Genomic DNA, 57,170 nt, shown 5'->3' with positions numbered 1-57,170 from the left:
GCCAACGGATACGCACCCCCACCCGCGGAGATCTGCACGACCAGCAGGAGCACCCCTATTGCCTTACCCGCCTCGCCAAATGCAAGCACAAGCGTGTACGTGATGAGCGAGAAGACGAACGACATCACCCACCCGGCGAGGATCAACAGGAACGGGTGCGCCGGACGAACCCCGACGAAGCCGATAAGGCCCACGAAGAGGATCGTGCTCTGCAGAAGAGCCATCCCGCCGAAGATCGCGTAGTGGCCGAAATACTCCTGCCACGGCTTGAGCGGCTTATCGAGCGGTGGAAGCGACTCGCGCGAGACCTCGGTGCGGATGAGCACCGCGAGCAGCAGCGAACCCACCCAGAGCCCGAGGACCGTGTACAGCGGCGCCATCTGCGAACCGAAGTTGTCGACCTTGAACACCGGGATTTCCTTGAGGTTCACCGGAGAGGCGAGCTGGGAGGCGAACGTCGCCGGGTTCGAGCCGATGATCTCGGTCACCTTGCTGAGGTCACCGGTGTTCTCGGCACGCGCGAGGGCCGCCTCGAGATCGGCAAAGATATCCGAGGTCCCACGGAGATCGCTCGCGAGCAGCCGGACCGCGGTCTCCGCGTCGGAGAGGCCGGCACTCAGCGAACCCGCCCCGGAGGACAGCGACTGCTCCGCTGCTCGCAGATCCTGACCGATACCCGCGAAGTTCCCCTCCAATGTGGAGAGGTCGCCTGCGAGTCGGTCGAGCTTCGGCCGCAGGCTGTTGGTGTACTGGTCCCGCGCCCCGACGATCGCTGCCTGTACGGCATCCACGTCCCGCAGGATTGCGCTGCGCGCCGCGGCAACGTCACCCGTCGACTGGGGACCGGCCGCCGCCGCGTCGAGGCGCTGCTCGAGAGCCTCCTGACGGTCGACGATGCCAGCGACTCGATTGGCGAGAAGATTCACAGCGTCCCGGGTCACAGGGTCCAGACCTGCCGCCGATGCCTGGTCCCGCAACCGATCACGAAGCTGGGCGTACGACTCGGCCTGCTGCCCGACTATCCAGGAGGCCTGCGACAGCGTCGCCACGGACTGCGGCGACGGCGAGTTGCCCAAGATCCGGTCGACCTCGGCACGAAGAGCCTCGAAGCTTCCGGCGCTGGCGCTGAAGGCCTGCGAGAGTCGCTCGGACGTCGATGCGAGGACGTCCCGGGCGGAGGTGACGGCGCCGGCACCCTGTCCGATCGCTCCGGAGGTGTCCCGCACGGCATCGGACGATGCGGTGGCGAGCGAACCGGCGCTGGAGAGCAGACTGTCGGCAGACGAGAGCACCACTGCGAAGATGTCGGCAGTGCCGGCTGCCGAATTCAGCTGGGTGGAGATCCCGCCCACCGAAGCCTGCAGCCGGTCCAGAGTCTGCTGCGTCTCGGAGCCCTCGAGATAGGTGGCCAATGACGACACCAGCGCCAGGCCGACCTCGTTGAGGGTCTTGGTAAAGCTGGTGTTGATCTGCGTCGATACCTCCGTCGCGGCCTCGCCGGTGATCAGCGAGGAGAGTGCGTTCTTCTTCTCGTTGACGTAGAGGTCGATCTCCGCCGGCGAGGCGCCGGGGGCGATGAAGGTCAGCATCTTCTGGCTGAAGTCCTTCGGCAGCACGATCGCTGCGTAGTACTCCTCGGACTTGGTGCCCTCGATCGCTTCTTCCTCCGAGACGAACTGCCAGTCGATGTCGCTGTTGGCGCGCAGCTGCGAGACCACCTGGTCGCCCACGTTCACGCGCATCGGGAACAGGTCGCTCTCGAAACCCTCGTCGGCGCTGGCGACCGCAACCTTGAGGTTATTGACGTTGTCGAACGGGTCCCAGCTCGACAACACGTTGAACCACGCGAAGAAGGAGGGGATCAGTATGACGCCGACGAGCACCACCGCCGCGACCACGTTGCTGGTGGCCTGACGGAAGTCATGACGGATCAGGGTGATGATGTTGTTCACGCGTTCTGTCCCTGCTTCTCAAGCTGGTCGAGTCGGGCGTCCGACCTGATCGCGATATCTTCCTGTGCCAGAGCTCGCTTCAACGCATCGTCTGGAAGATCGCTGACCTCTGCGCCGTACAGGACGTTCTGGTTGATGTACTCGACCACCACGATCGAACCCATAACGAGAAGGCACAGGAGCCCCCACAGTCCGAGGACTGTGGCCTTCTCATCGGGGAAGACGGACCCGATCACGAAGAGAACCACGGCCCCGATCAGGCCGGCGAACAGTGCGGCGCGCTGCGCGGCCTTGTGGTTGGTGTCCAGCCAACGACGCTTGCGGGCGTTGTCCTCCCGGAACTTGTCCCGATCGGTCAGGGCCTGCACCAACTGGGTGAGCCTGTGACGGGAGCCGAGGATCTGCACGTCCTCGCTCAGGAACAGACCGGTATCGGCCAACTTGCTGTTGAACAATCGAGCGAAGTTGCCCAGCCGCTGGCGGAGGAACAGCCCGAGGATGAAGGCCAGCGCGGCCAAGAGTACGAGTACGGCCATGTACCGGAGGTAGTGCAAGCCGTAAAAGCCGCCGATGGTCTCGCGCAGCGCGTCGATCCCGTACGTGAACGGGAAGAACGGGAACAACGCCCGGAAGAAGTCCGGCATCATCTCGATCGGATAGATTCCCGAGGCGCCGGGAATCTGCATGATCACCAGCAACACGGCTATGCCCTTACCGATGTAGCCGAAGGACACCGAGAGCGCATAGATGATGGACATGTAGACGAGGCCGATGAACACCGCCGTGGCGACGAACACGACGGGGTTGACCGTCTGGACGCCGATCACCACATTGCCGATGCTCACCAGCAGCGCCTGGATGACGTTCATCACCGCGAACAGCAGCCAGCGCCCGAAGTACGCCTGCCGCACCGTCAGGCCCTCGACATCCTCGTCGTCGACCTCGAGCTTGAACAGCACCATCAACACGAACCCGGCGATCCACAGCGACAGGTTGGTGAACAGGGGCGCCATCGACGAGCCGTAGGCCGGCACCGGGAACAGGTCGTTCTCGTGGACCACCACGGGCCCCGCCATGAATTCGGCGATCGTGTCCGGGTCGAGCGAGGTCAGTGTGCTCACCTGGTTGATGAGGTCCGTGGCACTGATCGCACTGAGGTCGGTCTGCAGGGCGATGAGATCCGATTGCACGTCCGCGAGGTTCCCGTCCAGCGACGACACTGCGGTGCCGGTCTCATCCATGACCGATTCCAGTTCGGTGAGCATGCCAACGGCCTCGCCCACGAGCACACGCTGCGAATCGAGCGCCGAGGAGAACGCCCCGACGGTCGCGGACAGCGACGACATGGACTGGTTGAGCCCCGGGAAGGTCCCCGACAACACACTCTGCAGCGCGCCGGAGGAACGCTGGGCGGCGGCCATGGCCTCCGACGCGGCGGCCGTCTGATCGGCCACCGTGGACACACCAGCCTGCGCGGCCTCCAGGGTCGCCAGGAGCTCCTGATCGCGGACCGTCTGCGCTTCGAGCGCGCCGATCACCTGGTTCAGCTGGTTCTTGAGCGGCAGCCCGTCAGGGGTGGCGGCGACGAGAGGAAGCATGGTGGCGAGTAGCGCCTGATTTGCGGTGATCACCGCCTGCACATCACGCTGAGCTGTGCTGAGAGCCGACCGGGCCGCGTCGGCGCCGACCGCGACCTGCCCGACGCTCTCGTTGAGGCGGGTGGTGGCGCCCGTGAGGTTCGCCGTGCCGGAGACGTAGGCGCCGGTCAGGGTGTCGGAGAACTTGACCAGGTCGCCCTGGACCTCGTTGACGAGGCCCTGCGCGTCGGAGACCGCTGCGGTGACGTCCCCGATGGCCGCGTCCACCCGCTCCAGGGCTCGCCTGGCATCGGTGAGCGCCGCCGCCCCGGGCTCGAGCGTGCCGTTCAACTCGGTCAGGGTCGTGCGGGTGGCCTGGACCGTCGCGAGGGCCTGGTCCAACGCGGTCAGCGTCTGGCTGCGCGAATCGACCAGCCAGTCTCCCGCATCGACCCCGGCCTGCTCGGCTTCCTTAGCGATGGTCTGTGCGACGGTGGAGACGAAGTTCGAGTTGATCTGCGTGTCGAGCGTGGACGCACCGACCTCGGTGATCTTCGGGGCGATCGCGTTGGCCTTCTCGTTGGTGTAGTACTCGAGTTCCGGCCGGACGAAGTCGCCGGTGACGATGGTGAGGAGGTTCTTGCTGAAATCGGGGGGCATGACGATCGCGGCGTAGCTCTCGCCGGACCTGACCGATTCCATGGCCGCGTCCTCATCCATGAACTGCCAGCCGAGCTGGTCGTTCGACTTGAGCTGGGCCACCACCTGCTCGCCGACGTTCACTTCACCGGTCAGCTCGGTACTGGCTCCCTCGTCCTGGTTGACGACGGCGACCTTGATGTGGTCCGCGTTCCCATACGGATCCCAGAACGCGATGATGTTGACCCAGGCGTAGAGCGAGGGCAGCACCAGCAGTCCGATGATGATCGCCCACGACTTCGGAGCCCGACGGATACGCGTGAGGTCACGACGAAGCACCTTGTAGGCGTTGCGCATGCACTTTCCCCGCTTAGCTGTATGGGCATTCATGGATCGCACCGTGGATAAGGGACTTCCCCCACTTCAGTTGACTCGTGGGGTTGAGCGGTTCAGGCCGCGTGTGCGGCCTGATTGGTTGTCTCGAACGGGTACTTGCCGGGCACGTCTGCGGTCGCCTCGATGATCGCTCGGCGAACACTGTCGCGGCGGAAGCGGGATGGACACCGCGGAATCACGACACCGGGAGCGGCTCCGGCGCCGATTTCCTGCGACCGAGGAAGACTGCAGACGCCAGGAGGAAGCACACTGCGCCGACGAACGTGCCCACGTTGGCCAAGTTGGGGTCGAGCGAGGTCCCGTGGTGCAGGACGAATGCTCCGACTGCGGAGATGCCGAACGCGATCGAACCGAGGGTGTTGAGCCAGACGCTCTGCCAGTCCCTCGACTTCGGTGCCCAGTAGGTTCCGGCTCTGAACAGAATGAGTACGGCGAGGGCGCTTGAAACGAGGAAGGCGATGGAGCCTTCCGCGTTCGGATTCCAGACCAGGTGCATCTCCCCTTTCACGGTGTGGGCGTGGAGTGCGGAGCCGGTGCTGATGTTGAACAGGATCGTCCCGAGTAGCTGGACTGCGGCAGCCAGCCACAGCGCGCGGACCGCGGGACGGCCGGCGTCGACGACGGTGGCCGGTTGACTCAACGTTAGCTGTAGGAACGCGGCTGCGGTGAAGAACCAGGATCCCGCGAAGAAGAAGACGTTCGCGAGCATGACCCCCGAAGACAGCAGACAGATACGGCGCCGAACCGAGCGCGAAGAGGGCGGAGCCGATCACGAAGCCCCAGGACTGCATTCGCAGTGTCCGGTGAATCAACATGCGCCGCATGATAGTTAGAATCCCAGATACTTTCAGCACGACACTCGGTCCATTTGTCGACACGACAACCTCGTGTGATTCGACGAATCGCGCCCCTCGGGTCGACACGGAACGGGTTGCCCGCGCCGTGGCGAGCAGGACGGCTTCCTCGGTGTTACGGTCGGCCCATGCCACCCAAATCGGACGCTGGTACTCGTTTGCTGTTCCGTAACGTTCGTGTATACGACGGCGTGTCGCCGTCACTCGTCACCGGTGACGTCCTGATCGACGGGGCGACCATCGCGGGGGTGTCCAGCTCCCCTGTCGGCGAAGATCCGAGCCGGGAAACCATCGTCATCGACGGTGGAAATCGTGTCCTGATGCCGGGCATGAGTGACGCCCACGTGCATCTGGTCGGAAATGCCAACTCCTACGTCGACATGGTGGCGGGAACCGAATCCCACATCGCACTCAACGGTCTCGCCGAAGCCAAGAACATGCTGCACCGCGGATTCACCGCGGTGCGCGACATGGCCGGCGACACCGGGAGTATCAAGTCGGTGATCGACCGCGGACTCTTCGAGGGACCTCGCATCTATCCGTCGCAGGCCGCGATCTCCTAGACCGGCGGGCACGGCGACTTCGGATTCGTCTACGAGTGTCCGACAGCGCTCGGCGGAAATCAAAGTCGCGCAGAGGAAATCGGGTTCATGCGGGTGGCTGACGGGCCGGATCGCGTCCTCGCCGCCGTCCGTGAGCAGCTCAAGAAGGGCGCATCCCAGATCAAGGTGATGGTCGGCGGTGGTGCCGCGTCCATGTACGACCCGCTCTACACCGTCCAGTTCACCGATCCCGAACTTCGTGCGGCTGTGCACGCCGCCACCGACTACGGAACCTACGTCGCCACGCACGTCTACAACGTCACGGGCATCCGCCGGGCGGTCGCGGCAGGGGTGAAGTCGATCGAGCATGGCCACCTCGCCGACGAGGAGACCATCGCCCTGCTGGCGGAGAAGGATGTCTGGCTGTCGATGCAGCCGTTCGCGTTGGGAGATCACCACTACCCGGATCCGAACCGAGCCGACAAGGACAAGGAGATCTGCTCGGGAACGGACAACGTATACGAGTGGGCGCGCAAGCACGGCGTCAAGACCGCATGGGGCACTGATCTCCTGCTCGAACCTCAGCTTGCGCACCGGCAGAGTGAGATGGCAGCACGCCTCGGCGATCACTACAGCAACGCCGACGCCCTCCGGATGCTCACCTCGGGCAACGCCGAATTGTTCCGGCTCGCCGGCGAGCGAGATCCGTACCGGCAGGCCCCGTTCGGGGTGATCGCCGAGGGCGCGTGGGCGGACGTCCTGCTGGTCGACGGCAATCCACTCGAAGATCTCAGCTTGCTGGCCGACCCCGCGAAACACCTCTCCGTCATCGTCAAGAACGGCAACGTGGTCAAGAACCTTCTCCAGTAGCGCACGTTAACAGACATCCGATTCCGGGTGACGTGGCCGGAATCGGTCAGTGCGTTGTACCCGAATCCGGAGGTCGAGTTGGTCGACATGCAGTCCGAGAGTTGGCAGCCACCGCCGCCAATCGTCACGAACACCGCAGGAACCCTGGTATCAGCCCGCAGCATCGAACTGCACGGGCCGTGGGGGCACGTGTTCGGCCCACTCGACCTCGACATCGACCTCGGCGGGGTCAGCGTCATCGCCGCCCAGGCCGGTGCAGTCCGAACCGCACTGCTGATGGCACTGTGCGGCCGGATGCGACTCAATGCCGGTTCGTTGACCGTCCTCGGCAACGACAAGCAGACGACGGTGTTCGCGCAGTCGTCGATCGCGTGCGTGAACGAACTCGAAGAAGTACAGCCGTCCGTCACCGTCCGCTACCTGGTCACAGAACAGCTGCGCTGGGGATTCCCCGTGGTACCGGATGGTGCCCCGGGTGAAGGAATCCGGGCCGGCGGCATCTATCCGGTGCCGACCACCGCGAAACCATTCCAGTGCATCCACCCGTTCGACCCGATGACCTACACGGTGAACGGGCTCCGGCAGCCCACCGTCGCCGGTCACGTCGACTCCAGGCTGCGGATCGCGATCGCGGTACTCACCGGCATCCTCCTCGTCACGCTCACGGCCAGCGCCGTGTCCGTGCGACGCAACCGCCGCTACACGATGGAACGCCTCTACCCCCCGATCGAGGTCTGATCCACCCCGAACCGGCCACCCCCCGCTCGACCCGTACACGCCAAGGATCGTCCGTTCGACCCGGTGGAGGAACAGATGTCAGAACGCAACTCGGCCCCCGCGGAGACTCTCGCCCCGGCATACACCGGACGGCTCGGGACCGACCCGGTCCCCGCGCTCCGCCTTCCGAAGTCCGAAACCGACCCCGAGGCGGCCTACCGGTTCATTCACGACGAGCTGATGCTCGACGGCAGTTCACGGCTGAACCTGGCCACGTTCGTCACCACCTGGATGGACCCGCAGGCCGATCGTCTGATGGCCGAGACCTTCGACAAGAACATGATCGACAAGGACGAGTACCCGGCCACCGCGGAGATCGAGACCCGCTGCGTGAACATGGTGGCCGACCTGTTCCACGCGGAGAACCTCACCGCCGATCCCGCGTCGGCAACCGGTGTGTCGACCGTGGGATCGTCCGAGGCGGTGATGCTCGCAGGTCTGGCCCTGAAGTGGCAGTGGCGGCAGAAGCGTCAGGAGGCGGGAGAGGACGCCACCCGTCCGAACCTCATCCTCGGCAGCAACGTACAGGTCGTGTGGGAGAAGTTCTGCCGCTACTTCGACGTCGAACCGAAGTACCTGCCCATGGAGAAGGGGCGCTACGTCATCACCCCGGAACAGGTCCGGGATGCAGTCGACGAGAACACCATCGGTGTCGTCGCGATCCTCGGCACCACCTTCACCGGGGAGCTCGAACCCGTCGCCGAGATCGCCGAGGCGCTGGACGAGATCGCCGCCGCAGGCGGGCCCGACGTCCCGGTGCACGTGGACGCGGCGAGTGGTGGCTTCGTGGTTCCGTTCCTGCACCCGGAACTGCAGTGGGACTTCCGGATTCCCCGTGTGGTGTCGATCAACGTCAGCGGCCACAAGTACGGCATGACCTACCCGGGCATCGGATTCGTCGTCTGGCGCTCGAAGGAGCACCTGCCCGAGGACCTGGTGTTCCGGGTCAACTACCTCGGCGGAGACATGCCGACGTTCACCCTCAACTTCTCGCGCCCCGGAAACCAGGTCGTCGGCCAGTACTACAACTTCATCCGACTCGGTGTCGCCGGCTACACCGCGATCATGGAGTCCCTGCGCGACACCGCACTGATGCTCTCCGAACGGATCTCCAAGATCGACAACATGCATGTCATCACCGACGGCACCGCCATTCCCGTTCTGTCTTTCGAAATCGTCGACGACCCGGGATTCACCGTCTTCGACGTCTCACACGAACTGCGCGCCCGCGGATTCCAGGTCCCGGCCTACACGATGCCCGCGGATGCCGAGGACGTCGCGGTTCTGCGGATCGTGCTGCGCGAAGGCTTCAGTCGCGACCTGGCCGCCAAGCTGGCGGACGCCCTCGACAGCGTGACCGGGGAGCTGCGAGGCAAGAACACCGATCGACCGGCGAAGACGCACTTCGCCCACTGACCGTCGTGGGGGAAGCCGCGGTCCCGGCTTCCCCACGACCGATCCCGACAGATTGCGAGACGCAACGTGAAACGCGCCGCCGGCGAACTCATCGTGATAGACGGCCTGCCGAATCTCCGCGACATCGGTGGATGGCCGGTCTCCGACGGCAGCCACGTTCGTCGGGGTGCCCTGTACCGCTCGGTCGAACTCAACCGCCTCAGCGACGTCGGTGTCGCCGCGTCGCTGCGCTCGGCGTGCACACCGTGTTCGACCTGCGCACGGAGATGGAGCGGGCGGCGCAGCCGGACCGACTTCCCGAGGGCACCGCTCACGTGGTGGTCGACGTGCTCGCCGACGCCCCGACGGACGGGCGGAACAGCTACTCGCCGAAAGTTACCGCGACATAGTCGGATCCGACAGCGCACTGGCCGCATACCGGCATCTGTACACCGCGCTCGCCGACCCCGAGGTACGGCCGGCGCTCATCCACTGCACGACGGGCAAGGACCGGACCGGTTGGGCGGCAGCGGCCCGTCAAGGTCGCCCCACGCACGTACCGGAACTGGAAAACCGCTCCGCCGTCGGAACGGACCGTCGCCGACGCGCATGTCACGAATGCATTGCTCGGCACCGTCGGCGCCGCGGAGGGGCTGTACGGGCGCCGCAAGATGACCGTGCACCTGCGCAACCAGGGCCACGAGGTCGGCAAGCACACGGTGGATCGGTTGATGCGCGACGAGGGCCTGTCCGGTGTGACTCGTGGGCGCCGGGATCGGACTACGATCCCCGGCGGCCGGAAGGCAGATCGGGCGCCTGACCTGGTCGATCGTGACTTCACCGCCGAGGTGCCGAACCGGAAGTGGGTCACCGACTTCACCTAGTTTAATACTCTCGGGACGTTCCGCTGAATGAGAGAAATTGGTGAATGTGTTCCGTCTTGTGGAACTCGCGGTCGTGGGGTGAGCCACTCTCACGGCAGGCTCCTTCCACGGTGGAGCAGTGGCATCGCCGGCGTCGGCTACGGTGACCCGGTGCCTCTCGTGATCACCACCGTGAACGTCAACGGCGTGCGCGCAGCCGCAGCCAAGGGTCTCGTCGACTGGCTCGCCTCGTCGGCCGCCGACATCGTGTGCCTGCAGGAGGTGCGGGCCACCGAGAAGCAGTTCCACGCCGCGATCGCCCCGGCGCTGGAGGCCGGATGGCACTGTGTCGGCGCAGAGTCCTCGGCCAAGGGCCGCGCCGGGGTGGCGATCCTCTCGCGTGTCCCGGCGGACGCCGTCCGCGTCGGATTCGACGTCGACGAGTTCGCCTCGGCCGGCCGCTACATCGAGGCCGACTTCGGCGACGTCACGGTGGGAAGCCTCTACCTGCCGACCGGTGAAGCACAGACGCCGAAGCAGGACGAGAAGGAACACTTCATGAAGAGCTTCGCGACCTACCTCGCCGAACGGTACGCCGCGGTGACGGCCGCAGGTCGCGACATGGTGGTGTGCGGCGACTGGAACATCGCCCCTACCGAGCGAGACATCAAGAACTGGAAGGGCAACGTCAAGAAGTCCGGCTTCCTGCCCGAGGAGCGCGCGTGGGTCGGCGACCTCCTCGAGACCGGCTGGCGCGACGTGGTGCGCGACCTCCACGGCGACGTCGCGGGCCCCTATTCGTGGTGGTCGTACCGCGGCAAGGCATTCGACACCGACGCAGGCTGGCGCATCGACTACCACCTCGTGACCCCGGGCCTGGCGGCCCGCGCGAGCGAGGCCCGCGTCGAACGCGCAGCGAGCTACGACCAGCGCTGGTCCGACCATGCACCGGTGACCGTGACCTTCGATCGCTGACCGCTTCTGCGGATCGGCGCAGAAGTGCCCACCTCGGTCGCAGCGCGGCGTGGCCTGCGTGGAATCATCGACGGCATGTCGAGCACTGCAGAACAGAACGCCACGAAGCCGAAGGCCCGCCCCCGTGTGCTGTCCGGCATCCAGCCCACCTCGGATTCGTTCCACCTCGGGAACTTCCTCGGGGCACTGGCGCAGTGGGTTCCGGCGCAGGACGAGAACGACGCCTTCTACTTCATCCCCGATCTGCACGCGATCACCGTTCCGCACGAGCCGAAGCTGCTGCGCAAGCGAGTGCTCGTCTCCGTGGCGCAGTTGCTCGCGATCGGTATCGATCCGGAGAAGTCCGTGCTGTTCGTGCAGAGCCAGGTGCCCGAGCACGCCGAGCTCGCCTGGGTCCTGAGCTGCATCACCGGTTTCGGTGAGGCCAGCCGGATGACGCAGTTCAAGGACAAGTCGGCCAAGCAGGGCACCGAGCACGCCGGCGTCGGCCTGTTCACCTATCCGATCCTCATGGCCGCCGACATCCTGCTCTACCGCGCGAGCCACGTGCCGGTGGGGGAGGACCAGCGTCAGCACCTCGAACTCACGCGAGATCTCGCGCAGCGCTTCAACTCCCGCTTCGGCAAGACCTTCGTCGTCCCCGAGCCGACGATCGTGAAGGAGACCGCGAAGATCTACGACCTGCAGGATCCGACGTCGAAGATGAGCAAGTCCGCGGCGACCGACGCGGGCCTGATCAACCTGCTCGACGATCCGAAGGTCTCGGCGAAGAAGATCCGCTCCGCGGTGACCGACAACGAGCGTGAGATCCGTTTCGACCGCGAGAACAAGCCCGGAGTGTCGAACCTGCTCACCATCCAGTCGGCGCTGTCGGGTCGCAGCATCGACGAACTCGTCGCCGGCTACGAGGGCAAGGGTTACGGCGATCTGAAGGCCGACACCGCAGAGGTCCTCACCGAGTTCGTCACCCCGATCCGCACCAAGGTCGACGAGTACCTGGCCGACCCGGCCGAACTGAACCGCATTCTCGCGGGCGGCGCGGACCGCGCTCGCGAGGTCGCATCCCGCACCTTGGCGCAGGTCTATGACAAGGTGGGTTTCCTGCCGCGGACCTAGACGAAGGAGCACCCGGATGGCCGGCGAACCCGACGAGAAGCCGGGGTTTCTCGAACGTCAACGCGCGGCCCATCCGGTGCTCGACCGCGTCCTTCGGGCCGGGGTGCGGTACCAGGAGAACAAGGGCGACTACTACGCGGCCGGCCTGACCTACTTCACGGTGCTGGCGATCGTCCCGATCATCATGGTCGTGTTCTCTCTGGCCGGTTTCGTGCTCGCCGGGCGACCCGAACTGCTCGACCAGATCCGGCAGATCATCTCCGAGAACATTCCCGGTCAGCTCGGCGGCACCGTGCAGAGCCTGATCGACTCGGCGATCGAATCCCGCGGCGCGGTCGGCCTCATCGGCCTGCTCACCGCCTCGTATGCCGGTCTGGGCTGGATCACGAATCTTCGCGAAGCCCTCACCGCCATGTGGGAGCACCCGCGCGACAAGGGCAACTTCCTCGTAGTGAAGTTGCGCGACGGGGGCGCACTTCTCAGTCTCGGACTCGCGATGACCGTGTCGTTGGGGCTCTCGGCGCTGAGCAGCGGGCCGATCGCGCGCAGGATCGTCGAGCTGCTCAACATGGAGAATCTCGTCGGCATCGGCGTGGGTCTGCGAATTCTGGCTCTGGTGGCGGCCACTGCCGCCACCGGTCTGGTGTTCACCTGGGTGATCGCTCGCCTGCCCCGCGAACCCGTTCCGTTCCGCAGCGCGCTCGTCGCGGGTGCGATCGCCGGGATCGGTTTCGAACTGCTCAAGCAGACGGGTTCGATCTACCTCGAACGTGTGCTCAACGGCCCGGCGGGCGTCGCCTTCGGCCCGATCCTCGGCATCCTCGTGTTCGGTAACCTCACGGCCCGCCTGGTGCTCTTCTGCACCGCGTTCGCAGCGACGTCCCGAGCGAGCCTCGCACTCGCACACCATCCCGCGCCCACAGGGGCGGTCATCACGCCTCGCCTCGAGGTGCACGAGGGTCTCGACGCGCGCCGCGGCGCCGCAATCCTCGGTGCGGGCCTGGTCGGTGGACTCCTCGCCGGGCTGCGCTTCCGGAGGAAATGAGCGAACTCCCGGGGTGAAAACTCGGTTCGGGGGTGCCGATCGTGCCGCGGACGGGCGACGATGGAGGCGTGGCAAAACAGACGCGATCCGCCGCGCCCCAACGCGCGTTCCGGGTGACTCCGCGCAGAGCGCTCGCGGCCGTCCTGGTCCTGCTCGCTGCGCTGTTCGTTCTCCAGAACCGCAACAGTACGAGCATCGACCTCTTCTGGATCTCGCTGCAGGCACCGCTGTGGCTGGTGCTCGTCATCATCTTCGCGGTCGGGTGGGTCGCGGGCTTCCTGTTCGCACGCGGACGCTGATCCGCATCGGTGCGGCCACCGGCAACGGAGCACAGGGGAGTGGGCACAGCGGAGTGGGCACCGACGACAGCAGGCCCGTCCCCGAAGGGACGGACCTGCTGTCGTGCGAGGTGATCAGCGAGCGAACATGAGCGCGCGCTTGACCTCCTGGATCGCCTTCGTCACCTGGATGCCACGGGGGCACGCGTCGGTGCAGTTGAAGGTGGTGCGGCAGCGCCACACGCCTTCCTTGTCGTTGAGGATGTCCAGCCGCTCGGAGGCACCCTCGTCACGCGAATCGAAGATGAACCGGTGCGCGTTGACGATCGCGGCGGGACCGAAGTAGCTGCCGTCGCTCCAATACACCGGGCACGAGGTGGTGCAGCACGCGCACAGGATGCACTTGGTGGTGTCGTCGAACCGGGCACGGTCGGCCTGCGACTGGATACGCTCGCGGGTCGGCTCGTTGCCGGAGGCGATGAGGAACGGCTTCACGGCGCGGTAGGCGTCGAAGAAGGGTTCCATGTCGACGACGAGGTCCTTCTCGACCGGAAGGCCACGGATCGGCTCGATCGTGATCGTGACGTCCTTGCCGTTCTTGTCCAGCATGTCCTTCATGAGGATCTTGCAGGCGAGACGGTTGACGCCGTTGACACGCATCGCGTCCGAGCCGCACACGCCGTGGGCGCAGCTGCGACGGAAAGTGAGCGTGCCGTCGAGGTAACCCTTGACGTAGCCCAACAGGTTGAGCAGACGGTCGGACGGCAGCGCCGGCACCTGGAACGAATCCCAGTGCTGACCCTTGTCGTCCTCCGGGTTGAACCGGGCGATCTTGAGGGTGACCATCGTCGCGCCCTCGGGCACGGGTGGCAGTGTCGACGCGCCCGTGTCGGTCTTCTCGATGGTTGTCATCAGTACTTACGCTCCATGGGCTCGTACCGGGTCTGGACCACCGGCTTGTAGTCCAGGCGAATGTCGGAGATCAGTTCCTCGCCCACCTTGTACGCCATGGTGTGCTTGAGGAAGTTCTCGTCGTCGCGCTTCGGGTAGTCCTCGCGGGCGTGTCCGCCACGCGATTCCTTGCGGTTCAGCGCGCCGACGACGGTGACCTCGGCCATCTCGAGGAGGAAGCCGAGCTCCAGCGCCTCGAGCAGGTCGCTGTTGTAGCGCTTGCCCTTGTCGTGGACCGTGATCTCCTTGTAGCGCTTCTTCAGCTCGTGGATGTCGTTGAGCGCCTGCGTCAACGTCTCCTCGGTGCGGAACACCGACGCGTTGTTGTCCATCGTCTGCTGCAGCTCGGTGCGGATGTCGGCCACCCGCTCCTTGCCGCCCTGGTGCAGGATCAGATCGAGCCAGTCGTCGACGTACTTCGTCGGCTGCTCGGGCATCTCGACGTGCTTCGTGCTGTTGGCGTACTCCGCGGCGGCGATGCCGGCGCGACGACCGAAGACGTTGATGTCGAGCAGCGAGTTGGTGCCGAGACGGTTGGCGCCGTGGACGGACACGCACGCGCACTCGCCGGCCGCGTACAGGCCGGGCACGACGTTCTCGTTGTCGCGGAGGACCTCGCCGTCGACGTTGGTCGGGATACCGCCCATGACGTAGTGGCAGGTCGGGAACACGGGCACGAGCTCGGTGACGGGGTCGACACCGAGGTAGGTGCGGGAGAACTCGGTGATGTCGGGGAGCTTCTCCTCGAGGACGTCCTCGCCGAGGTGGGTCACGTCGATGTAGACGTAATCCTTGTTCGGTCCGGCGCCGCGACCCTCGAGCACCTCGAGCACCATCGAGCGGGCGACGATGTCGCGGGGCGCGAGGTCCTTGATGGTGGGGGCGTAGCGCTCCATGAACCGCTCGCCGTCGGCGTTGCGGAGGATGCCGCCCTCACCGCGCACGGCCTCCGAGATGAGGATGCCGAGACCGGCCAGGCCCGTCGGATGGAACTGGTGGAACTCCATGTCCTCGAGCGGGAGGCCCTTGCGGAAGATGATGCCGAGGCCGTCACCGGTGAGGGTGTGGGCGTTCGACGTCGTCTTGTACATACGGCCCGAGCCGCCCGTCGCGAAGACGATGGCCTTGGCGTGGAAGACGTGGATCTCGCCGGTCGCGAGCTCGTACGCGATGACACCCGTCGCGACGGGACCGTTCTCGGTCTCGGTGAGGGTGATGTCGAGTGCGTAGAACTCGTTGAAGAACTCGACGTCGTGCTTGACGCAGTTCTGGTACAGCGTCTGCAGAATCATGTGGCCAGTGCGGTCTGCGGCGTAGCACGCGCGACGGACCGGGGCCTTACCGTGGTCGCGGGTGTGACCACCGAAGCGACGCTGGTCGATCTTGCCCTCGGGCGTCCGGTTGAACGGAAGACCCATCTTCTCGAGGTCGAGAACGGCGTCGATGGCCTCCTTGGCCATGATCTCCGCAGCGTCCTGGTCGACCAGGTAGTCGCCACCCTTGACGGTGTCGAAGGTGTGCCACTCCCAGTTGTCCTCTTCGACGTTCGCGAGGGCGGCGCACATGCCACCCTGAGCGGCGCCGGTGTGGCTGCGGGTGGGGTAGAGCTTCGTGAGCACTGCGGTGCGCGCACGCGGGCCGGCTTCGATGGCCGCACGCATGCCGGCGCCGCCGGCGCCGACGATGACTACGTCGTAACGATGTTCCTGCATGAAGGTTCGGCTCCCCTAGCTCGCCGTGATGTTCGGGTCGAAGGTGAAGATCACGTAGGTGCCCAGGCCCATGATCAGGATCATCGACACGACGAGGATCGTGTTGAGCCAGAACCGGGTGGAGTCCTTACGTGCGTAGTCCGCGATGACGGTGCGCAGACCGTTACCGCCGTGGAGCTGTGCGAGCCACAGCATCGACAGGTCCCAGAACTGCCAGAACGGGCTGGACCAGCGGCCTGCGACGAACGCGAAGTTGATGCGGTGCACGCCGTCATCGAGCATCAGCATGATGAAGAGGTGACCGAGGACCAGGATGATCAGGGCCAGGCCGGACAGGCGCATGAACAACCAGGCGTAGAGCTCGAAGTTGTTCTTCGCGGCACGCCGCGGCGTGCGCGGGTTGTCGAGGCCTGCGGGCCGGTCGTATTCCTTACCCAGAGTCTTCGCTTCGGTCATGTCAGTGCCCCGCAAACGTGTTGAAGAGGATGCGAACGGCCGCGGGGATCATCACCACGAACCAGATCGCGAGGATCGTCCAGAGCATCACGCGCTGGTACTTCGGGCCCTTCGACCAGAAGTCCACGAGCATGACCCGCAGGCCGTTGAGTGCGTGGTACAGGACCATCGCGACCAGGCCGAGCTCCATGAGGCCGACGATCGGGTTCTTGTACGTATCGATCACCGCGTCGTAGGTCTCGGGGTTGACCCGGACGAGTGCGGTGTCGAGGACGTGGACGAAAAGGAAGAAGAATGTCGCCACGCCCGTGATCCGGTGCAATACCCAGGACCACATGCCGGGGTCTCCCCGGTAAAGCGACCGTGTGCGCCCCGCCTTTGCGGGGGCGGCTTCAGTCGTGCTGCTCATCGAGTGCTGTGCCTCCAACGTCAATGGTGGACGCGTCGAGCTGCTCCTACCTGTGGGGGATTCCGCAGTACGGGCCCGACGTGAACCTGAACCGACTTGGATCGACTCTAGACCCATCCCAAACTCGGGAACCAATCTCCTGCGCCATTCGTACAGGCCCCAAAAGCGAAGTTAGGTTTGCCTTTCCAACTGTGATCTGGCGCAGTGGGGGTCGCCTATCGTCGTCCACGCCACCGTGACAGGATGGGGAACCATGCCGGACATCGACTGGAAAATGTTGCGCGCCAAAGCACATGAGGTGATGGGTCGAGCCTACGCCCCCTACTCCGGGTTCCCGGTGGGGGCTGCCGGCCTCACCGTCGACGGTCGGATGGTCCTTGGGTGCAATGTGGAAAATGTCTCACACGGACTGGGGCTGTGTGCCGAATGTGTACTCGTCGGTAACTTGTTCGCCCAGGGTGGAGGGCGTCTGCGGGCCGTCGCCGTCTGCGACTCCCGAGGCCACGTCCTGACCCCGTGCGGCCGGTGTCGGCAGGTGCTCCTCGAACACGGCGGTCGCGATCTCGAGGTCGACGCCCAGGGTGGCCCGCGTCGCCTCTGCGAGCTCCTCCCCGACGCGTTCGGCCCCGACGATCTGGCGGCCGTGCGGGAGAACGAGGACCGCCGTGCCTGACATCGTCACCGTCATCCGCCGCAAGCGCGACGGACACGAGCTCTCCGGCGCCGAGATCGACTGGGTCATCGAGGCGTTCACCCACGGGATCGTCTCCGACGCCCAGATGTCGGCCCTGGCGATGGCAGTCTGGTTCCGCGGCATGAGTCGGGCCGAGACAGCACGCTGGACCACCGCCATGATCGACTCCGGTCGTCGTCTCGATTTCTCCGCTCTCGGCCTGCGCACCGTCGACAAACACTCGACAGGCGGTGTGGGGGACAAGATCACACTGCCGCTCGCACCGCTCGTCGCGGCCTGCGGCGTCGCGGTCCCGCAATTGTCGGGCCGCGGTCTCGGTCACACCGGCGGCACCCTGGACAAGCTCGAGGCGATCCCCGGCTGGAAGGCCGATCTGACCACCGCGGAGATCGCCGAGATCCTCAGCGACCCGGCCGTCGGTGCGGTCGTGTGCGCGGCGAGTGCCGATCTCGCCCCCGCCGACCGCAAGCTCTACGCGCTGCGCGACGTCACCGGGACCGTCGAGTCGATCCCGCTCATCGCCAGCTCGATCATGAGCAAGAAGATCGCCGAGGGCACCGGAGCCCTCGTCCTCGATGTGAAGGTCGGCAGCGGCGCCTTCATGAAGGAACTCGGCGAGGCCCGCGAGCTGGCGCGCACCATGGTCGAACTCGGCACCGACGAAGGGCTGCCCACGACGGCCCTGCTCACCCGCATGGACAGCCCGCTCGGGCGCACGGCGGGCAACGCGCTCGAGGTCCGGGAGGCCGTCGAGGTGCTCGCCGGCGGCGGACCCGACGACGTCGTCGAGCTGACCCTGGCCCTGGCCCGCGAGATGCTCGCCGCCGCCGGTGTCGACGATGTCGATCCCGCCGACCGACTGCGCGACGGCACCGCAATGGACCGGTGGAACGCGATGATCGTCGCCCAGGGCGGCGACCCCGCGGCGCCGTTGCCGGTCGCGACCCACACCGAGACCTTCCACGCCGACGCGGACGGGGTGGTCTCCGAACTCGACGCGTACAAGGTCGGTATCGCCGCCTGGCGGCTCGGAGCCGGTCGCGAACGGCAGGGTCAGGACGTGCAGCCCGGGGCCGGTATCGAACTGCACGCGGTCCTCGGTGATCGCGTCCGCGCGGGGCAGCCGATCGCGACGCTGCACACCGACACTCCGGGACGTATCCCCGACGCGCTCGCCGCCCTCCGCGGCGGTGTCCGAATCTCCGACACGGCCCCCGTTCGGCAGCCGCTCGTGATCGAACGGATCCGGGCGTAGGGGCTCGGTGGCCGGAGACCGAGCGGAACCGGCCGCCGCCGACTACCGTCCCGATCATGAACGGCCGTCTGACTCCCGAACTCGTTCGCACCGCACCCAAAGTGGTCCTACACGATCACCTGGACGGCGGACTCCGTCCCCGGACGGTCCTCGAACTCGCGGACGCGTGCGGGTGGTCGTTGCCCGCGGACACCGAAGCGGATCTCGCCCGCTGGTTCCGCGAATCCGCCGACAGTGGGTCGCTCGAGCGCTATCTCGAGACCTTCGAGCACACCGTCGCCGTGATGCAGACGGCAGAAGGACTCGAACGCGTCGCACGCGAGTGCGTCCTCGACCTCGCCGACGACGGCGTGGTGTACGCCGAGGTGCGGTTCGCGCCCGAGCAGCACCTGGAGAAGGGACTGTCTCTGGACGAGGTCGTCGAGCGCGTCCTCGAAGGCTTCCGAGCCGGGGAATCGGAGGTGGCCGCCGGTGGTCGTCGCATCCGGGTGCGCTGCCTGCTCACTGCGATGCGGCACGCTGCACGCTCGTTGGAGATCGCCGAACTCGCCGTGCGCTTCCGGGACCGCGGCGTGGCGGGATTCGACATCGCCGGCGCCGAAGCGGGCAACCCGCCCAGCCGTCATCTCGACGCCTTCGAGTACACCCGCGCGGCCAACGCGCACTTCACGATCCACGCCGGTGAGGCGTTCGGGCTCCCGTCCATCCACGAAGCGGTCGCCTTCTGCGGCACCGACAGACTCGGCCACGGTGTGCGCATCGTCGACGACATCGAAGTGCACGACGACGGAACCGCCACTCTGGGCCGGCTCGCGAACTACATCCGCGACAAGCGCATCCCCCTCGAACTGTGCCCGTCGTCGAACGTGCAGACCGGCGCGGTGCGCACGCTCGCCGAGCATCCCTTCGACCTGCTGGCCCGCCTGCGCTTCCGCGTCACCGTCAACACCGACAACCGGTTGATGAGCGACACCACGATGACGCAGGAGATGGTGCGGCTCGTCGAGACCTTCGACTACAGCTGGGTCGACCTCGAACGGTTCACGATCAACGCGATGAAGTCGGCCTTCCTCCCGTTCGACCAGCGACTGGAACTGATCGACGACGTCATCAAGCCTGGATACGCCGTCCTCGTCGGGTAGAGACCGCGACCCGCAGATACCTCTATGGGTGCGCGGGGCGGGAAATGGTCATCGGAGCGCGTTACAACGCGCTCTTGTGACCACTTCGCGCGCCGGAGTGCCCAAGTGGAGCTGCCGTCAGTGCCGACCCGACGCGACGCGCGTCAGTGCCGACGCAGTCGCGCTTCGAACTCGCGCTCGAGCTCGCGCCAGGCGAGGGATTCGGTGTCGAACGGCGGCTTGGGTGCCGTTCGTCCCGAGTCGGGTTCGATCACGTGGTTGACGAACCAGCCGAGTTCCGTGGACGCGGCGAGCGCGGCCTCCGTCGAGTCGTCGTCCGCGAAGTTCGCTGCGTCGACGAACAACTCGACCGCGAGTTCGAGCTGGTCGGGGTCGACGGCCGCAACACCCTGAGCGATGTCGTCGGCGATCCCGGTGAGCACATAGACGTTGTCGTCGGTGACCGTCACGTCGAGCGATCCGTCGACGGCGGCGAGCTGGATCTCCGTGTACGGCTCGAGCGTCGCGAGGTCGTGGTCGTGGTTGTCGGCGAGGTGGCGGGCCAGCGCGCGTTCGGACGGGAAGACGTCGATCGTGCCGTCGTGGCCGAGGAAGACGGCGTCGTCGTTCACGTAGCACCGCAGCGAGTACCAGGTGCCGTCGGTCGTGATGATCCGGATGGGATCGATGCCGACCCGGGCCCAGAACTCGTAGCCGTCGTCCTCGTCATCGGTGTCGATGAACTCGTACTCGTCGTCGGCGTCGACGTCCTCGACCGTGTCGTCGGCCTCGACCTCGTTCTCGTCGACCGCGACGAGCTCGGATTCGATCTCGGCGACCACGGCAGCATCGACGTCGGGAGTGGAGATCACGGCGTCGAGCGCGTCGATCACGCCGTCCCAGTCCTGCGCGACCGCGGTCCCGACGCGATTCCACAGGTCGAGGCCCTCACGCGTGCGGAAGGCCGAGACACCGTGCTGCAACAGGAGGTCGATCTCCTCGCGTTCGAAGAACTTCGTCACGACGTCGAGATCGCAGACGTCGCCGAGGATGCTCACGATGTCGAAGGTGTCCTGCAGCTCGGACACCGACACGGGATCCGGATCGTCGGCCACGAGTTCGGGGACGCCGACGAGGTCGTAGGTGTGCGGTTCGTCGGGTTCGAACTCCGAGGCCGCAAGCTTGGACACGATCGGCCACGCCTCGTGCTCGACGAGGTCGTTGTCGGCACCCGAACGCACGAACGCGACGAGCTCGGGGACCGACGGGAAGGCGTACAGATCGTCGCCGTGGCCGAGGAATGCCTCCCACTCGTCGTCGCCTTCGCGCCAGCGCGGCGCCCAGAGCGTCACGAGGTTGCCGTCGGTGAGACCGAGCTCGATCGGGACGATGTCTCCAGCCATGGCGCGAAGCCTAGCCATGTCGGCGCCGAGAATATAGCCGGGGGCGGCTCGCTATCGGTTTCATCGCGTTACCGGACGGTCGCCGACGGTGACCGGGTGGTGACCGACGGCGACCGGACCGGCGTCGCTCGCGTCGAGGGCCGCGCGGAGCTCGTCCATCGCGGAGACGCGCGCGGCAGCGGCCTGCCGTGCGGCGTCGTGCACGGTCGCGAGAATCACCGCGGCCAGTTCGCGGGGGTCGGTGCCGCCGATCGGCTCGGCCAGCTCGAGTCCTTCGAGCGCTCCCGAACCGTCCACACGGGCGGTCACGCGTCCGTCGGGACTGCTCGCGGTGCCCCGGACCGCGCCGAGCCTCTCCACCGTGCGTTCGAGCGCATCGAGCCGGACGTGGGCTCGGTCGACGATCGCCTCCACCATCGGTTTGCTCATCGAACGAGACTTTCACGACGATCGGTCGGTCCGTCCGCCAGGTCGGCGCGGGACGGCAGCCGCATCCGGTCGAGGATCTCGCGGGGGACACCTTCGGCGGCGAGGCGTTCGCCGCGGACCACCGCGGCCTCGAGAGCGGCCTGCCGGTTCAGGGCGAGGATCTGATCGGCCAGTTGCCGTGCTCCGTAACGCAACTCGCGGGGGTCGATGCGAAGGTCCACGGGTAGTCCACCGTCCGTTGTGCGCACCGAGATCGTCCCGGCCCGGTTGTGGGCGGTGGCCGTGATCGGTTCCGTCGTCGTGCTGTCCATATCGGGTTGGACGCAGCGCGAGCCCGGCCGGTTCCCTCCCGGTGCGGAGATTCTCCGGAATCAGCCGGCGGTCGGGCGGTAGACACCGTGGAAGGCCATTCCACCGTTGCTGGTGCGCATCGGCGTCACGGAGACGGGGTCGCCCGCCTCGACCATGAGGCCGTTGCCCACCACCATCGCCACGTGCCCGTCCCACACGACGAGGTCTCCGGGCAGGGCGGCCGCAGGATCCACCCGTGTGCCGACGTCCTGTTCCTGGGCCAACCGCGGCAGTTCGACCCCGGCCTGCGCGTAGGCGTACTGCGTCAGTCCGCTGCAGTCGAGGCCGGAGCCGGGACTCGTGCCGCCCCACACGTACGGGGTGCCCTGCTGGGCGAGGGCGTGACGCACCGCTGCCGCAGCGGTCTCGTTCGGTGCCAGGCTGACGCTGCCGTCCGGAAGCCGCACCTCCACGCCCGTCGAGAGCCCTCCACCGAAGGTGTGGAGCGAACGTGGCTCGTCGCCGGCCGGGTCGGGGCCGGGATGGTGACCGGAGTCGATCGGGGGAGCGGAGGGCTCGGGTGGAAGGAGTGCGGACGCCCGATCGGTCAGCTCCGCGAGCGTTCCGGTCACCTGTGTCAGCACGTCCAGCCCGGCGACGAGGTGGTCGATCGCCACTGCGAGGAGCGCGAGCTGCCCCTGTGGAAGCGACGTCGCGGGTGCGGCCTGCTCGGCGAAGGTGACGAACGAGTCGACGAGACGAGCGATCTCGGCCGCACCGGTGACCACCGTGACGGTCGCCTCGAGCGCGATCCCGGCCAGTGCCGACCCACGATCGGCCGCCGCGAGGACGTCGGCGAGGACCTGCTCGGCACTCGCGATCGCCTGCGAGGCGGCCGGGCCACCCCAGGCCCAGGCGAGCTCGGCGACGGCGTCGCGCCCGGTCGCATGTACCTCCTCGGCCCACTGCGCACCGATGCGCACCATCTCGCCCGGATCGACGCCGGGTGGCAGCGCGGTGCCGAACGCGTCGAGCAGGCCGGTCAGCGGAGCGACGAGCAGATCCCCTCCGATCACAGTGACTCCACGACGGAGTCGAGTCGTGCGGCGGTGTCGTCGGTGGTGTGCTCGTAGGCGGCCACGGAGGCCTTCGCGGCGTCTCCCATTCCGCCGAGCAGGTCGCCGAGCCGGCCGAGATCGCGCACGTGCGCGGAGTGGGTCGCGGTGAGAGCGGCGAGCACGGGTGCCCCGATCGGACCCAGTGCGGCGCTCAGCGCCGAGGGGTCGCCGTGCCGTGTCTGTTCGGCGGCCTCGTGCAGGCGCGCGGCGAGTTCGACGGCGTCGTCGCCGAACCTCCCGACGGCACTCGTGTCGATCCGTAACGCGTCCCTACCGGAGTTCTCGGTCACCTCGTCGCCTCTCGCGTCGTTGATGTGGGATTCGGCACCTTCGGAGGGTTCCGTCCCTGCCTGGTTCGACGCACCCGACTGCCGATCGGTTCCGTCGTTCTATCCTTCGGACATGGATTCGCTCGTCGTCGACCATCCGCTCGCTGCTTCGCTCCTGACCATCCTTCGCGACGAACGCAGCGACAACGCTGCCTTCCGGCACGCGTTGAGGCGGCTCACCCAGATGCTCGTCTACGAGGCGGTGCGCGATGCGCCCACCGAGACGTTCGACGTCAAGACGCCGGTCGCGGTGACGACGGGGGTACGGTTGCAGCAGCCTCCGCTGCTCGTCCCGGTTCTTCGCGCCGGCCTCGGCATGGTCGAACAGGCCCACGCCCTGATTCCCCAGGCGCAGGTCGGTTTCGTCGGTCTCGCTCGTGACGAGAAGACCTTCGAGCCGGTGCCCTATCTGGAGTCGTTGCCGGAGGACCTGTCGGGTCTTCCCGTCTTCGTGCTCGACCCGATGCTCGCGACCGGGGGGTCGATGGTGCACACCCTCGACATCCTCGCCCAGCGCGGTGCCACGGATATCACCGCGATCTGTGTGGTCGCGGCGCCGCAGGGCGTCGAGGCCCTTGCTGCCTCGGGTCATCCGGTCCGGTTGGTCACGGCGTCGGTCGATGAAGGTCTCAACGAGAACAAGTACATCGTGCCGGGTCTCGGCGATGCGGGGGACAGGCAGTTCGGGCCGCGATAAACCGCACGTCGTGTGTTACTCGTGTGACTGACGGTACGGATGTGACACCCGACCGCAGTCATCTCGTTATCGAAAAACAACCCGCAGGTCTCGATTTCTTCTTACGCTCGGTGTGCTCCGTGTGAAGTCCACTGCGTAGGTACAGCCAGAGATGGGGTCGGCGGAATGGCAAGAATCTTCTCCCGCAATCTGATTCGTGGAAGTGTCAGAGCGGCTTCGGTGGGCGCGGTCGCCGTCCTCGCCGCAGTGACGAGTCACGGCACGGCTGCGGCCGCTGTCGACAACTCGCGCATCCTCCCGTTGGACGGAGGGCACGCGATCGAAGTGATCCAGGCCGACACCTCGACACAGTCGGTGCCGCCGCTCGACAGCTCACCGCTGAGTGTCGAGTTCTTCCACGACGAGATTGCTACTGTTCGGATCACCGGTCCGAACGCGGCGAACTTCGTCGGGACGGCGGTGGAGGTCGGTTTCCAGGTCGGCTACCCGGTCGCGCTGCCGGGGGCGACGGTCACCGTCATCACTCCGAGCCTGTCCTGGGGTGTGGACAACGGTGCGGCCATCGGCCTCTCGCTCGACAACGAAGGTGGTGCCTCGCTCGATCTCGGCCTGGAGGCGGGTGGTTCGCTCAGCGGCGACATCATCCCGTCCCAGGAGATCGAGATCCCGCTCGAGCCGGGCGGCATCACGTCCGTCCCGATCGTCGAGGGCTTCGAGTTCGACGGCAGCTCGACGACCATCCGGATCGCCGGCGTGCATGGCTCGGTCTCGGGAGCCATCGGGCCGGTGATGATCCGTCCGTACCTGAAGGCTGTCACCGCCGACCGGAACACCGTCGTCACTTACGGTGTGCCGCAGCAGGTTTGATTGCGGCAGCAGGTCTGATCGAATCGGGTCCTGACCCGGCCGGATCCGGCCGGGTCAGGGGTTCTCGTCACCGAGCGAGGCCGCCCATCCGCGCAGGGCGTCGAGTATCGCTTCCGCGGCCGGGCGGTCCCGCTCCGTGACCACCTCCAGGTAGACCTTGAGCTTCGGTTCGGTGCCCGAGGGGCGCACCACCACGCGCACCCTCGGCCCGCCCGCGACGTCCTCGCGACTCTCGAAGACGAGAGCGTCGGTGTGCATCGGTCCCGGGCTCTCGGCGAGATCGGTCGCGGTCACCTCCAGACCCGCGAGGGTCGTCGGCGGCTCCGCACGCAGTCGCGTCATCACGGTGCCGATGCGCTGTAGGTCGTCGACGCGGATCGACACCTGATCGCCGACGTGGACACCGAGTTCGCGATGCAGGTCGTCGAGTGCGTCGAGCAGTGTCCGGCCGGCCTGCTTCAAATCGGCCGCGTAGTCGGCGACCATTACGGCGGTCGCGATGCCGTCCTTGTCGCGCACAGCGTCCGGATCGACGCAGTGCCCGATCGCCTCCTCGTACGCGTAGACGAGGCCGTCACCGGCGCGGGCGAGCCACTTGAAACCCGTGAGCGTCTGCGCATATCGCGCGCCGCGTGCGGTAGCGAGTCGCCCCAGCATGGTCGACGAGACAATGGTGGTCGCGACCAGTGAGCCGGGCGGTGACGACGCGAGGATCCGGTCGCCGAGCAGGACCCCGGTCTCGTCGCCGCGCAGCATCGTCCATCCCCGCGGGCCCGGGACACCGACGGCGCAACGATCGGCATCGGGATCGAGCGCCAGGGCGATGTCGGCGTCGACCTCGGCCGCCAGCGCGAGCAGAGCCTCTGTTGCGCCCGGTTCCTCGGGGTTGGGGAAGGCGACGGTGGGAAACGCCGGGTCGGGTGCGAACTGGGACGCCACGACGTGGATGTCGTCGAATCCCGCGGAACGCAGGGCCGCGACTGCCGTCTCGCCGCCGACACCGTGCAGTGCCGTCAGGGCGATGCGCATGCCTCGGTGCGGTGAGCGGGGGAGCGACGCGACCCGGGCGAGATAGCGGTCGACGAGGTCGTCACCCGACGGCGCGACCGGCATCCGGGGCACGTCCGCGGCGGAACCGACGGCGTCGATCGCCGTTTCGATCTCCCGATCGGCGGGTGCGGCCAGTTGCGCTCCGTCGGCGAGATAGACCTTGTACCCGTTGTCGGCGGCGGGATTGTGCGATGCCGTGATCTGCACGCCCGCAACGGCGCCCAGCGCCCGTACCGCGAAGGCGGTCACCGGGGTGGGGAGCGGCTCTCCGAAGGCGACGACCTCGAAGCCGGCCGCGGCGAGAACCTCTGCCGCGGCGGTGTGGAATTCCGCCGAGCCCGTACGGGCGTCGCGGCCGACGACGACGGTGCCGTCGCCCTGCCCGTTCGCCTCGAGCCACGCCGCGAGTCCGGCGGTGGTGCGGACGACGACGGGTACGTTCATGCAGTCCGGTCCGTCGCCGACCGGGCCGCGCAACCCCGCGGTGCCGAATCGCAGCGTCACAGCCGGGCCGCCAGATCGCGCAGAAGATCGCCCATCCGGGTCGCGGCCGCACGACCCGCGGCCAGTACCTCGGTGTGGTCGAGGGGAGCGCCGGTGATGCCGGCCGCGGCGTTGGTCACCAGCGAGACCGCGAGCACGCGCGCTCCGGCCGCGCGCGCCGCGATGGTCTCGTGGACCGTGGACATGCCGACGAGGTCGGCGCCGAGGGTGCGCAGCATCCGGATCTCCGCCGGGGTCTCGTAGTGCGGCCCGGGCAGACCGGCGTAGACCCCTTCGCGCAGCGACGGATCGATCTCGCAGGCGAGTGCACGAAGATCCGGCGAGTAGGCGTCGACGAGGTCGACGAACTGGGCACCCACCAGCGGCGAGCGACCGGTGAGATTGAGGTGGTCCGAGATGAGAACCGGTTGTCCCACGGAGAACTCGGGATCGATGCCGCCCGCCGCATTGGTGAGGACGACGGTGCGGGCACCCGCTGCGACTGCCGTGCGCACGGGATGGACGACGCGGGCGAGGTCGTGCCCCTCGTAGGCGTGGATGCGGCCGGCGAGGACGAGGACGGCGTTGTCACCGGCGCGCACGGAGTGGATGTTCCCGGCATGCCCTGCCGCCGTCGGCGGTGCGAAGCCGGGCAGCTCGCTCATCGGGATCGTGGCGACGGGGATGCCGAAACTCTCGACTGCGGCCCGCCAGCCGGACCCGAGGACGACGGCGACGGAGTGTTCGGCGACCCCCGTCCGTTCGGCGAGAGCGGCGGCTGCGGCGTCGGCGGCCGCGGTGGGGTCGAAGACGTGATCGGGTTCTCCCATGGCATCGGACCCTAATCGCTCACAGCTTGTTACTCGTGGGTAAGTAGGCGCGGTATGCTGACGCGCATGCCTTACCTCGAACGTGACGGCGACGTCTTCGTCCTGCATCTCGGTGACCGTGACGCGGAGGTCTCCGAGAACCGGTTCCACCCCGATCGTCTCGCCGCGATCCACTCCCTCCTCGACGAGGTGGAAGCGCACGACGGACCCGCCGCCCTCGTGACCGCGGCGACCGGAAAGTTCTGGAGCAACGGACTCGACATCGACTGGGTCGGCGCGAACCTGCCGGATCTGCCGGGCTATCTGGACTCCGTCCACGCCCTCTATGTGCGGCTGCTCACCTTCCCGGCGGCGACGGTCGCGGCCGTGCAGGGGCACGCCTTCGGTGCCGGCGCGATGCTCGCGCTCGTGCACGACTTCCGGGTGATGCGCGGCGACCGCGGCTACTGGTGTCTGCCCGAGGTGCAGCTGAACATGCCGTTCACCGTCGGGATGTCCGCGCTGATCCGTTCCCGCCTGCCGATCCAGACGGCGGTCGAGGCCATCACCACCGGCCGTCGCTACGGCGGTGAGGACGCCGTGGCCGCGGGCATCGCCGAGCAGGCCGTCACCGGTGACGCCGTGCTCTCAACGGCGGTCGAGCGCGCAGCGGCGCTCACCGCCACCCGCGGGCCGAATCTGTCGGGTATCAAGCGCGGTCTGCACGCGCCGCTGATCTCGGCACTGGAGATCCGGACCGACGCGTCGAACTTCCGGTTCGGCTGATCGCCCCGCCGCGAAGTCGACGAACCGGTCGTACGCGCCGATCGATCGGGACGCGGTGAGCATGACAGACTGGACCCCGTGACGACCGACTACGCCACGGCGATCGAGGCTGCTTCCGACACCCTCGTCGGCCTGTCGCATTCCATCCATGCCGAACCGGAACTCGCGTTCGAGGAACACCGGAGCGCCGCGAAGATCGTCGAGGTGCTGCGCGACCACGATTTCGAGGTCACCACCGGCATCGCCGACCTGCCCACCGCCTTCGATGCGCGGTTCGGCAGCGGCGAACTCGTCCTCGCGTTCTGCGCCGAGTACGACGCACTGCCGGGCATCGGGCACGCGTGCGGCCACAACATCATCGCGGCGTCGGCCGTGGGCGCCGGGATCGGTCTCGCTGCGCTCGCCGACGAACTCGACGTGACCGTCCGCGTCGTCGGAACCCCCGCGGAGGAAACCGGCGGCGGCAAGGTCCTCATGCTCGAACGCGGCGTCTTCGACGGCGTCGGTGCGGCGATGATGGTGCATCCCGGCCCGTTCGACATCACCGGGGCGACGTCGCTCGCCCTCGCCGACATCGCCGTCGAGTACGACGGCCGCGAGGCGCACGCCTCCGCGGCCCCCGAATACGGGCTCAACGCTGCCGACGCTGCGACCGTCGCCCAGGTCGCGGTCGGACTGCTGCGGCAGCACCTGCATCCCGGGCAACAGATCCACGGCATCGTCGCGCAGGGCGGGACGGCACCGAACATCGTGCCCAGCCACACCGAACTGCTGTACTACCTGCGGGCCGGGACGAGCGAACTCCTCGACGACCTCGTCGACCGCGCACGCAACTGCTTCGCCGCCGGGGCGCTGGCCACCGGATGCAACCACCGGATCCGGACGGTCTCGCCGACCTATACCGAACTCACTCCCGATCCGTGGCTGGTGCAGGCATATCGTGAGGAGATCATCGATCTCGGGCGCCGACCGCTGCCCGTCGAGGAGGAAGGAGCGCGCCCCCTGGGCAGTACCGACATGGGAAACGTGACGAACGTGGTGCCGGGAATCCATCCGGTCATCGGACTCGACTCCGGTGGCGCGGTGACACATCAGGCTGCATTCGCGGCCGCGTGTGTCACCGAGTCGGCCGATCGGGCAGTACTCGACGGAGCGCGTGCGCTCGCAGCGACCGCCGTACGCGCGGCGACCGATCCGGTCCACCGGGCACGGCTCCTCGAACAGGCCGGCCGTCGATGAACCCCTACGTCGAGAAGTGGTTGGACCGCCACACCGAGGACCTCTCGCTCTGGCGCCGTCACATCCATGCGAATCCCGAGCTCGCCCGGCAGGAGTACGCCACCACCGAGTTCGTCGCGAAGCACCTGCGCGCGGCCGGACTGGAGCCGAAGGTCCTGCCTCGCGGCACCGGCCTGATCTGCGATCTCGGTCCGACCGGCGGACCGCGCATCGCCCTGCGTGCAGACATGGACGCCCTGCCGATGCAGGAGGCCACCGGCCTGCCGTTCGAATCCACCGTCCCCGGTGTCTCGCACGTGTGTGGGCACGACGCCCACACCACCGTCGTGCTCGGTGCAGGTCTGGCGCTGGCCTCGATGCCCGAATTGCCGATCGGTGTCCGGCTGGTCTTCCAGCCCGCGGAGGAGGTCATGCCGGGCGGGGCGCTCGACGTCGTCGCGGCGGGCGGACTCGACGGGGTCGCGCGAATCTTCGCCTTGCACTGCGACCCGCGTCTCGAGGCGGGCAAGGTCGGTATGCGGGTCGGGGCGATCACCTCGGCGGCCGACACTGTCGAACTCGTCCTCGACTCACCCGGTGGGCACACCTCCCGGCCGCACCTGACCGGCGATCTCGTCTACGGCCTCGGTGCCGTCATCACGGGTCTTCCCGGCATGCTCAGCCGTCGCATCGATCCGCGCACCGGCACCGTCATGGTGTGGGGTGCGGTCAGCGCCGGCAAGGCACCGAACGCGATCCCGCGCACCGGCATGCTCGCGGGCACCGTCCGCACCGGCGACCACGACACCTGGCAGCTGCTCGAACCGATGGTCCGCGAGATCGTGCACGGTCTGCTCGCGCCCACCGGTGTCAGCTACGAACTGAACTATCGCCGCGGCGTGCCGCCGGTGGTCAACGACGAGGTGTCGGCCCGCATGTTCGAGGACGCGATCCGCGCGACCGGCCCCGACGCCCTCGCGGACACCCCACAATCCGGTGGGGGAGAAGACTTCTCGTGGTATCTCGAACACGTCCCCGGCGCCATGGGGCGGCTCGGGGTATGGCCGGGGGTCGGGCCCGAACTCGACATCCACCAGCCCACCTTCGATCTCGACGAGCGGGCGCTGGCCGTGGGTGTGCGGGTGATGACGAATCTGGTTCTCGGCGCTGCGTGACGCAGTCCGAAGTAAGCTCAGGCTTACCTGAACGGTAGGATGTGTGAGCTCACCCATACCAGGAGGAATCAATGTCCCTTCGACACCGGATCGGCGCAGGGCTGACGGCAGCCGCGCTCGTCGCCGTTCTCGCCGCGTGCAGCGACAGCGGCTCGGGCGATACCACCCCGGACGCTTCGAACGGGGAGGCGCTCACGCTCTATTCCGGGCGTAGCGAGAACCTGGTGGGCCCGCTCGTCGAACAACTCGAAGGCACTCTCGGTTTCCCGATCGACGTCGTCTACGGCGGCACGCCGGAGATCACGGGCAAGCTCGTCGAAGAAGGTGCCGCATCGCCCGCCGATGTGGTCTTCAGCCAGGATGCCGGCGCGCTCGGTCTGCTCGACCGTTCGGGTCTGCTCGAGCAGCTGCCCGCGAGTGTGACGAATCAGGTGCCCGAGAACTACCGCGCGGAGGACGGCACCTGGGTCGCCACCTCTGCACGGGCTCGCGTCCTGGTCTACAACGACGACAAGGTGCAGCCGCAGGACCTGCCGAGCGGAATCGACGGGCTCCTCGACCCGAAGTGGAAGGGCCAGGTGGGCTTCGCGCCGACCAATGCGTCGTTCCAGTCGTTCGTGACCGGACTCCGTGTCTCCCGGGGCGAGGACGGTGCCCGCGAATGGCTCGAGGCGTTCAAGGCCAACGAACCGGTCGCCTTCGAAGGCAACGGACCTCTCATGGAGGGCGTCGACACCGGCCAGGTGACCCTCGGCCTCACCAATCACTACTACTGGTACGGGCTCGCGGACGAGAAGGGCGCCGACAACCTTGCCGTGCAGCTCCACTTCTTCGACGCGGGCGATCCCGGTGCCCTGGTGAACATCGCCGGCGCCGCGGTGCTCGCCACTACCGACCAGCGCGAGCAGGCCGAGCAGTTCGTGGCAGCGTTGCTCTCGCCCGAGTCGCAGACCTATTTCGCCGACGAGACCGCGGAGTATCCGGTCGTCGAGGGGACCGAAACCCAGACCGACCTGCGCCCGCTCTCCGAGATCGGGACCTCCGACATCGAACTGGCCGAACTGGCGTCCCTGGCCGAAACACAGGCGCTCCTGCAGGAACTGGAATTCATCTGATCACCCTCGCGACGCCGCGCGTCGGTACCCGACGCGGCCGGCCGATCCTTGCCACGGCCGCGCTGGGTGTTGCCGTGTTCGCGCTCGCACCCGTCGCGCACCTGGTGATGCGCGCGTTCGCGGACGGACCCGAACGGGTCGTCTCGCTCGTGTTCCGTCCACGCACTCTCGAACTGGTGTGGCGCAGCGGCGCGCTCGCCGTGACGGTCACGGTGGCATGCCTGATCCTGGGGCTCGCCGCCGCATGGTTGACGACCCGCACGGATCTCCCCGGCCGTCGCTGGTTCGCGTTGGCCCTGAGTCTGCCCTTGGCGATCCCCTCGTACGTGTCGGGCTTCGTCTGGATCGCCCAGTTCCCCGCGCTCGAAGGTTTCGTCGGTGCTGCCCTCGTCCTGACCTGCGCGTCCTTTCCTTACGTCTATCTGCCTGTGGCGGCGGCACTCGCCTCGGCCGACCCGGGGCTCGAGGAAGTGGCCCGCACTCTCGGCCGGTCCCGGCTGACCGCCATCCTCACCGTCACCTTGCGGCAGGTTTGGCCGACCGCGGCGGCGGGCGGACTGCTCGTCGCGCTCTACACGCTCAGCGATTTCGGCGCCGTCGCATTGATGCGCTACGAAGCGTTCACCCTGGCGATCTACGGAAGTTACCGGGGACTTCTCGATCGCACGCCCGCCGCTGTCTTCGGCCTCGTGCTGGTCGCGATCGCCGTGGTGCTGACGGTCGCCGAACGGAGCGCGCGCCGCGGCGCCACCGCGCGGATCGGATCCGGTACCGCGCGCACGGCCGAACCCGTGATGCTCGGCTCACGGCGATGGCCGGCGATCGGCTTCCTCGTCGCTCTGCTCGTCGTGAGCGTGGGAGTTCCGGTCGCGGGCCTGGCCCGCTGGTTGTGGAGGTCACAGCAGATCGCGGTCGACTGGTCCGGTATCTGGACCGCCACCACCTACACTCTGTGGGTGTCCGCGCTCGGTGCGTTGCTGACCACGGTGCTCGCACTTCCGGTGGGCATCTACGCCGCACGGTCGCACTCCCGATTGTCCCGCTTCACCGAGAGCGCCGCCTACATCGGCTTCGCGCTGCCCGGCATCACCGTCGGTCTGGCGCTCGTGTTCTTCGGCATCCGACTGCTCCCGCAGTGGTACCAGCAGACCCCGATGCTGGTGATCGCCTACGCGGTCCTGTTCCTCCCTCTCGCGGTGGGGTCGATCCATGCGGCAATCGCCGCGATCCCCCGGGGTCTCGAAGATGCGTCCGCGACTCTCGGTTCCGGACGATTGCTCACCGGACTGCGGGTGACGATCCCGATCGCCGCACCCGGCGTGGTCGCCGGTGCGGCATTGGCATTCCTGACCATCGCCAAGGAACTGCCTGCGACGCTGCTGCTCGTCCCCATCGGGCACGACACGCTCGCGACTGGGATGTGGCGACATACCGAAACCCTCGCGTACGGCTCGGCAGCACCCTATGCGGTAATCCTCGTCCTCATCGCGGCACTGCCGTCGCTCGTGCTGGGACGTCTGTTGCGCGGCCGGGTCGGCGCGGAAAGTGGAGGCGAAGAGTGACCGGTCTGACCATCGAGAATGTATCCGCGCGATACGGCGCCGCCGAAGTCGTCACCGATGTGACCCTCGACGTGCCGCGCGGCGATCTGCTCGCCGTCCTCGGACCGTCGGGTGGCGGCAAGACCACGCTGTTGCGAGTGGCGGCTGGGCTGCATCCCGCAGCGTCGGGACGGGTCTCCGTAGACGACGTGACCGTGACCGACGTGCCACCCGAACGTCGCGGGGTGGGCCTCGTGCCGCAGGAAGGCGCGTTGTTCCCGCATCTGAACGTGGCGCGCAACATCGGCTACGGTCTGGGGCGAGCGAACCGGCCGTGGCGCGGAGGTGCGCGGGAGGAACATCGACGCCGGGTCGAGGAACTACTGGATCTCGTCGGTCTTCCGCGAGTCGGGCACCGTAAGCCGAGCGCGCTCTCCGGCGGGCAACAGCAGCGGATCGCTCTGGCTCGTGCACTGGCACCGCGACCGTCCGTGGTCCTGCTCGACGAGCCGTTCAGCGCGCTCGACGCCGGTCTGCGCGCGAGTCTGCGCGCGGATGTCCGTACGCTGCTGCGCGAACAGTCGGTCGCGGCGGTGCTCGTGACCCACGACCAGACGGAGGCCTTGGCCATGGCCGACAGGCTGGCGGTGATGCTCGACGGCCGGATCGCCCAGGTGGGCTCGCCCGAGGAGGTCTACGGGAGGCCGGCATCCGTCGCGGTGGGCGAGTTCGTGGGGGAGGCGATCGTACTCGAGGCCGAGGCGTTCGGCGACTGCGCGCAGACCCCGCTCGGGAAGGTTCAGCTCGTCTCACCCGGACACGGCGTGGGTCGCGTCCTGCTGCGACCGGAACAGATCGAAGTCGGGGCAGCGCCGACGAAGTGCCCTGCTGCCGGATCGTTCACTGTGCGCGACACGGCATTCGGCGGCGCACACAGCGAAGTGCGGGTCGAGGGGATGGGAATCGCCGTCCGTGCCCTGTGCACCACCCTGCACGGTCTGCAGGCGGGCGACCCGGTGACGGTGAGCGTCCGGCGACCGGTGCCCTTCTATCCCGGAGGGTAGGAAGGCCGGCGTCTAGAAGCCGTCGGGACGCCCCGGACCCACATTGCGACTGTTGCGGGTACGCAGATCCCGAACGTATTCGGCGGGGGCCCCGGCGATCTCGGCCGCGTCGGCCATCACGCCCAGATAGCGTGCCGACGGCAGGCCGCCCTCGTATCCGTCGACGACGTACAGCCACGCGAGGACCGGACCGTCGGCCGTGTCGACGCGCACGCGGATCTTGCGGTGGAAACCGAGTTCGGCTCCCTCCCAGCGGTCGAGGCTGCGTTCGTCGTCCTCCGGCACGTCGTAGAGCACGACGAACACCTTCGCGTCCGAATCCTCGACGACCGTCGCGAGGGCGCCCTCCCAGCCGATGTCGGCGCCGGCGAAGGTCAGTCGCCAACCGTGCAACCACCCGGTTCCCGCCATCGGCGAATGCGGGCAGCGCGTCAGCATCTGCTCCGGATGCATGTTGGACCCGTAGGCGGCGTAGATCGGCACGAGGATAAGGCTAACCCGTCGTCCACCGGAGTCGTCGGAGGGGCGGCGCAGGGACGGACGAGGAGTATCGGGGGGCCGTTGCGTGCCGGGTCCACCGGTCCCTGTGCGCGAGGTGGGGGCATTGGCATAGCGTTGAGACCACGTGTGTGCCCACCAGGCGCTCACGTGCAGCCCGACCCGGCACCCTTCGGAATCGATACAGAGGAGAACAATGACCCGGATCGTCATCATCGGCGGCGGCCCCGCAGGATACGAGGCGGCGCTGGTGGCATCCCAGTACGGCGCGACGGTGTCACTGATCGATTCGGACGGGATCGGTGGCGCCTGCGTGCTCTTCGACTGCGTCCCCTCCAAGACCTTCATCGCCTCGACCGGCGTGCGCACCGACATGCGCCGCGCCGCCGACCTGGGCATCGAACTCGACCGTGCCGAGGTGTCGTTGCCGCAGGTGCACGGCCGTGTGAAGAGCCTCGCCCGCGCGCAGTCCTCCGACATCCGCACCAAGCTCGAGGCCGCCGGGGTGAAGCTGTTCTCCGGTTACGGCGAACTCGTCGACGCGCAGCCCGGCATGGCCGCCCATCAGGTGCGCGCCAAGCTGCTGACCGGCGAGGAAAAGGTGCTCGACGCCGACGTCGTGCTGATCGCCACCGGCGCGAGCCCGCGTGTCCTGCCGGGCGCGGAGCCGGACGGTGAGCGGATCCTCACCTGGCGTCAGCTCTACGACCTCGAGAAGCTTCCCGAGCACCTCGTCGTCGTCGGTTCGGGTGTCACCGGCGCCGAGTTCGTCTCCGCCTACACCGAGGTCGGCGTGCAGGTCACCGTCGTGTCGAGCCGCGACCGGATCCTGCCGCACGAGGACGAGGACGCGGCTCTCGTGCTCGAGGACGTCCTCACCGAGCGCGGTGTGACCCTCGTCAAGCACGCCCGCGCCGACCGGGTCGAACGCACCGAGGACGGCGTCCGCGTGCTCCTTGCCGACGGCCGCATCGTCGAGGGCAGCCATGTGCTGATGACCGTCGGCTCGGTGCCCAACACCCGGGATCTCGGTCTCGACAGGGTCGGGCTCGAACTCGACCGGGGCGGTTACCTTCCCGTCGACCGCGTCTCCCGTACCGCCGTCCCCGGCATCTACGCCGCGGGCGACTGCACCGGACTGCTGCCGCTCGCGTCGGTCGCGGCCATGCAGGGCCGCATCGCGATCTACCACGCGCTCGGCGAAGGCGTGAGCCCCATCAAGCTGAAAACCGTTGCGGCCGCAGTGTTCACGCGTCCCGAGATCGCCGCCGTCGGTGTCAGTCAGGCGACGATCGACAAGGGCGAGGTGCCCGCCCGCACAGTCATGCTCCCGCTCAACACCAACCCGCGCGCCAAGATGTCCGGCCTGCGGCGCGGTTTCGTGAAGATCTTCTGCCGCCCCGCGACCGGTGTGGTCATCGGCGGTGTGGTCGTCGCCCCGACCGCGTCCGAGCTCATCCTTCCCATAGCGTTGGCGGTGCAGAACAACCTGTCGGTCAACGACCTCGCGCAGACCTTCTCGGTCTACCCGTCGCTGAGCGGATCGGTCACCGAGGCCGCCCGCCAGCTGATGCGCCACGACGATCTGGACTAGGCACCGGACGGGGCGGGATTCGCGGCGATCCCGCCCTGCTCAGGCCCAGTCGTAGGTGCGTTCGACCGCCTTGTTCCATTCGCCGAACAGGCGCTCGCGTTCGTCGACCGGCATCGCCGGCTCCCACGTGCGGTCCGCGGTCCAGTTGCGGCGGATGTCCTCCTCGTCCTCCCAGAAGCCGACGGCGAGACCGGCCGCGTAGGCGGCGCCGAGTGCGGTGGTCTCGGAAACGGTGGGTCGTACCACCGGCACACCGAGGATGTCGGACTGGAATTGCATGAGCAGATCGTTGGCGACCATGCCGCCGTCGACCTTGAGGGTGCGCAGGTCGACCCCGGAGTCGGCGTTCATCGCCTCGATGACCTCCCGCGTCTGGTAGGCCGTCGCCTCGAGCGCCGCCCGCGCGAGGTGGCCCTTCTCGACGAAGCGCGTCAGGCCGGCGATGACGCCGCGGGCGTCGGGTCGCCAGCGCGGCGCGAACAATCCCGAGAAGGCCGGCACGAAATACGCCCCGCCGTTGTCGGGGACGCTCGTGGCGAGCGCTTCGATCTCGTCGGCGGACCGGATCAACCCGAGATTGTCGCGCAGCCACTGCACGAGCGAACCGGTCACGGCCACCGAACCTTCGAGGGCGTAGACCGCGGGGGCGTCACCTATGCGATAACAGACGGTGGTGATCAAGCCGTGCTCGCTGCGGACCGGGGTCGTGCCGGTGTTGAGCAGCAGGAAGTTGCCGGTGCCGTAGGTGTTCTTCGCCTCGCCGGGGGACAGGCAGCCCTGGCCGAAGGTCGCGGCCTGCTGGTCGCCGAGGATGCCGGCGACCGGGACCCCGGCGAGCGGTCCGCGCTCGCGGGCGTGCCCGTACACCTCCGACGAACTGCGGATCTCCGGCAGCATCGACTCCGGGATGCCGAGTTCGGCACAGATCGCCGGATCCCACTGCTGTGTCCCGAGATTCATCAGCAGCGTCCGGGACGCGTTGGTCACATCGGTGATGTGCAGTCCGGGTGGCTGACCCTCCTCGCCGACACCACCGGTGAGATTCCACAGGATCCAGCTGTCGATGGTGCCGAACGCGAGGTCGCCGGCCTCGGCGCGCTCTCGGGCACCGTCGACGTTGTCGAGGATCCACCGCACCTTCGGTCCGGCGAAATAGGTCGACAGCGGTAGTCCGGTGATCTCGCGGTAGCGGTCGGGCCCGGCGTCGCCGGCAAGCTCCTCGACGAGCCTGTCGGTGCGGGTGTCCTGCCAGACGATCGCGTTGTACACCGGTTTTCCGGTGGTGCGGTCCCACACCACCGTGGTCTCGCGCTGGTTCGTCAGGCCGATCGCCGCGACGTCGTTGCGTCGCAGATCCGCTTTGGCAAGCGCCGCGGCTCCCACCTCACGGGTGTTGAGCCACAGCTCTTCCGGGTCGTGTTCGACCCATCCCGACCGCGGGAAGAACTGGCGGTGTTCCTTCTGCGCGAGCGAGACGATGCGCCCGTCGTGGTCGAAGATGATGCACCGGCTGGACGTGGTGCCCTGGTCGATCGCCGCGATGAACTGGTTCACAGGTGATCCTCGGGTGAAGGGGACGGCTCGGTTCGGCAACGCTTCCGCTGCGCGCTGCGGGTCCGAAGCTACTACCCTTGATCGGGATACGTCGACGACTCACGGGAGCAGGTGCGGTGACCAACCAATCGGGTGTGCAACTCCTCGGACCGCAACAGCGCGCCGACGCCTGGCGTCGTCTCGCCACCGAACAGTTCGACGTCGTCGTCATCGGCGGTGGTGTCGTCGGGGCGGGAGCAGCGCTCGACGCCGCAACCCGGGGCCTGCGAGTCGCTCTCGTCGAGGCCCGCGACTTCGCGTCCGGCACGTCGAGCCGGTCGTCGAAGATGTTCCACGGCGGCCTGCGCTATCTCGAACAGCTCGAATTCGGTCTGGTGCGAGAAGCCTTGCGCGAGCGCGAACTCGCATTGACGACCCTAGCCCCGCACCTGGTCAGGCCGTTGAAGTTCCTCTTCCCGCTCACCCATCGGGTGTGGGAGCGGCCCTACGTCGCGGCGGGTATCTTCCTCTACGACCGTCTCGGCGGCGCGAAGTCCGTTCCGGCGCAGAAGCACCTGACCCGCTCGGGCGCCCTGCGGATGGTTCCCGGTCTCAAGCGCAATTCGCTCGTCGGCGGAATCCGCTACTACGACACGGTCGTCGACGACGCCCGGCACACCATGACCGTCGCGCGGACGGCCGCGCACTACGGTGCGGTGGTGCGTACGTCGACGCAGGTCGTCGGTTTCCTGCGCGAGGCCGACCGCGTGTCGGGTGTGCGGGTGCGCGACAGCGAGGACGGTTCGGTCACCGAGGTGCGGGCGCACGCGGTGATCAACGCGACCGGTGTGTGGACCGACGAGATCCAGTCGTTGTCCCGGCAGCGCGGCCGATTCCGGGTCCGCGCGTCGAAGGGCGTGCACATCGTCGTGCCCCGCGACCGGATCGTCAGCGATTCGGCGATCATCCTGCGTACCGAGAAGTCGGTGCTGTTCGTCATCCCGTGGGGCAACCACTGGATCATCGGCACCACCGACACCGACTGGAATCTCGACCTGGCGCACCCGGCAGCGACGAAGGCCGACATCGACTACATCCTCGACCACGTCAACCGCGTACTCGTCGTCCCGCTCACCCACGACGACATCGACGGTGTCTACGCTGGTCTGCGCCCGCTGCTGGCGGGGGAGAGCGACGAGACGTCCAAGCTCTCGCGTGAACACGCCGTCGCGCGGGTGGCGCCGGGGCTCGTGGCGATCGCCGGTGGCAAGTACACGACCTACCGCGTCATGGCCGAGGACGCCGTCGATCTCGCGGCCGAGGACATCCCGGCCCGGATCGCGTCGTCGATCACCGAGAAGGTGCCCCTCGTCGGGGCCGACGGGTACTTCGCGCTGGTCAACCAGACCATGCATCTCGCCGAGCAGTACGGTCTGCATCCCTACCGCGTCAAGCATCTGCTCGACCGCTACGGCTCCCTCGTCGAGGACGTGCTGAGCCTCGCGAAGGGCCGGCCCGAGTTGCTCGAACCGCTGACCGATGCCCCCCAGTACCTGCAGGTCGAGATGGTCTACGGCGCTGCGGCCGAAGGAGCCCTACATCTCGAGGACCTCCTGGCGCGCCGGACCCGGATCTCGATCGAATACCCGCACCGCGGGCTGCACTGTGCGGAGCAGACGGCCCGGCTGGTCGCTCCGGTCCTCGGCTGGGACGACGCGACGATCGACCGGGAGGTCGCGACCTACCGGGCGCGCGTCGAGGCGGAGATCGAGTCGCAGAACCGACCCGACGACGAATCCGCGGACGCGCTCCGGGCAGCGGCCCCTGAGGCCCGGCCGGAGATCCTCGAACCGGTGCCCATCACGTAGCCGCGGGTGGTTCGTGACGGGTGTCGGTGCGTGACACCGCCTTCTCGGCGGTCAGTGCGTGACACCGCCTTCGCGGCGGTCAGTGCGTGAGCACGACCTTCACGACGACCACGACCGTCGCGATCAGAGCCACCCCCACCGCGGCCGCCACGGTCCGGTGGGTCGGGCTGCGATTCTGTAACCGGCGCACGACGAATACGGTCGAGCCGATACGGATCAGCACGGCGACCTCGGCGAGGATGTGGGCCGTCCGGGGCTCGAGCCAGCCGACCCAGGCCGTGGCGAGCACGAGACAGGGCAATACCGCCGACGACAGGATGGGAACGGAGTCGCGGAGTTCCTCGATGCGTTCGCTGCGCGTGAGTTGAGCACCCGAACGAACGGACTGAGCGACCGACTCCGCGAAGACATGGGCGATGAACGTCGAGAGTGCGGTGCCGATCACGATCGCGATCCCGATGTACTCGGGCGAGGTCGTGATGGGGACGAGCGCGGCCAGCACCAGGATGTTGCCGTAGACGTAGGCGCTGATGCGGGAGGCCGCCGACTCCGGGGACAGAGGGCGGCGCCGTCCGGACGACAGGTACGAGGGCGTGGACACCTCGCTAGCGTGACACAGAACGCCCTCGTCGACGCCGCTACCGGAAGGGTGCGTCAGGGTGAAACAGAAGTGGGACGGTGGCGATCCGTCACCTTCGGGCTGTAGTGCATCCGCGGGTGGTAGCGGTATCGCCACGGAACGAGTTTCGTGCCGAGTCCGATGGCGCGACCGACGAGAGCGTGCGGTGCCGCCTCCGGTCGGCTCCATCGGTAGCCGAGCAGCTCGCGCACCGGCGGGTCGTACAACCCGACGGTGAGCCACAGGAAACCGGCCGTCACCAGCGGCGGATCAACTTCCACACCTCTTCGGGGAACCACCGCAGGAAGGGCGGACGGTCGAGATTCGACAGGTCGAGCACGTCTCGGGTGGCCTTGTTGTCCTCGAGCACGGTGCGGCACCGCGGTCCCAGTACTCGAGGAAGTCCTCCCAGGATGCGGGGACCGAGTGCATCGGCATGCCGTACAGCCGGTACCACTGCACGTGCTCGTCGAACAGGCGGTGCTTCTGTTCGAGGGTGAGCGGGCCGTCGAACCACTCGATGGAGACGACGAGGCTGTAGAAGAAGGTCGCGTGCGCCCAGTAGAAGGTGTCGGGGTCGAGTGTGTGGTACCTGCGGCCCTTCTTGTCGATCCCCTTGATGGTGTTGTGGTAGCCGCGCACCTTCGCTGCGGTCTCCGGGGCGCGGGGACCGTCGAAGACGACGCCGTAGATCGGGTACAGCGATCGGTAGAGCCGTTCCCACCGTTCGTCGAAGAACTTCGAGTGCTCCTCGACCCCGGCGCCGAGTCCGGGATGCATGTTCTGCATCGACCCCGTCCACGGCCCGAAGAGCATGCCGCGCCGGCCGCCGAAGTATCGCCAGGTCAACGAATCGGGGCCCAGGGGTTCCGGTGGTTCCGGCCGCGCAGGGCGCGGTGCCGCGTGGTGCGACGACTCGGCGGTGTCCGGCCCGACGGACCCCTGACTACGCATGTTGTCAGGGGTCCGTCGGGCATGCAGTCAACGACGGGAAGCGACAAGGTGGACACCACGCGCCGCAGCTGGGCGGGCGTCGGCATCGACGAACGCCGTCGGCTGCGCAGGGAACGCCTCCTCGCGGTGGGCGTCGACCTGCTCGGACCGCCCGACGGCGCGGCAGCGAACGTCAGGGCCGTGTGCCGGGCCGCCGAACTCACCGAACGGTACTTCTACGAGAGCTTCACCGACCGCGACACCTTCGTCCGCGAGGTCTACGACCACGTCGCCGACCGCGCCCGCGACGCGCTGACCGAGGCGGTACTGTCCGCCCCCACCCTCGGCCGGGCCGAGGCCGCGGTGCGGGCGTTCGTCGAGCTCATGGTCGACGACCCCGCGAAGGGACGCGTGCTCCTCCTCGCCCCGCTGCGCGAACCCACAATCAGTCGGCGCGGTATCGAACTCGCCCCGGCCTTCGTCGCGCTGGTCCGCGACCAACTACCCCCGGGTGGCGACGAGGGACAGCGCCACATGGTGGCCGTGGGTGCCGTCGGCGCCCTCACCAGCCTGTTCATGAGGTACCTCGAAGGCGACCTCGCCGTGTCGCGAGACACCCTCGTCCGGCACTGCGTCGCGCTCGTCGAGGACGCCGGCAGGGCGGCGTGTCTGCAGGGCGATCAGGGCGGGGATCCTTCCGGGCGCGGCTGACATCGCCGGCACCGGTAGACCACCCGCTCGGGATCGGTCGCGGTGCCGATCTCGCCGAACCGGATCGGGGTATGGCAGCGTCTGCACGGCTTCCCGCGACGCCCGTAGACCCACAGATTGCGGCCCGGACGACGGTCGCCGGTGGTGATACGGGTCGTCCGGTCGCGGTTCGCGACCAGCAACCGATGCGTGAGGTCGACCCACGCAGCGGGATCCCCGGCCTGCGCGACCGGGGTCCACGGATCGACGCCCCGCAGGAAGCACAATTCGGAGCGGTACACGTTCCCGACGCCGGCCATGATGCGCTGATCGAGCAGGGCCACCCCGATCGGACGGTCCGGGTCGCGCACGAGATTCGCCGCCGCACGCTCGGGATCCCAATCGGGACCGAGCAGATCCGGCCCGAGATGGCCCACGGCGTCGTCCTCCCGGTCACGGGCGAGCACCTCGACGATGCCGAGTTCGAAACCCACCGCCTGCACGTCCTCGGTGCCGAGCACGATGCGCGCCTTGTATCCGGGCTTGCGCCACCGTGTTCCGCGCGGATAGACGTGCCATTCGCCTTCCATCTTCAGGTGCGAATGGATCGAGACGTCGGCGACGCGGACGAGTAGGTGCTTGCCCCGCGAGACCACTTCGTCGACCGTGCACCCGGTGAAATCGGCCGTGGCGAAACGCGGAACGCGGAAGTCCGTCTCTGTGAGCACCTTTCCCTCCAGTGCCGTTCGGAGGCGGTGCGCGGCGCGGAACACGGTGTCTCCCTCGGGCACGTCAGAACCTCAGCCGGTAGCCGCGCGGGGTCGCCGAGAATCCCGCTTCGGCAAGATATCCGGCGAACTCGTGCCCATGGATCGTCTCACCGTCGACCTTCTCGACGACGATCTTGTCGACACCACCGCGTTTGACGCTCGCAGCGAGCGACGCGCATGCGCTGCGCAACCGGCCCGGATCGTCGTCGAAGGTGAGCAGCGTGCGTCCGCCGCGTTCGACGAACAGCACGAGCGCCCCGTCGACGAGCACCACGAGTCCACCGGCCTTGCGGCCCGGCCGGTGCCGCGGCGCGTCGTCGTCGGCCGACGACTTCGGCCACGGCAGTGCCGCACCGTACGGGTTGGCCGGATCGCACGCCGCGAGGGTGACGGCCGCGGTCTCCGAGTGCCGGCCCTCGATCGAATCCGAGAACGACCGGAGACGGTCGACGACCGACGGTGTCGAGAACTGCGCTCCGCCCAGCGAATCGACGAAGTAACCGCGGCGGCACCGGCCCGTCTCCTCGAACCGGCTGAGCACCTTGTACATCGTCGCGAATCCGCCGGGCACACCCTCGCCGACGACGACACCGCGGGTGACCACGCCGTACCGCTCGAGCAGCAGTTCGGCGGTGGTGTGTGCGCGGACCGTCGCGTCGGTCTCGCGTTCGGGCAGCATCGACCAGCGCCCGCTCACGGTCGGTGGCCCGGTGCGGCTCGGCAGCGTGGGCCGGGCCCGGTACATCCGGGCGCGCGGCGCCCGGCGCGGGGTGCGGTGGGCGGGCTTGGCACGGGAGGTGTCGCCGATCAGGGCGCGCAGCGGGGCGAGGGTGTCGCCCGCGATATGCCCGCTCCACACCAGCTCCCACAGGGCGTCGGCGACCGTCGTGTCACTCGCCGTGGTGTGGAGGACGGTGACGGCGTCGACGAGTTGCCGGAAGAAGTACGCGCCGCCGCCCGAGAGCGACTCGAGGATCGCCCGGTGCACCGGCCCCAGCTCGATGTCGTCGACCGGAGCGAGGCTCGCCGGGGCCAGATCGGCCGGATGCAGTGCCACCCAGCCGTCCTTCCCGGAGATGGACCCGGCACCCGACCACAGGACCTCACCGGTCGTGGTGAGTTCGTCGAGCATCGTCGGGGTGTAGTCGCGCACGCGGGGAGCGAGGATCAGCGGTTCGAGGGCGCTCGCGGGCACCGGTACCCCGGCGAGTTGTTCGACGACGGTGAGGACACCGTCGATACCGTAGAGCGCACTCGTGCCCGGGCCGGTGCCGAGGTGGTGCCAGTCGGGCAGGAATCGTCCGAGGGTCGTGGTGCTGACGGGTTCGACGTCCTGCCGGGCGGCGGCGAGCGACCGGCGCCGCAGCCTTCGGAGCACCTCCGTGTCGCACCATTCCGATCCGCTCGCACCCGGGCGGAATTCGCCTGCCGTGACGCGCTTCTCGGACGCGAGCCGGCCGAGGACGGATTCGACGACCGCCGTGCCCAGTCCGAACCGGGCGGCGGCCTGCGCGGTGGTGAACGGGCCGTGGGTGCGGGCGTGCCGGGCGATCAGATCGCCGAGCGGGTCGGGGACCGGTTCGACGAACACCGTCGGGACCCCGATCGGCAGGGGCACGCCCAGCGCGTCGCGCAGGCGTGAGGCGTCCTCGACCGCCGCCCATCGGTGCTCACCCGCGTACGAGACACGCAACGCGCGGCGTTGCGCTTCGAGATCCTCGATCCAGGACGTCGGGTCGTCGGTGGTGCGCTCGCGCAGCTCGGCCTCGGTGAGCGGACCGAGCAGACGCAGCAGATCGGCGACGCCCTCGGCGTCGCGTGCGCGTCGCTGCGGGGTCAGGCGTTGCAGTTCGTGCTCGGCCTCGGTGATGACGTCGGCGTCGAGCAGTTCGCGCAGCTCGACCCGGCCGAGAAGTTCGGCGAGCAGCGTCGAGTCGAGCGACAGTGCCGCGGCCCGACGTTCGGCGAGCGGGCTGTCGCCCTCGTACAGGAACTCACCCACATAGGAGAACAGCAGCGACGTCGCGAACGGTGAGGCCGTGGGAGTCTCGACCTCCACCAGCCGGATCTTGCGCTGGGCGATGCTGCCGAGCAGGTCGCGCAGAGCAGGCAGGTCGTAGACGTCCTGCAGGCACTCGCGCACCGTCTCGAGCAGGATCGGGAAGTCGGGAAAGCGGCGAGCGACGTCGAGCAGTTGCGCCGATCGTTGGCGCTGCTGCCACAGCGGGGCGCGCTTGCCCGGGTTGCGGCGGGGCAGGAGCAGGGCCCGCGCCGCGCACTCCCGGAAGCGGGACGCGAACAACGCGGAGCCGCCGACCTGTTCGGTGACGATGTCGTCGATCTCCTCGGTGTCGAAGACGAAGATCTCCGAGCCGGGCGGGGCGTCGTCGGTGTCGGGCAGTCGGACGATGATGCCGTCGTCGGACGGGGTGGGGTGCGATTCGATGCCGTAGCGTTCGAGCAGCCGCGCGCCCACCGCGAGCGCCCACGGCGCGTGCACTCGCAACCCGAACGGCGAGTGCAGCACCAGCCGCCAGTCGCCGAGTTCGTCGCGGAACCGTTCGACGACGAGTGTTCGGTCGGTGGGCAGGTGACCGGTGGCGGTGCGCTGCTCGTCGAGCAGACGGATGAGATTTCCGGTGGCGTAGTCGTCGAGACCACCTTTGCGGCAGCGGGTCTCGGCGTCCTCCGGCGAGGCGTGGCCCATCTCGCGCAGGAATGCGCCGAGCGCGGCACCGAGTTCGGCGGGTCGACCCTGACTGTCGCCGTGCCAGAAGGGCAACCGGCCGGGCCGGCCGTAGGCGGGGGAGACCAGCACCCGGTCGAAGGTGATCTCCTCGATCCGCCAGCTGGTGGCACCGAGCGCGAAGACGTCACCCACTCGCGACTCGTAGACCATCTCCTCGTCGAGTTCGCCCACCCGCGTGTTCTTCTCGCCGACCATGTACACGGTGAACAGGCCGCGGTCGGGGATCGTGCCGCCGGAGGTGACGGCGAGCCGTTGGGCGCCGGGCCTGCCGATGAGGGTGCCGGCCGTGCGGTCCCATACCACCCGGGGACGGAGCTCGGCGAACTCGTCGGACGGATAGCGGCCGGCGAGCAGGTCGAGGACGGATTCGTAGACGCCGCGGGAGAGCGTCGCGAACGATCCGCTGCGCCGCACCGTGTCGAACCAGTCGTCGACGTCGACGGGTTCGAGGGCCGTGGCCGCGACCGTCTGCTGGGCGAGCACGTCCAGTGGATTCGCCGGGACCTGCAGCGCCTCGATGTGTCCCTCGACCATCCGCTCGACGGTCACCGCGCAGTGCACGAGATCGGTGCGGTGCTTGGGGAACAGCACGCCGCGTGAGGTCTCGCCCACCTGGTGCCCGGCGCGACCGACGCGCTGCAGACCGCTGGCCACCGAGGGCGGAGCCTCGACCTGGATCACGAGATCGACCGCACCCATGTCGATGCCGAGTTCGAGACTCGACGTCGCCACCACGCACCGCATCCGGCCCGACTTGAGATCGTCCTCGATCAGAGCGCGCTGGTCCTTGCTCACCGACCCGTGGTGGGCGCGGGCGAGCACGGGTGCAGCGCCGGCGGTGGTCTCGGTGGGCGATCCGAGCTGCGAAGGCGGTGCGCCCTCGCGGTCCACCTGCTCGCCGAGGCGTTCGGCCTGGATCTCGTTGAGCCGGGCGGTGAGACGTTCGGACAGTCGCCGGGAATTGGCGAACACGATCGTCGACCGGTGCTCGGTGATGAGATCGACGATCTGCTCCTCGACGTGCGGCCAGATCGACCCGGCCTGCGGTGTGGGTGAGAACGATTCCTCGTCGGGCTCGGAAACCCCGAGTTCGGTCATGTCCTCGACCGGTACGCGCACCGCGAGATCCCACGTCTTCGCCGAGGGCGGCGCGACGATCCGGATGGGGGCGGAACCGGCGAGGAACCGGCCGACCTCCTCGTGCGGTCGCACGGTGGCCGACAACCCGATGCGTTGGGCCGGCGCGCGCAGGAGCTGGTCGAGACGCTCGAGCGACAGCGCGAGATGCGCCCCGCGTTTCGTCCCCGCCACCGCGTGGACCTCGTCGACGATCACCGTCTCGACACCGACGAGGTTCTCCCGCGCGGACGAGGTGAGCATGAGGAAGAGCGACTCGGGCGTCGTGATGAGGATGTCCGGTGGCGTGCGCGCCATGGCGCGACGATCGGCCTGGGAGGTGTCGCCGGAACGCACACCGACGGTGATGTCGGGTGGCGTCAGACCGAGCCGTTTCGCGGTCTGGGTGATGCCGACGAGCGGAGACCGCAGGTTGCGCTCGACGTCGACGGCGAGGGCCTTGAGCGGCGAGACGTACAGCACGCGGGTGCGGTGCTCGCGCGCGGCGTGCTCGTCGGCCGGGGTGGACGAGAGCCGGTCGAGCGACCACAGGAACGCCGACAGGGTCTTGCCCGAGCCGGTGGGGGCGACGACGAGCGTGTGGGCTCCCGAGGAGATCGAATCCCACGCGCCGAGCTGGGCCGGGGTCGGGGACTCGAACGCCCCGGCGAACCACGCCCGGGTCGGCGCGGAGAAACGATCGAGGATGTCGGTCACCATCCCATCGTCTACCCGCCGACCGACACACTCAGTCGCCGCACGTGAACCCACTCAGTCGCCGCACGTGAACCCGCTCAGTCGTCGTACGCGAACCGGGCGATCTGCCGGCAGTGATCGTCGGCCCAGGAGTTGCGGCCGCCGCGCATCAGTTCCGTCACGAGCGCCCGCGCCGGGGCCCGCCACGGCAGCGCCTCGAACTGCTCCCGCGCGGCGGGTTCGTCGCTCCACACCACGGACACCACGGAGCCCTCGTCGATGAAGGAGAGGCCGGGGGAGTCCGCCGCGAGCTGCTCGCGGGTCGAACCCGACGCCTTCTCCAGCTCGGCCCCCGACACACGGACGTAGCCGGCGAGGCTCCGCTGCCCGTCGGAGAGGTCGAGGAACATCCCTGCGACCGCCATGTTGCCGGCGTGCACCGACACCAGCGGCTTCCGCAGGTCGTCCGGCTCGCCGGCGGGAAGACACACGACGGACCAGTACTCGCATTCGCTCATGCGGGCGTTGGGCACGATCGACGACACGACGTCGCGGAGCCAGGCCGTGACGGAGCCGAACTCGGGATACTGTTCGAGCTCGCGGTACTTGGTCTCGCGCAGCGGCAGGGCGGTCGTTGACGGGGGCACACGGGTGTTCACGCGACGATTATGACCGCAGCCGATGTGGTGTGGGTCATCAGATCACCACGCCGGGATTCAGGATCGCGTTCGGGTCGAGCGCGGCTTTGATCCGCTCGGTCAACGCCATCACGTCCGGTCCCACCTGATCGGGTAGCCAGGCCTTCTTGAGCCGGCCGACACCGTGTTCACCGGTGATGGTGCCGCCGAGTTCGATCGCGAGATCCATGATCTTCCCGAAGACCGTCTGCGCCCGCGCCGTCATGTCCTCGTCGGCGGGGTCGTAGACGATCAGCGGGTGGGTGTTGCCGTCCCCGGCGTGGGCGATCACGGCGACGGTGACGTCGTGTCGGGTTGCGAGATCGGCGATTCTGCTCACCAGTTCCGGCAGTGCGGGGATCGGCACCCCGACGTCCTCGAGCAACAGGCTGCCGGTGCGCTCGACGGCCGGGATCGCCATGCGGCGGGCGACGGTGAACGCCTCACCCTCCTCGGGGTCGTCGGTCGCGAAGACGTCGTCGGCGCCGGCCTCGCGGCAGGCCCGCACCATGATCTCGATCTCCTCCGCGGCCGCGTTGCCGGGTGCGTCGGAGCGTGCGATGAGCATGGCCTCGGCGGTGCGGTCGAGTCCCATGCGCAGCATGTCCTCCACCGCCCCGATCGACGCCCTGTCCATGAATTCGAGCATCGCCGGTCGCAGGACCGCGGTGATCGCGACGACCGCGTCGGCAGCGGCCTGCACGGTGGCGAAGGTCGCGACCATCGTGGACGCCGGTGGCGGCGGTGGGACGAGGCGCAAGGTCACCTCGGTGATGACCCCGAGAGTGCCCTCGCTGCCGACGAACAGCTTCGTCAGCGACAGGCCCGCGACGTCCTTGACCCGCGGACCGCCGAGCCGCACCGCGGTACCGTCGGCGAGGACCACCTCGAGTCCGAGCACGTAGTCGGTCGTCACCCCGTACTTCACGCAACACAGCCCACCGGCATTGGTGGCCGCGTTGCCGCCGATCGTGCAGATCTCGAACGACGACGGATCGGGTGGATACCAGAGTCCGTGTTCGGCCGCGGCCTGCTTCACCTCGACGTTGAGCAGACCGGGCTGGACGACGGCGGTGCGGGTCGCGGTGTCGACGGTGATCGCCCGCATCTTCTCGGTGCTGAGCACGATCCCGTCGGCGAGCCCGCCGGACCCGCCGGACAGACTCGTGCCGGCACCGCGGGGCACTACCGGCACCCGGTGGGCGTTCGCCCACCGCAGTGTCGCCTGCACGTCCGCGGTGGATGTGGCCCGTACGAGCGCGAGGGGAACCGCGGCGTCCGGGTCCTGCGCCCGGTCCTGCCGGTAGCCGGCGAGGATGTCGGGATCGATGATCAGTGCGCCGGCGGGCAGCTGCCCGCGGAGTTCGTCGAGCAGGTTCCCCGGATACACGCCCCAGGTCTACCACAGGATGTGTCACAGGCCATAGATCCTCTGATTGGGTGAAGTGTCGTCGGGTACCCCTTCCGCAGGACACGGAAAGGAGAAGACGATGCCGAATCCGTCGATCAAGAACGAGAAGATGTACGAGGACCTGCGCGAGGACGGTGCCTCCAAGGAGAAGGCGGCCCGGATCTCCAACGCGGCTGCGAACGAGGGTAAGTCGCAGGTCGGGAAGAAGGGTGGCAAGTCCGGCTCCTACGACGACTGGACGGTCGACGACCTGAAGAAGCGTGCGAAGGAACTGGGCATGACCGGTTACTCCGACATGAAGAAGGACGAACTCGTCGACGCACTGCGCAACCATTAGCCAGCCGCCCGGACCCCCGAGTTCGGGATCAGCCGAATTCGACACCCTGGGCGAGGGGCAGCTCCGTCGAGTAGTTGACGGTGTTCGTCGCCCGCCGCATGTATGCCTTCCACGCATCCGATCCGGATTCGCGCCCGCCACCGGTGTGCTTCTCCCCACCGAACGCGCCACCGATCTCGGCACCCGAGGTGCCGATGTTGACGTTGGCGATCCCGCAGTCCGATCGGGCGAGGAACAGTTCCGCCTCGCGCTGGTCGAGCGTGAATATCGCCGACGACAGGCCCTGTGGAACACCGTTGTGCAAGGCGATCGCCTCGTCGAGGTCGTCGTAGTCGAGGACGTACAGGATCGGGGCGAACGTCTCTTCGCACACCACCTCGGTCTGCGCCGGCATCCGGACCAGTGCGGGGGAGACGTACACGCCACCACCGGTGACCCCCACCCGTTCGCCGCCGACGACGAGCGTGCCCCCGTCGGTCTGCGCGCGGTCGAGCGCCGCGGTCATCGCCTCGTAGGACCGTTCGGAGATGAGCGGACCCACGAGCACACCCTCGTCGAGCGGATTCCCCACTCGCAGATGCGAGTACGCCTTCGCGATCCGCTCGACGACTTCGTCGGCGATCGATCGGTGCACGATCAGCCGACGCAGGCTGGTGCAGCGCTGGCCCGCCGTGCCGGCTGCGGCGAACACGACGCCCCGGACGGCGAGGTCCTGATCGGCGGACGGAGCGACGATCGCCGCGTTGTTGCCGCCGAGTTCGAGCAGGCAGCGACCGAACCTCGCCGCGACCCGCGGCCCGACGATCCGCCCCATCCGGGTGGAGCCGGTCGCACTCACCAGGGCGATACGGGGATCGTCGACGAGCGCCTCACCCACCCTGTGGTCGCCGAGGAGCAGGTGATGGAGACCGCCGGGGGCGCCGACGTCGGCGGCGGCGCGGCGCAGCAGCGCGTCGCAGGCGAGGGCGGTGAGCGGGGTGGTCTCCGACGGTTTCCACACCACCGGGTCGCCGCACACCAGCGCGATCGCGGTGTTCCACGACCACACCGCCACGGGAAAGTTGAACGCGGAGATCACGCCCACCACGCCGAGCGGATGCCAGATCTCCATGAGCCGGTGCCCGGGCCGCTCGGACGGCATCGTCCGCCCGTAGAGCTGTCGCGACAGACCGACGGCGAACTCACAGACGTCGATCATCTCCTGCACCTCGCCCGCGGCCTCCGACGGGATCTTCCCCGCCTCCAGGGTGACGAGCTCGGCGAGATGCCGCTTGTGCTCGACGAGCAGTTCGCCGAGCCGTCGCACCACGCGGCCGCGCACCGGGGCGGGGACGTGGCGCCACTGCTCGAAGGCCCGTGCCGCCGCGGTGATCGTCGCATCGACCTCGGTGGCCGAGTGGACGGGTACGTGCCCGAGCACGCTGCCGTCGATCGGGCTGGTCACCGCGAGTGTCACGCCGGCGGGCAGGGCGCTGTCGGGCACGGCGTCGGCGCCGCACTGCCTCAGCGCGGTCGCCGCGCGGTCGGCGAGATCGGTGGTCGCATTCATCGGTGAGCTCCTTTGCTGCTCGGATACCCTGCGCTGGTGCCCGAATCCTCGAGAAACGACTCGTCGAAGGAGTCGCTGGACGACATCGATCGGATGTTGCTGCGCGAACTGGTCGCCGACGGTCGCGCGACACTCGCGGCGCTCGCCGAGAAGGCAGGGCTGTCCGTCTCGGCCGTGCAGTCGCGGGTGCGCCGGCTCGAAGCGCGCAGCGTGATCCGCGGATACAGTGCGCGCGTCGATCCCGAAGCGCTCGGGCTGATGCTGTCGGCGTTCGTGGCGATCACCCCTCTCGATCCGTCGCAACCCGACGACGCGCCGGCCCGCCTCCGGCACATCTCCGCGATCGAATCGTGTCATTCGGTGGCAGGCGACGAAAGCTACATCCTCCTCGTGCGTGTCGAGTCTCCTCGCGCTCTCGAGCGGTTGCTGCAGGAGATCCGGGCGACCGCCAATGTCGCCACCCGCAGCACCGTCGTTCTGCAAACATTTTACGAACGATAGGCCTCTGCGCCGTAAATGTTGCTGTGATACCGGGTTTGTCCCGTTGAGTCTCGCGTACGGTGGGGTCATGAGCACTGCATTCCGAAACCCGGACGGTGCCGAGAATCTCGCCCCCGACCGGGTACACAGCATCCTCGGCCGGCACATGCTCGCCGACGGTTTCGACCTCGTCCTCGATCTCGACCGCTCCCGGGGAGTCCGCCTCGTCGACGCCCGGGACGGAACGACCTATCTCGACATGTTCGGGTTTTTCGCGTCGTCCACGCTCGGGATGAACCATCCCGCGCTGACCGATCCGGAGGCAGCGCACGAACTCGCCGCCGTCGCGGCGAACAAGCCCAGCAACTCCGACATCTACACCGTGCCCATGGCACGCTTCGTCGAGACCTTCGTGCGCGTCCTCGGCGACCCGGCGCTCCCGCACCTGTTCTTCGTCGACGGCGGCGGGCTCGCTGTGGAGAACGCGCTCAAGGTGGCGTTCGACTGGAAGAGCCGCCTCAACGAGTCCCGCGGTCTGTCCGCCCACCCGGGCGGTTCGGTGCTGCACCTGACCGGGGCCTTCCACGGCCGCACCGGGTACACCCTGTCGCTGACCAACACCGATCCGGTCAAGACCGATCGGTTCCCCAAGTTCGACTGGCCGCGGATCGACGCGCCCTATCTTGTCGAGGGCCGTGATGTCGCCGCGGCCGAGGAGAAGGCCCTCGAACAGGCCCGACGAGCCTTCGCCGAACGCGCCCACGACATCGCATGCTTCATCGCCGAACCGATCCAGGGGGAAGGCGGCGACCACCACTTCCGTCCCGAGTTCTTCCGGTCGATCGCACAGCTGTGCCGGGAGAACGACGCCCTGCTGATCTTCGACGAGGTGCAGACCGGCGCCGGCACGACCGGCACCGCATGGGCCTACCAGCAGCTCGGCGTCACCCCCGACATCGTCGCCTTCGGCAAGAAGACTCAGGTGTGCGGGATCATGGCCGGCGAACGTATCGACGAGGTGCCCGACAACGTGTTCGCCGTGAGTTCGCGGATCAACTCGACGTGGGGCGGCAACCTCACCGACATGGTGCGGGCCCGCCGCATCCTCGAGGTCGTCGAGCACGACCGGCTGATCGACCGTGCACGGTTGAGTGGGGCGCACCTGCTGTCGGGGTTGCAGCAGCTCGCAGCGCGACGACCGGTCGTCACCGAGCCGCGCGGACGCGGACTGATGTGCGCCGTCGACCTCCCGACTCCGGAGATCCGCGACGAGGTGCTGCGACGGCTGTACCGCGACGAGCACGTCCTCGTGATCGGGACGGGCACGCGCGGCATCCGCTTCCGGCCGCCGCTGATCGTCACCACCCACGAGCTCGACGAGGTCCTCGACGCGCTCGACAGGGTGACCTCGCAGTACGAATGACGGGGCGGGTCCCCCTGTTCGGGGCCGCACGGCGGTAGCTTGTCGGATATGGCCGATGCACTGGACGAGACCGTGACCGGCGGCGAGTCCTTCGCGATTCCGTCGCTCGCCAACCTGAGGGACATCGGCGGTTGCCGTAGTTCGTTCAGCGGCGTGGTCCGCACCGGGGTGGTCTTCCGCTCCACCGACCTCAGCCGCCTGACCGACACCGACCTCGAGACCCTCGATGCCCTGAGTATTGCGACGGTCTTCGACCTGCGCACGCTCGAGGAGCAGCAGGCCCGTCCCGATCGCGTCCCCGACGGCGCCCGGCACCTCGGCCTCGACGTCCTCGCTGATCGTGAAGGCGGATCGATCGCGGCGGCGCTGCCGCAACTCGTGTCGAATCCGGAGTTGGTGTCGCAGATACTCGGGGACGGTCGCGCCACCGACTACCTACGTCAGAGCTACCGCGATTTCGTCACTCTTCCGAGCGCAGTGGCGTCGTACCGGACCCTGGCCGACACCGTCGCGCACGGCGACGTTCCGGGGCTCGTGCACTGCAGTGCCGGCAAGGACCGCACCGGGTGGGCGGCGGCGTCGCTGCTCCTGTTCGCCGGCGCCGACCAGGAGGCCGTCTTCGCCGACTACCTGCGCACGAACGACGAACTGCTCCCGCATTTCGACGACTTCTTCGCCCGGTTCGCATCGCTCGGCGGCGATCCGGAACTGATCACACCCCTGCTCGGTGTGCGTCGCGAGTACCTCGAGGTGGCGATCGAGGAGGCGCTGTCGCGCTACGGAACCATCGAGCAGTACTTCGCCGCCGGACTCGGTCTCGACGACGACACCCTGCAGGCCCTGCGGACCCGGCTCGTCGATCCGGACGCGACCGCCTGACCGTCACCTCGGCGCCGGCGTGCTCAGGGTCGGCACGGGGACCGGACCGTAGCGTCGCCACCGCGGTCCGGGTGCGTAGGAGCGCAGCTCGTCGACTCGGCGTGCGACAGCGTCGGGATCGGCGAGTTCGGCGCGAGCGTCGGGGTCGCGGAGATAGTGGTCGAGCACGGCGTCGAGGAGTTCGGGAGCGATCTCGAACCGGCGCCGGTCGATGCGGGCAGTATGACCGGGGTGGCGTCGGGGTGAGGGACGTAGGTCGCTGTCCTTGCGGTCGTCGATGATCCGCCACGGCAACGGAACTCGTGCGCTCGTCACGGCGCCCCACTGCGGCAGGGCGACCAGCACGACGTACAGGGGATCGGGTTGAACGCCGGATGCCGTGGCGTTCCAGGGTATCCAGGTGTCGGTGGCGTGATCGCTGAAGCGGATTCCGTCCACGGAGAGTGCGATCCGGCCGGGGCGCAGCGTCCGCCGGGCGACGAAGAAGTAGAAACCGACCTGCCACGAGCAGATGACGATCGTCATGATCACGTTCTCGCTCGTCCGGTCTCCGGCGTTCGGGGTCGTCCAGACGGCGGCGAGCAACATCAGCGTCAGCATCCCGATCTGAGCGGGAGCGGCCCAGAAGACCGAAGGTGACTGTCGCAGAACCAAGGCCGGGGAGTCGGTTTCGGTTTCCGCGACGATGTGCTCCGCTCGGGTGCGTGGGCTGTACATGAGGAAACCGATCACCGGATACACCAGAACCGTTGCCCCCAGAGCCAACAGGAAGGTCGTGCCGGTGGGTGCTTCGAGTGGCATTCCTGCTGTTGCCTGTTCGACGAAGACGCCGACGAGAAGTGCGGGGAACAACAGGCCGACGACGGCTGTGAACACGATGACGTACAGTGCCCGCGGATTTCCGTAGGTGCGGAGGTCGGAACCGTCAGAAAACTGCATCGAGAACTCCTCGTCCCAGTCGCGTCACTCCACCGACGGTCGCGTCGAGGAGATCCGCCGTAGCGTCTGCTGCACCTCCGAGTTCGTTCACCCCGGCCATGACCGTTCCCAAGGCGGAGCTCGTGCCCGACTCGTAGATGTGGTCGACCATGCCGGATGTGAAGATTCCGCCGGCGGTTCCCGCCAGCACACCGATCACAGTGCCGACAGCGGTGCCGGCAATGGGAACGACCGATCCGACTGCGGCTCCTACCGCGGCGCCGGTCGTCATCGATGCCATCAGACCCGCGCTGTTGGAGGCCACAGCCTGTTCGAGCGACTCGCCGCCGGCGAAATAGTCCAGCCCTACGCCGGCGACGAAACCGAGAGCGTTTGCGGCCCCTGCGACTCTGGCGGCAGTTCGGGACAGCGGTACCGCGTCGTCGAGGTGTCTGCCTGTGTCGGCGAGGTCTTGAAGCGGATGCTGAGCGATATCGAACAGACGTCGCAGTTCACCGTAGGGTGTGCCGTCCGGCAGTGCGAGAAATCGTTCCATCGACAGGAGTGCTGCGTTACGAAGACTCTCCCGAAGCTCGAGCAATGCCTTCACCCGACCACTCCGGTACAGGTCGGCGGAGTCGAACCCGGTGGTTGTCAGAAAAGTCGCGGACCACACGTGTCCGATCCAGGTGTTCACGGCAGTTGCGATTGCGACCGACCATCGAGCGTGCACCGCCTCGGCGGCGTCATTCGCCTCCTGATATGCCGAGGCCCTTCGGAAAGCGACTTCGTCGTCACCCGGGGGAGGATCACCGATCGTGTTGCCCACGACCGGCAGTCCCGCGGCCGCGGCGCGAGCCCGGATGCCGGCCATGTCGGACAGGGCCCGCGACAGTTCGCCCGCCAGGCCCGCGAAGACATCGGCGGTCCTCGATGTCCGCTCGTGGAAATCGTCGACGGCGTGGACGTGTTCGCTCGACCTGTCGAGGTAGGTCTCGGAAGCGTCGCCCTCCCAGGCGTCGTCGGCGATGCGACGCGCCCGGGCTGCGGCGTCGGCGACGTTCCCGATCGTGGTGCCCAGCGTCGTGCGGATCCAGTCCTCGACCCGTCGGATATCGGTGGGGTTGCCGGCGATGAAGGTGTCGATCGGCACGGTCACTCCGACCAGGTCCGGACGAGCGCGGCGGCGGCCTCGTCGTCGGCTTCCCGGTACGTCTGCGCTGTGGTCGTCAGCAGGCCACCCGTTCCGCCGAGCACCTCGACCGTGCCGGCGAGGTCGGTGACGATCTGCGCCAGCATGCCGGTGAGTGGGCCGGTCGCAAGACCCGCGTCCACGCTCGTGGGGCAGGTATCGGCGAGATCCGCGGTGTCGGTGGCCGCACCCGTGTAGATGCCCGCGGCCCGATCGAGTTCGTCGGGATCGACGTACAGGCTCATCTCGCGTCTCCGTAGGCCGGGTGTCGACGTTCCGCTTCGGGTATCGGGACGTCGAGCAGCAGCGAATCCCACGGCTGTGCCTCCCGCAGTCGCGGGAGCACGTGCGTGGGCAGCACCAGCCACGGTTGCCCGGCGCCGCAGCAGGAGTGGAGACGGTCGAGCGCCGTGTAGGCGAGCAGCGCGATGCGGCCGTCGCTGAGATACCGATAGTCGACGGTGGCATCGGCCGGATCCGGGACCGCGTCCGCGCACGGTAGATAGAGATACGGCGGGAGCACCGTCGGTAGTGCGTCCGCGACCTGTTCCTGCGACATTCGTTCCCCCGTGAGCAGCCTGTCCGATCCCCCGTCGGACTGTCGGCGCGAAGGAGGCTACCAGCGGCAGGTTTTGTGACGAATCACGGGTTGATGCTTACGGTTTCGACCGTACGCGAGAACGTGAGCCGACGAGGGCCGCGACGGCGAGGCCGATCGCAACGCCGGCGAGATCGGCGCACCAGTCCCAGAACGAGCCGGAACGCCGGACAGCGACGGTGGCCTGGAGGATCTCTGTCAACACGCCGTAAAGGCCCAGCCACACCACCGTGACGACGGGGGAGATCCGTGCGTAGCGGGAGCAGAGCGCGAGCGCAAGGAACATCAGCGCGTGTGTGACCTTGTCGGCGTGCGGCGGGCCGCTCGGCACCGTGCTGCCGGGGGAGAGCAGCATCGCGGTGATGACGACGACCGCGAGGATCAGGGG

General features: G+C 68.0%; 50 protein-coding genes and 6 pseudogenes (2 of these 56 cut by a window edge). 28 read left to right on the top strand and 28 right to left on the bottom strand.

The genetic code is table 11. The features are described 5' to 3' along the window. From AC6CID_RS00835 to AC6CID_RS00825, 3 genes and pseudogenes are all read right to left on the bottom strand, one after another. Positions 1 to 1,952: the 5' portion of a YhgE/Pip domain-containing protein gene (locus tag AC6CID_RS00835; RefSeq protein ID WP_498353454.1), read on the bottom strand. 238 nt of this gene lie to the left of the window's left edge; only the first 1,952 of its 2,190 coding nucleotides appear in the window; the start codon lies at positions 1,950 to 1,952; its stop codon lies off the left edge, out of view. Then, positions 1,949 to 4,525, bottom strand: coding sequence for a YhgE/Pip domain-containing protein (locus AC6CID_RS00830; protein ID WP_217579612.1), 2,577 nt, complete (start codon positions 4,523 to 4,525; stop codon positions 1,949 to 1,951). Before AC6CID_RS00830 ends, AC6CID_RS00835 begins: the two co-directional genes overlap by 4 nt. Positions 4,526 to 4,739: 214 nt before the next feature. After that, positions 4,740 to 5,379 (bottom strand): annotated as a pseudogene (locus AC6CID_RS00825) (hypothetical protein). A 167-nt stretch (positions 5,380 to 5,546) separates the two neighbouring features. Here AC6CID_RS00825 and AC6CID_RS00820 point away from each other — a divergent pair. From AC6CID_RS00820 to AC6CID_RS00775, 10 genes and pseudogenes are all read left to right on the top strand, one after another. After that, positions 5,547 to 6,830 (top strand): annotated as a pseudogene (locus AC6CID_RS00820) (metal-dependent hydrolase family protein). 483 nt (positions 6,831 to 7,313) lie between these two features. Further along, positions 7,314 to 7,568 (top strand): annotated as a pseudogene (locus AC6CID_RS00815) (hypothetical protein); the annotation flags it as partial. 75 nt (positions 7,569 to 7,643) lie between these two features. Further along, the gene (gene gad / locus AC6CID_RS00810; protein WP_064060921.1) at positions 7,644 to 9,023 is read left to right on the top strand and encodes a glutamate decarboxylase; all 1,380 of its coding nucleotides are present in this window, start codon (positions 7,644 to 7,646) and stop codon (positions 9,021 to 9,023) included. A gap of 66 nt (positions 9,024 to 9,089) precedes the next feature. Next, positions 9,090 to 9,185 (top strand): annotated as a pseudogene (locus tag AC6CID_RS00805) (tyrosine-protein phosphatase); the annotation flags it as partial. Then, positions 9,151 to 9,474 (top strand): annotated as a pseudogene (locus AC6CID_RS00800) (hypothetical protein); the annotation flags it as partial. The pseudogenes AC6CID_RS00805 and AC6CID_RS00800, both read left to right, overlap by 35 nt. Positions 9,475 to 9,625: 151 nt before the next feature. After that, the gene (locus AC6CID_RS00795; RefSeq protein ID WP_052227244.1) at positions 9,626 to 9,886 is read left to right on the top strand and encodes an IS3 family transposase; all 261 of its coding nucleotides are present in this window, start codon (positions 9,626 to 9,628) and stop codon (positions 9,884 to 9,886) included. Between the two features lie 150 nt (positions 9,887 to 10,036). After that, positions 10,037 to 10,840: an exodeoxyribonuclease III gene (locus tag AC6CID_RS00790; RefSeq protein ID WP_019288552.1), complete on the top strand. Its 804-nt coding sequence runs from the start codon at positions 10,037 to 10,039 to the stop codon at positions 10,838 to 10,840. 75 nt (positions 10,841 to 10,915) lie between these two features. Continuing rightward, positions 10,916 to 11,956, top strand: a complete 1,041-nt coding sequence (gene trpS / locus AC6CID_RS00785; protein ID WP_026061260.1) for a tryptophan--tRNA ligase — start codon at positions 10,916 to 10,918, stop codon at positions 11,954 to 11,956. A gap of 16 nt (positions 11,957 to 11,972) precedes the next feature. Next, positions 11,973 to 13,001: a YhjD/YihY/BrkB family envelope integrity protein gene (locus AC6CID_RS00780; RefSeq protein ID WP_033097067.1), complete on the top strand. Its 1,029-nt coding sequence runs from the start codon at positions 11,973 to 11,975 to the stop codon at positions 12,999 to 13,001. A gap of 68 nt (positions 13,002 to 13,069) precedes the next feature. Continuing rightward, on the top strand, positions 13,070 to 13,300 hold the full coding sequence (locus AC6CID_RS00775) for a LapA family protein (protein WP_231414000.1): 231 nt from the start codon (positions 13,070 to 13,072) through the stop codon (positions 13,298 to 13,300). A 114-nt stretch (positions 13,301 to 13,414) separates the two neighbouring features. On the opposite strand, the gene AC6CID_RS00770 is transcribed toward AC6CID_RS00775, so the two are convergent. From AC6CID_RS00770 to sdhC, 4 genes are read right to left on the bottom strand one after another with little or no spacing between them, the layout of a single operon-like run. Next, positions 13,415 to 14,191, bottom strand: coding sequence for a succinate dehydrogenase iron-sulfur subunit (locus AC6CID_RS00770; protein ID WP_006550125.1), 777 nt, complete (start codon positions 14,189 to 14,191; stop codon positions 13,415 to 13,417). Beyond that, positions 14,191 to 15,942 carry a succinate dehydrogenase flavoprotein subunit gene (gene sdhA, locus AC6CID_RS00765; protein ID WP_006550126.1) on the bottom strand — a complete coding sequence of 584 codons (1,752 nt, stop codon included), beginning with the start codon at positions 15,940 to 15,942 and terminating at the stop codon, positions 14,191 to 14,193. The genes AC6CID_RS00770 and sdhA overlap by 1 nt, the downstream gene beginning before the upstream one ends. A 15-nt stretch (positions 15,943 to 15,957) precedes the next feature. Further along, positions 15,958 to 16,398 (bottom strand): succinate dehydrogenase hydrophobic membrane anchor subunit, encoded by a 441-nt coding sequence (locus AC6CID_RS00760; protein ID WP_006550127.1) that lies wholly within the window; start codon positions 16,396 to 16,398, stop codon positions 15,958 to 15,960. 1 nt (position 16,399) lies between these two features. Beyond that, complete coding sequence (sdhC, locus tag AC6CID_RS00755; protein WP_071935442.1) at positions 16,400 to 16,807, bottom strand: succinate dehydrogenase, cytochrome b556 subunit; 408 nt, start codon at positions 16,805 to 16,807, stop codon at positions 16,400 to 16,402. Between the two features lie 253 nt (positions 16,808 to 17,060). On the opposite strand from sdhC, the gene AC6CID_RS00750 reads away from it, so the two are divergent. From AC6CID_RS00750 to AC6CID_RS00740, 3 genes are read left to right on the top strand one after another with little or no spacing between them, the layout of a single operon-like run. Beyond that, complete coding sequence (locus AC6CID_RS00750; RefSeq protein ID WP_200358350.1) at positions 17,061 to 17,480, top strand: cytidine deaminase; 420 nt, start codon at positions 17,061 to 17,063, stop codon at positions 17,478 to 17,480. Then, complete coding sequence (locus tag AC6CID_RS00745) at positions 17,473 to 18,756, top strand: thymidine phosphorylase (protein ID WP_452585487.1); 1,284 nt, start codon at positions 17,473 to 17,475, stop codon at positions 18,754 to 18,756. Before AC6CID_RS00750 ends, AC6CID_RS00745 begins: the two co-directional genes overlap by 8 nt. 56 nt (positions 18,757 to 18,812) lie before the next feature. After that, positions 18,813 to 19,898, top strand: coding sequence for an adenosine deaminase (locus tag AC6CID_RS00740; protein ID WP_006550131.1), 1,086 nt, complete (start codon positions 18,813 to 18,815; stop codon positions 19,896 to 19,898). Between the two features lie 143 nt (positions 19,899 to 20,041). Here AC6CID_RS00740 and AC6CID_RS00735 read toward each other — a convergent pair whose 3' ends face one another. Genes AC6CID_RS00735 through AC6CID_RS00715 form a run of 5 tightly spaced genes read right to left on the bottom strand, consistent with a single transcriptional unit; the run spans position 20,042 to position 23,408 of the window. Next, entirely contained in the window at positions 20,042 to 21,280 is a 1,239-nt protein-coding gene (locus AC6CID_RS00735; protein WP_006550132.1) for a SatS C-terminal domain-containing protein, read from the bottom strand. Between the two features lie 60 nt (positions 21,281 to 21,340). Then, on the bottom strand, positions 21,341 to 21,709 hold the full coding sequence (locus tag AC6CID_RS00730; protein WP_064060891.1) for a YbaB/EbfC family nucleoid-associated protein: 369 nt from the start codon (positions 21,707 to 21,709) through the stop codon (positions 21,341 to 21,343). After that, positions 21,706 to 22,020, bottom strand: coding sequence for a hypothetical protein (locus tag AC6CID_RS00725; protein ID WP_064060890.1), 315 nt, complete (start codon positions 22,018 to 22,020; stop codon positions 21,706 to 21,708). The genes AC6CID_RS00730 and AC6CID_RS00725 overlap by 4 nt, the downstream gene beginning before the upstream one ends. Positions 22,021 to 22,080: 60 nt before the next feature. Further along, positions 22,081 to 23,076 (bottom strand): C40 family peptidase, encoded by a 996-nt coding sequence (locus tag AC6CID_RS00720; RefSeq protein ID WP_024101553.1) that lies wholly within the window; start codon positions 23,074 to 23,076, stop codon positions 22,081 to 22,083. Beyond that, positions 23,073 to 23,408 (bottom strand): type VII secretion target, encoded by a 336-nt coding sequence (locus AC6CID_RS00715; protein ID WP_482127172.1) that lies wholly within the window; start codon positions 23,406 to 23,408, stop codon positions 23,073 to 23,075. The genes AC6CID_RS00720 and AC6CID_RS00715 overlap by 4 nt, the downstream gene beginning before the upstream one ends. 112 nt (positions 23,409 to 23,520) lie before the next feature. On the opposite strand from AC6CID_RS00715, the gene upp reads away from it, so the two are divergent. Together upp and AC6CID_RS00705 are read left to right on the top strand one after the other, a co-directional pair. Beyond that, positions 23,521 to 24,144 (top strand): uracil phosphoribosyltransferase, encoded by a 624-nt coding sequence (gene upp, locus AC6CID_RS00710; protein ID WP_024101551.1) that lies wholly within the window; start codon positions 23,521 to 23,523, stop codon positions 24,142 to 24,144. Between the two features lie 165 nt (positions 24,145 to 24,309). Continuing rightward, on the top strand, positions 24,310 to 25,011 hold the full coding sequence (locus AC6CID_RS00705; protein WP_050993426.1) for an MspA family porin: 702 nt from the start codon (positions 24,310 to 24,312) through the stop codon (positions 25,009 to 25,011). A 54-nt stretch (positions 25,012 to 25,065) separates the two neighbouring features. Here AC6CID_RS00705 and AC6CID_RS00700 read toward each other — a convergent pair whose 3' ends face one another. Further along, entirely contained in the window at positions 25,066 to 26,565 is a 1,500-nt protein-coding gene (locus AC6CID_RS00700) for a phospho-sugar mutase (RefSeq protein WP_052227243.1), read from the bottom strand. Then, positions 26,562 to 27,374, bottom strand: a complete 813-nt coding sequence (locus AC6CID_RS00695; RefSeq protein WP_006550143.1) for a purine-nucleoside phosphorylase — start codon at positions 27,372 to 27,374, stop codon at positions 26,562 to 26,564. Before AC6CID_RS00695 ends, AC6CID_RS00700 begins: the two co-directional genes overlap by 4 nt. Before the next feature lie 66 nt (positions 27,375 to 27,440). Here AC6CID_RS00695 and AC6CID_RS00690 point away from each other — a divergent pair, with 66 nt between their 5' ends. From AC6CID_RS00690 to AC6CID_RS00665, 6 genes are all read left to right on the top strand, one after another. Next, positions 27,441 to 28,139 carry an enoyl-CoA hydratase/isomerase family protein gene (locus AC6CID_RS00690; RefSeq protein ID WP_024101548.1) on the top strand — a complete coding sequence of 233 codons (699 nt, stop codon included), beginning with the start codon at positions 27,441 to 27,443 and terminating at the stop codon, positions 28,137 to 28,139. A gap of 78 nt (positions 28,140 to 28,217) precedes the next feature. Further along, a complete protein-coding gene (locus AC6CID_RS00685; RefSeq protein ID WP_006550146.1) occupies positions 28,218 to 29,378 on the top strand; it encodes a M20 family metallopeptidase in 1,161 nt (386 codons plus the stop codon). Then, a complete protein-coding gene (locus tag AC6CID_RS00680) occupies positions 29,375 to 30,532 on the top strand; it encodes a M20 family metallopeptidase (protein WP_006550147.1) in 1,158 nt (385 codons plus the stop codon). Before AC6CID_RS00685 ends, AC6CID_RS00680 begins: the two co-directional genes overlap by 4 nt. A 71-nt stretch (positions 30,533 to 30,603) precedes the next feature. Further along, the gene (locus tag AC6CID_RS00675) at positions 30,604 to 31,647 is read left to right on the top strand and encodes an iron ABC transporter substrate-binding protein (RefSeq protein ID WP_247849357.1); all 1,044 of its coding nucleotides are present in this window, start codon (positions 30,604 to 30,606) and stop codon (positions 31,645 to 31,647) included. 107 nt (positions 31,648 to 31,754) lie between these two features. Further along, positions 31,755 to 33,209: an ABC transporter permease gene (locus AC6CID_RS00670; protein ID WP_498353517.1), complete on the top strand. Its 1,455-nt coding sequence runs from the start codon at positions 31,755 to 31,757 to the stop codon at positions 33,207 to 33,209. Then, positions 33,206 to 34,252: an ABC transporter ATP-binding protein gene (locus AC6CID_RS00665; protein ID WP_064060885.1), complete on the top strand. Its 1,047-nt coding sequence runs from the start codon at positions 33,206 to 33,208 to the stop codon at positions 34,250 to 34,252. The genes AC6CID_RS00670 and AC6CID_RS00665 overlap by 4 nt, the downstream gene beginning before the upstream one ends. Before the next feature lie 12 nt (positions 34,253 to 34,264). Here AC6CID_RS00665 and AC6CID_RS00660 read toward each other — a convergent pair whose 3' ends face one another. Continuing rightward, positions 34,265 to 34,735 carry a gamma-glutamylcyclotransferase family protein gene (locus AC6CID_RS00660; protein ID WP_006550151.1) on the bottom strand — a complete coding sequence of 157 codons (471 nt, stop codon included), beginning with the start codon at positions 34,733 to 34,735 and terminating at the stop codon, positions 34,265 to 34,267. A gap of 211 nt (positions 34,736 to 34,946) precedes the next feature. Here AC6CID_RS00660 and AC6CID_RS00655 point away from each other — a divergent pair, with 211 nt between their 5' ends. After that, on the top strand, positions 34,947 to 36,344 hold the full coding sequence (locus tag AC6CID_RS00655) for an NAD(P)H-quinone dehydrogenase (protein ID WP_019288536.1): 1,398 nt from the start codon (positions 34,947 to 34,949) through the stop codon (positions 36,342 to 36,344). 39 nt (positions 36,345 to 36,383) lie between these two features. On the opposite strand, the gene glpK is transcribed toward AC6CID_RS00655, so the two are convergent. Next, positions 36,384 to 37,898, bottom strand: coding sequence for a glycerol kinase GlpK (glpK, locus tag AC6CID_RS00650; RefSeq protein WP_033097074.1), 1,515 nt, complete (start codon positions 37,896 to 37,898; stop codon positions 36,384 to 36,386). A gap of 116 nt (positions 37,899 to 38,014) precedes the next feature. Between glpK and glpD the strand changes: the two genes are divergently transcribed. Continuing rightward, positions 38,015 to 39,745 carry a glycerol-3-phosphate dehydrogenase gene (gene glpD / locus AC6CID_RS00645; protein ID WP_019288535.1) on the top strand — a complete coding sequence of 577 codons (1,731 nt, stop codon included), beginning with the start codon at positions 38,015 to 38,017 and terminating at the stop codon, positions 39,743 to 39,745. A gap of 79 nt (positions 39,746 to 39,824) precedes the next feature. Here glpD and AC6CID_RS00640 read toward each other — a convergent pair whose 3' ends face one another. Then, positions 39,825 to 40,346 carry a hypothetical protein gene (locus AC6CID_RS00640; protein ID WP_006550155.1) on the bottom strand — a complete coding sequence of 174 codons (522 nt, stop codon included), beginning with the start codon at positions 40,344 to 40,346 and terminating at the stop codon, positions 39,825 to 39,827. Positions 40,347 to 40,456: 110 nt separating this feature from the next. Further along, a pseudogene (locus AC6CID_RS00635) lies at positions 40,457 to 41,180 on the bottom strand (oxygenase MpaB family protein); the annotation flags it as partial. Between the two features lie 159 nt (positions 41,181 to 41,339). Between AC6CID_RS00635 and AC6CID_RS00630 the strand changes: the two are divergent. Then, positions 41,340 to 42,008 carry a TetR/AcrR family transcriptional regulator gene (locus AC6CID_RS00630; RefSeq protein WP_052040027.1) on the top strand — a complete coding sequence of 223 codons (669 nt, stop codon included), beginning with the start codon at positions 41,340 to 41,342 and terminating at the stop codon, positions 42,006 to 42,008. On the opposite strand, the gene AC6CID_RS00625 is transcribed toward AC6CID_RS00630, so the two are convergent. The 4 genes from AC6CID_RS00625 to AC6CID_RS00610 all read right to left on the bottom strand — a co-directional run bounded on the left by AC6CID_RS00625 (position 41,978) and on the right by AC6CID_RS00610 (position 49,385). Next, positions 41,978 to 42,778 carry a DNA-formamidopyrimidine glycosylase family protein gene (locus tag AC6CID_RS00625; RefSeq protein ID WP_498353453.1) on the bottom strand — a complete coding sequence of 267 codons (801 nt, stop codon included), beginning with the start codon at positions 42,776 to 42,778 and terminating at the stop codon, positions 41,978 to 41,980. The genes AC6CID_RS00630 and AC6CID_RS00625 overlap by 31 nt on opposite strands. Position 42,779: 1 nt before the next feature. Further along, the gene (locus tag AC6CID_RS00620) at positions 42,780 to 47,342 is read right to left on the bottom strand and encodes an ATP-dependent helicase (protein WP_498353452.1); all 4,563 of its coding nucleotides are present in this window, start codon (positions 47,340 to 47,342) and stop codon (positions 42,780 to 42,782) included. 74 nt (positions 47,343 to 47,416) lie between these two features. Continuing rightward, positions 47,417 to 47,977: an HMG-box domain-containing protein gene (locus AC6CID_RS00615; RefSeq protein WP_019288531.1), complete on the bottom strand. Its 561-nt coding sequence runs from the start codon at positions 47,975 to 47,977 to the stop codon at positions 47,417 to 47,419. A gap of 37 nt (positions 47,978 to 48,014) precedes the next feature. Further along, a complete protein-coding gene (locus AC6CID_RS00610; RefSeq protein WP_006550161.1) occupies positions 48,015 to 49,385 on the bottom strand; it encodes an FAD-binding oxidoreductase in 1,371 nt (456 codons plus the stop codon). Between the two features lie 100 nt (positions 49,386 to 49,485). Here AC6CID_RS00610 and AC6CID_RS00605 point away from each other — a divergent pair, with 100 nt between their 5' ends. Further along, positions 49,486 to 49,743 (top strand): DUF7218 family protein, encoded by a 258-nt coding sequence (locus AC6CID_RS00605; protein WP_121208957.1) that lies wholly within the window; start codon positions 49,486 to 49,488, stop codon positions 49,741 to 49,743. A gap of 28 nt (positions 49,744 to 49,771) precedes the next feature. Here the strand turns inward: AC6CID_RS00605 and amaB are convergent, their stop codons facing one another. Then, positions 49,772 to 51,292 (bottom strand): L-piperidine-6-carboxylate dehydrogenase, encoded by a 1,521-nt coding sequence (amaB, locus tag AC6CID_RS00600; RefSeq protein WP_231781852.1) that lies wholly within the window; start codon positions 51,290 to 51,292, stop codon positions 49,772 to 49,774. A gap of 36 nt (positions 51,293 to 51,328) precedes the next feature. Between amaB and AC6CID_RS00595 the strand changes: the two genes are divergently transcribed. The 3 genes from AC6CID_RS00595 to AC6CID_RS00585 all read left to right on the top strand — a co-directional run bounded on the left by AC6CID_RS00595 (position 51,329) and on the right by AC6CID_RS00585 (position 54,074). After that, entirely contained in the window at positions 51,329 to 51,793 is a 465-nt protein-coding gene (locus tag AC6CID_RS00595) for an Lrp/AsnC family transcriptional regulator (RefSeq protein WP_064060920.1), read from the top strand. A 67-nt stretch (positions 51,794 to 51,860) separates the two neighbouring features. After that, a complete protein-coding gene (lat, locus tag AC6CID_RS00590) occupies positions 51,861 to 53,195 on the top strand; it encodes an L-lysine 6-transaminase (protein ID WP_121208959.1) in 1,335 nt (444 codons plus the stop codon). Positions 53,196 to 53,243: 48 nt separating this feature from the next. Further along, the gene (locus tag AC6CID_RS00585) at positions 53,244 to 54,074 is read left to right on the top strand and encodes a tyrosine-protein phosphatase (RefSeq protein WP_121208960.1); all 831 of its coding nucleotides are present in this window, start codon (positions 53,244 to 53,246) and stop codon (positions 54,072 to 54,074) included. Positions 54,075 to 54,077: 3 nt separating this feature from the next. Here the strand turns inward: AC6CID_RS00585 and AC6CID_RS00580 are convergent, their stop codons facing one another. From AC6CID_RS00580 to AC6CID_RS00560, 5 genes are all read right to left on the bottom strand, one after another. Next, positions 54,078 to 55,013 (bottom strand): hypothetical protein, encoded by a 936-nt coding sequence (locus tag AC6CID_RS00580; RefSeq protein ID WP_121208961.1) that lies wholly within the window; start codon positions 55,011 to 55,013, stop codon positions 54,078 to 54,080. Then, positions 55,000 to 56,145, bottom strand: a complete 1,146-nt coding sequence (locus tag AC6CID_RS00575; protein ID WP_248846228.1) for a hypothetical protein — start codon at positions 56,143 to 56,145, stop codon at positions 55,000 to 55,002. Before AC6CID_RS00575 ends, AC6CID_RS00580 begins: the two co-directional genes overlap by 14 nt. 2 nt (positions 56,146 to 56,147) lie before the next feature. Further along, positions 56,148 to 56,429: a hypothetical protein gene (locus tag AC6CID_RS00570; RefSeq protein ID WP_064060878.1), complete on the bottom strand. Its 282-nt coding sequence runs from the start codon at positions 56,427 to 56,429 to the stop codon at positions 56,148 to 56,150. Continuing rightward, positions 56,426 to 56,743: an SAV_915 family protein gene (locus AC6CID_RS00565; protein WP_121208962.1), complete on the bottom strand. Its 318-nt coding sequence runs from the start codon at positions 56,741 to 56,743 to the stop codon at positions 56,426 to 56,428. The genes AC6CID_RS00570 and AC6CID_RS00565 overlap by 4 nt, the downstream gene beginning before the upstream one ends. A 97-nt stretch (positions 56,744 to 56,840) precedes the next feature. Then, a protein-coding gene (locus AC6CID_RS00560) for a VanZ family protein (protein WP_094980226.1) crosses the window boundary here: on the bottom strand, positions 56,841 to 57,170 show its 3' portion. The gene runs 33 nt beyond the window's last position; the window shows 330 of its 363 coding nt (coding positions 34-363); the start codon falls outside the window, past its right edge; its stop codon occupies positions 56,841 to 56,843.

The organism is Rhodococcus sp. GQ147 (assembly GCF_059759155.1).
This window is presented reverse-complemented; position numbering and strand designations above follow the sequence as displayed.

Excerpts from the sequence above, each read along its gene's own strand:
- AC6CID_RS00830 (WP_217579612.1), bottom strand. The coding sequence starts at position 4,525 with ATGCGCAACGCCTACAAGGTGCTTCGTCGTGACCTCACGCGTATCCGT.
- gad (WP_064060921.1), top strand. The coding sequence starts at position 7,644 with ATGTCAGAACGCAACTCGGCCCCCGCGGAGACTCTCGCCCCGGCATAC.
- trpS (WP_026061260.1), top strand. The coding sequence starts at position 10,916 with ATGTCGAGCACTGCAGAACAGAACGCCACGAAGCCGAAGGCCCGCCCC.
- AC6CID_RS00780 (WP_033097067.1), top strand. The coding sequence starts at position 11,973 with ATGGCCGGCGAACCCGACGAGAAGCCGGGGTTTCTCGAACGTCAACGC.
- AC6CID_RS00770 (WP_006550125.1), bottom strand. The coding sequence starts at position 14,191 with ATGACAACCATCGAGAAGACCGACACGGGCGCGTCGACACTGCCACCC.
- sdhA (WP_006550126.1), bottom strand. The coding sequence starts at position 15,942 with ATGCAGGAACATCGTTACGACGTAGTCATCGTCGGCGCCGGCGGCGCC.
- AC6CID_RS00760 (WP_006550127.1), bottom strand. The coding sequence starts at position 16,398 with ATGACCGAAGCGAAGACTCTGGGTAAGGAATACGACCGGCCCGCAGGC.
- sdhC (WP_071935442.1), bottom strand. The coding sequence starts at position 16,807 with ATGAGCAGCACGACTGAAGCCGCCCCCGCAAAGGCGGGGCGCACACGG.
- AC6CID_RS00750 (WP_200358350.1), top strand. The coding sequence starts at position 17,061 with ATGCCGGACATCGACTGGAAAATGTTGCGCGCCAAAGCACATGAGGTG.
- AC6CID_RS00740 (WP_006550131.1), top strand. The coding sequence starts at position 18,813 with ATGAACGGCCGTCTGACTCCCGAACTCGTTCGCACCGCACCCAAAGTG.
- AC6CID_RS00735 (WP_006550132.1), bottom strand. The coding sequence starts at position 21,280 with ATGGCTGGAGACATCGTCCCGATCGAGCTCGGTCTCACCGACGGCAAC.
- AC6CID_RS00730 (WP_064060891.1), bottom strand. The coding sequence starts at position 21,709 with ATGAGCAAACCGATGGTGGAGGCGATCGTCGACCGAGCCCACGTCCGG.
- AC6CID_RS00725 (WP_064060890.1), bottom strand. The coding sequence starts at position 22,020 with ATGGACAGCACGACGACGGAACCGATCACGGCCACCGCCCACAACCGG.
- upp (WP_024101551.1), top strand. The coding sequence starts at position 23,521 with ATGGATTCGCTCGTCGTCGACCATCCGCTCGCTGCTTCGCTCCTGACC.
- AC6CID_RS00705 (WP_050993426.1), top strand. The coding sequence starts at position 24,310 with ATGGCAAGAATCTTCTCCCGCAATCTGATTCGTGGAAGTGTCAGAGCG.
- AC6CID_RS00695 (WP_006550143.1), bottom strand. The coding sequence starts at position 27,374 with ATGGGAGAACCCGATCACGTCTTCGACCCCACCGCGGCCGCCGACGCC.
- AC6CID_RS00690 (WP_024101548.1), top strand. The coding sequence starts at position 27,441 with ATGCCTTACCTCGAACGTGACGGCGACGTCTTCGTCCTGCATCTCGGT.
- AC6CID_RS00680 (WP_006550147.1), top strand. The coding sequence starts at position 29,375 with ATGAACCCCTACGTCGAGAAGTGGTTGGACCGCCACACCGAGGACCTC.
- AC6CID_RS00675 (WP_247849357.1), top strand. The coding sequence starts at position 30,604 with ATGTCCCTTCGACACCGGATCGGCGCAGGGCTGACGGCAGCCGCGCTC.
- AC6CID_RS00670 (WP_498353517.1), top strand. The coding sequence starts at position 31,755 with ATGCGCGCGTTCGCGGACGGACCCGAACGGGTCGTCTCGCTCGTGTTC.
- AC6CID_RS00655 (WP_019288536.1), top strand. The coding sequence starts at position 34,947 with ATGACCCGGATCGTCATCATCGGCGGCGGCCCCGCAGGATACGAGGCG.
- AC6CID_RS00630 (WP_052040027.1), top strand. The coding sequence starts at position 41,340 with ATGCAGTCAACGACGGGAAGCGACAAGGTGGACACCACGCGCCGCAGC.
- AC6CID_RS00620 (WP_498353452.1), bottom strand. The coding sequence starts at position 47,342 with ATGGTGACCGACATCCTCGATCGTTTCTCCGCGCCGACCCGGGCGTGG.
- AC6CID_RS00605 (WP_121208957.1), top strand. The coding sequence starts at position 49,486 with ATGCCGAATCCGTCGATCAAGAACGAGAAGATGTACGAGGACCTGCGC.
- amaB (WP_231781852.1), bottom strand. The coding sequence starts at position 51,292 with ATGAATGCGACCACCGATCTCGCCGACCGCGCGGCGACCGCGCTGAGG.
- lat (WP_121208959.1), top strand. The coding sequence starts at position 51,861 with ATGAGCACTGCATTCCGAAACCCGGACGGTGCCGAGAATCTCGCCCCC.
- AC6CID_RS00585 (WP_121208960.1), top strand. The coding sequence starts at position 53,244 with ATGGCCGATGCACTGGACGAGACCGTGACCGGCGGCGAGTCCTTCGCG.
- AC6CID_RS00580 (WP_121208961.1), bottom strand. The coding sequence starts at position 55,013 with ATGCAGTTTTCTGACGGTTCCGACCTCCGCACCTACGGAAATCCGCGG.
- AC6CID_RS00570 (WP_064060878.1), bottom strand. The coding sequence starts at position 56,429 with ATGAGCCTGTACGTCGATCCCGACGAACTCGATCGGGCCGCGGGCATC.
- AC6CID_RS00565 (WP_121208962.1), bottom strand. The coding sequence starts at position 56,743 with ATGTCGCAGGAACAGGTCGCGGACGCACTACCGACGGTGCTCCCGCCG.